The sequence below is a fragment of the Streptomyces sp. SGAir0957 genome (genome assembly GCF_043523415.1).
In genome coordinates this window covers 7,415,491-7,470,130 of the sequence record NZ_CP027293.1, presented here as the reverse complement: position 1 = coordinate 7,470,130, position 54,640 = coordinate 7,415,491, and the positions used below count along the sequence as shown (strand labels likewise).

Annotated in this window: 54 protein-coding genes, 1 pseudogene and 2 riboswitches (2 of these 57 running past the window's edge); of the genes and pseudogenes, 19 read left to right on the top strand and 36 right to left on the bottom strand. The window is 73.0% G+C overall.

The features are described 5' to 3' along the window. Together C1N81_RS38705 and C1N81_RS38700 are read right to left on the bottom strand one after the other, a co-directional pair. Nucleotides 1-109, bottom strand: the beginning of a protein-coding gene (locus C1N81_RS38705) for an FUSC family protein (protein WP_394436067.1). 1,052 nt of this gene lie to the left of the window's left edge; 109 of the gene's 1,161 nt are visible here — the first part of the coding sequence; it begins with the start codon at nt 107-109; the stop codon falls past the left edge of the window. Nucleotides 110-309: 200 nt separating this feature from the next. Beyond that, entirely contained in the window at nt 310-1,173 is an 864-nt protein-coding gene (locus tag C1N81_RS38700; RefSeq protein WP_394436066.1) for a SigB/SigF/SigG family RNA polymerase sigma factor, read from the bottom strand. Between the two features lie 395 nt (nt 1,174-1,568). Here C1N81_RS38700 and C1N81_RS38695 point away from each other — a divergent pair, with 395 nt between their 5' ends. Continuing rightward, a complete protein-coding gene (locus tag C1N81_RS38695) occupies nt 1,569-2,849 on the top strand; it encodes a YeeE/YedE family protein (protein ID WP_394436065.1) in 1,281 nt (426 codons plus the stop codon). A 75-nt stretch (nt 2,850-2,924) separates the two neighbouring features. Here the strand turns inward: C1N81_RS38695 and C1N81_RS38690 are convergent, their stop codons facing one another. Both C1N81_RS38690 and C1N81_RS38685 read right to left on the bottom strand, forming a co-directional pair. After that, on the bottom strand, nt 2,925-4,436 hold the full coding sequence (locus C1N81_RS38690) for an MFS transporter (RefSeq protein WP_394436064.1): 1,512 nt from the start codon (nt 4,434-4,436) through the stop codon (nt 2,925-2,927). A gap of 174 nt (nt 4,437-4,610) precedes the next feature. Continuing rightward, nucleotides 4,611-7,619 (bottom strand): family 16 glycoside hydrolase, encoded by a 3,009-nt coding sequence (locus C1N81_RS38685; RefSeq protein WP_394436063.1) that lies wholly within the window; start codon nt 7,617-7,619, stop codon nt 4,611-4,613. A 314-nt stretch (nt 7,620-7,933) separates the two neighbouring features. On the opposite strand from C1N81_RS38685, the gene C1N81_RS38680 reads away from it, so the two are divergent. After that, on the top strand, nt 7,934-8,749 hold the full coding sequence (locus C1N81_RS38680) for a DUF1206 domain-containing protein (RefSeq protein WP_394438529.1): 816 nt from the start codon (nt 7,934-7,936) through the stop codon (nt 8,747-8,749). Nucleotides 8,750-8,804: 55 nt separating this feature from the next. After that, nucleotides 8,805-9,221, top strand: a complete 417-nt coding sequence (locus C1N81_RS38675; RefSeq protein ID WP_394436062.1) for a DoxX family protein — start codon at nt 8,805-8,807, stop codon at nt 9,219-9,221. Between the two features lie 20 nt (nt 9,222-9,241). On the opposite strand, the gene C1N81_RS38670 is transcribed toward C1N81_RS38675, so the two are convergent. After that, nucleotides 9,242-10,132, bottom strand: coding sequence for a LysR family transcriptional regulator (locus C1N81_RS38670; protein ID WP_394436061.1), 891 nt, complete (start codon nt 10,130-10,132; stop codon nt 9,242-9,244). Nucleotides 10,133-10,254: 122 nt separating this feature from the next. Here C1N81_RS38670 and C1N81_RS38665 point away from each other — a divergent pair, with 122 nt between their 5' ends. Then, complete coding sequence (locus C1N81_RS38665; RefSeq protein ID WP_394436059.1) at nt 10,255-11,505, top strand: MFS transporter; 1,251 nt, start codon at nt 10,255-10,257, stop codon at nt 11,503-11,505. Between the two features lie 7 nt (nt 11,506-11,512). Here C1N81_RS38665 and C1N81_RS38660 read toward each other — a convergent pair whose 3' ends face one another. The 4 genes from C1N81_RS38660 to C1N81_RS38645 all read right to left on the bottom strand — a co-directional run bounded on the left by C1N81_RS38660 (nt 11,513) and on the right by C1N81_RS38645 (nt 18,610). After that, nucleotides 11,513-12,553 carry a LacI family DNA-binding transcriptional regulator gene (locus C1N81_RS38660; RefSeq protein WP_394436058.1) on the bottom strand — a complete coding sequence of 347 codons (1,041 nt, stop codon included), beginning with the start codon at nt 12,551-12,553 and terminating at the stop codon, nt 11,513-11,515. A 9-nt stretch (nt 12,554-12,562) separates the two neighbouring features. Further along, on the bottom strand, nt 12,563-15,028 hold the full coding sequence (locus C1N81_RS38655) for a glycoside hydrolase family 3 C-terminal domain-containing protein (protein WP_394436057.1): 2,466 nt from the start codon (nt 15,026-15,028) through the stop codon (nt 12,563-12,565). A 79-nt stretch (nt 15,029-15,107) separates the two neighbouring features. Then, complete coding sequence (locus C1N81_RS38650; RefSeq protein ID WP_394436056.1) at nt 15,108-16,868, bottom strand: discoidin domain-containing protein; 1,761 nt, start codon at nt 16,866-16,868, stop codon at nt 15,108-15,110. Between the two features lie 644 nt (nt 16,869-17,512). Then, complete coding sequence (locus tag C1N81_RS38645; protein ID WP_394436055.1) at nt 17,513-18,610, bottom strand: DUF1996 domain-containing protein; 1,098 nt, start codon at nt 18,608-18,610, stop codon at nt 17,513-17,515. Nucleotides 18,611-18,865: 255 nt separating this feature from the next. On the opposite strand from C1N81_RS38645, the gene C1N81_RS38640 reads away from it, so the two are divergent. Continuing rightward, a complete protein-coding gene (locus tag C1N81_RS38640; RefSeq protein ID WP_394436054.1) occupies nt 18,866-19,447 on the top strand; it encodes a histidine phosphatase family protein in 582 nt (193 codons plus the stop codon). Between the two features lie 81 nt (nt 19,448-19,528). Here the strand turns inward: C1N81_RS38640 and C1N81_RS38635 are convergent, their stop codons facing one another. The 7 genes from C1N81_RS38635 to modA all read right to left on the bottom strand — a co-directional run bounded on the left by C1N81_RS38635 (nt 19,529) and on the right by modA (nt 25,228). Further along, on the bottom strand, nt 19,529-20,305 hold the full coding sequence (locus C1N81_RS38635) for a CbtA family protein (RefSeq protein ID WP_394436053.1): 777 nt from the start codon (nt 20,303-20,305) through the stop codon (nt 19,529-19,531). Nucleotides 20,306-20,327: 22 nt separating this feature from the next. After that, complete coding sequence (locus C1N81_RS38630) at nt 20,328-20,552, bottom strand: CbtB domain-containing protein (RefSeq protein ID WP_394436052.1); 225 nt, start codon at nt 20,550-20,552, stop codon at nt 20,328-20,330. 64 nt (nt 20,553-20,616) lie between these two features. Then, nucleotides 20,617-20,692, bottom strand: a riboswitch (cobalamin riboswitch). 108 nt (nt 20,693-20,800) lie between these two features. After that, nucleotides 20,801-21,862: an enoyl-CoA hydratase/isomerase family protein gene (locus C1N81_RS38625; RefSeq protein ID WP_394436051.1), complete on the bottom strand. Its 1,062-nt coding sequence runs from the start codon at nt 21,860-21,862 to the stop codon at nt 20,801-20,803. Nucleotides 21,863-21,965: 103 nt separating this feature from the next. Continuing rightward, the gene (locus tag C1N81_RS38620; protein ID WP_394436049.1) at nt 21,966-22,385 is read right to left on the bottom strand and encodes a TOBE domain-containing protein; all 420 of its coding nucleotides are present in this window, start codon (nt 22,383-22,385) and stop codon (nt 21,966-21,968) included. Between the two features lie 97 nt (nt 22,386-22,482). Further along, nucleotides 22,483-23,562 carry an ABC transporter ATP-binding protein gene (locus C1N81_RS38615; RefSeq protein WP_394436048.1) on the bottom strand — a complete coding sequence of 360 codons (1,080 nt, stop codon included), beginning with the start codon at nt 23,560-23,562 and terminating at the stop codon, nt 22,483-22,485. Beyond that, complete coding sequence (gene modB, locus C1N81_RS38610; RefSeq protein WP_394436047.1) at nt 23,559-24,410, bottom strand: molybdate ABC transporter permease subunit; 852 nt, start codon at nt 24,408-24,410, stop codon at nt 23,559-23,561. The genes C1N81_RS38615 and modB overlap by 4 nt, the downstream gene beginning before the upstream one ends. Then, complete coding sequence (modA, locus tag C1N81_RS38605) at nt 24,407-25,228, bottom strand: molybdate ABC transporter substrate-binding protein (protein WP_394438526.1); 822 nt, start codon at nt 25,226-25,228, stop codon at nt 24,407-24,409. The genes modB and modA overlap by 4 nt, the downstream gene beginning before the upstream one ends. A 168-nt stretch (nt 25,229-25,396) precedes the next feature. On the opposite strand from modA, the gene C1N81_RS38600 reads away from it, so the two are divergent. Then, nucleotides 25,397-25,597: a molybdopterin-dependent oxidoreductase gene (locus tag C1N81_RS38600; protein WP_394436046.1), complete on the top strand. Its 201-nt coding sequence runs from the start codon at nt 25,397-25,399 to the stop codon at nt 25,595-25,597. A gap of 72 nt (nt 25,598-25,669) precedes the next feature. Here C1N81_RS38600 and C1N81_RS38595 read toward each other — a convergent pair whose 3' ends face one another. Genes C1N81_RS38595 through C1N81_RS38585 form a run of 3 tightly spaced genes read right to left on the bottom strand, consistent with a single transcriptional unit; the run spans nt 25,670 to nt 27,852 of the window. After that, nucleotides 25,670-26,065 carry a TOBE domain-containing protein gene (locus C1N81_RS38595; RefSeq protein WP_394436045.1) on the bottom strand — a complete coding sequence of 132 codons (396 nt, stop codon included), beginning with the start codon at nt 26,063-26,065 and terminating at the stop codon, nt 25,670-25,672. 50 nt (nt 26,066-26,115) lie between these two features. Next, nucleotides 26,116-26,712 carry a hypothetical protein gene (locus C1N81_RS38590; protein WP_394436044.1) on the bottom strand — a complete coding sequence of 199 codons (597 nt, stop codon included), beginning with the start codon at nt 26,710-26,712 and terminating at the stop codon, nt 26,116-26,118. Between the two features lie 45 nt (nt 26,713-26,757). Beyond that, nucleotides 26,758-27,852 (bottom strand): baeRF3 domain-containing protein, encoded by a 1,095-nt coding sequence (locus C1N81_RS38585; RefSeq protein WP_394436043.1) that lies wholly within the window; start codon nt 27,850-27,852, stop codon nt 26,758-26,760. A gap of 159 nt (nt 27,853-28,011) precedes the next feature. On the opposite strand from C1N81_RS38585, the gene C1N81_RS38580 reads away from it, so the two are divergent. Further along, nucleotides 28,012-29,451: a basic amino acid/polyamine antiporter gene (locus C1N81_RS38580; protein WP_394436042.1), complete on the top strand. Its 1,440-nt coding sequence runs from the start codon at nt 28,012-28,014 to the stop codon at nt 29,449-29,451. A gap of 46 nt (nt 29,452-29,497) precedes the next feature. Beyond that, on the top strand, nt 29,498-30,763 hold the full coding sequence (locus C1N81_RS38575) for an arginine deiminase (RefSeq protein ID WP_394436041.1): 1,266 nt from the start codon (nt 29,498-29,500) through the stop codon (nt 30,761-30,763). Nucleotides 30,764-30,772: 9 nt separating this feature from the next. Here the strand turns inward: C1N81_RS38575 and C1N81_RS38570 are convergent, their stop codons facing one another. Then, the gene (locus tag C1N81_RS38570) at nt 30,773-31,264 is read right to left on the bottom strand and encodes a nucleotidyltransferase domain-containing protein (protein WP_394436040.1); all 492 of its coding nucleotides are present in this window, start codon (nt 31,262-31,264) and stop codon (nt 30,773-30,775) included. Nucleotides 31,265-31,355: 91 nt separating this feature from the next. Further along, a riboswitch (cobalamin riboswitch) is annotated at nt 31,356-31,537 on the top strand. A 37-nt stretch (nt 31,538-31,574) separates the two neighbouring features. Between C1N81_RS38570 and C1N81_RS38565 the strand changes: the two genes are divergently transcribed. The 3 genes from C1N81_RS38565 to C1N81_RS38555 are packed head-to-tail and all read left to right on the top strand — an operon-like array spanning nt 31,575 to nt 34,425. Next, nucleotides 31,575-32,633, top strand: coding sequence for an ABC transporter substrate-binding protein (locus tag C1N81_RS38565; protein ID WP_394436039.1), 1,059 nt, complete (start codon nt 31,575-31,577; stop codon nt 32,631-32,633). After that, complete coding sequence (locus tag C1N81_RS38560; RefSeq protein WP_394436038.1) at nt 32,630-33,649, top strand: FecCD family ABC transporter permease; 1,020 nt, start codon at nt 32,630-32,632, stop codon at nt 33,647-33,649. Before C1N81_RS38565 ends, C1N81_RS38560 begins: the two co-directional genes overlap by 4 nt. Further along, nucleotides 33,646-34,425 carry an ABC transporter ATP-binding protein gene (locus C1N81_RS38555; protein WP_394436037.1) on the top strand — a complete coding sequence of 260 codons (780 nt, stop codon included), beginning with the start codon at nt 33,646-33,648 and terminating at the stop codon, nt 34,423-34,425. Before C1N81_RS38560 ends, C1N81_RS38555 begins: the two co-directional genes overlap by 4 nt. Before the next feature lie 15 nt (nt 34,426-34,440). On the opposite strand, the gene C1N81_RS38550 is transcribed toward C1N81_RS38555, so the two are convergent. Then, nucleotides 34,441-35,061 carry an L-threonylcarbamoyladenylate synthase gene (locus C1N81_RS38550; protein ID WP_394436036.1) on the bottom strand — a complete coding sequence of 207 codons (621 nt, stop codon included), beginning with the start codon at nt 35,059-35,061 and terminating at the stop codon, nt 34,441-34,443. 159 nt (nt 35,062-35,220) lie between these two features. Here C1N81_RS38550 and C1N81_RS38545 point away from each other — a divergent pair, with 159 nt between their 5' ends. After that, a complete protein-coding gene (locus C1N81_RS38545; protein WP_394436035.1) occupies nt 35,221-36,369 on the top strand; it encodes a hypothetical protein in 1,149 nt (382 codons plus the stop codon). Between the two features lie 99 nt (nt 36,370-36,468). On the opposite strand, the gene C1N81_RS38540 is transcribed toward C1N81_RS38545, so the two are convergent. Next, entirely contained in the window at nt 36,469-36,837 is a 369-nt protein-coding gene (locus C1N81_RS38540; protein ID WP_394436034.1) for a hypothetical protein, read from the bottom strand. A gap of 74 nt (nt 36,838-36,911) precedes the next feature. Here C1N81_RS38540 and C1N81_RS38535 point away from each other — a divergent pair, with 74 nt between their 5' ends. Together C1N81_RS38535 and C1N81_RS38530 are read left to right on the top strand one after the other, a co-directional pair. Next, entirely contained in the window at nt 36,912-37,283 is a 372-nt protein-coding gene (locus C1N81_RS38535; protein WP_394436033.1) for a DUF779 domain-containing protein, read from the top strand. 38 nt (nt 37,284-37,321) lie between these two features. Continuing rightward, nucleotides 37,322-38,554: a phosphodiester glycosidase family protein gene (locus C1N81_RS38530; protein ID WP_394436032.1), complete on the top strand. Its 1,233-nt coding sequence runs from the start codon at nt 37,322-37,324 to the stop codon at nt 38,552-38,554. Here C1N81_RS38530 and C1N81_RS38525 read toward each other — a convergent pair. The 8 genes from C1N81_RS38525 to C1N81_RS38490 all read right to left on the bottom strand — a co-directional run bounded on the left by C1N81_RS38525 (nt 38,551) and on the right by C1N81_RS38490 (nt 46,064). Continuing rightward, nucleotides 38,551-40,134 (bottom strand): hypothetical protein, encoded by a 1,584-nt coding sequence (locus tag C1N81_RS38525; protein WP_394436031.1) that lies wholly within the window; start codon nt 40,132-40,134, stop codon nt 38,551-38,553. The two genes, C1N81_RS38530 and C1N81_RS38525, sit on opposite strands and share 4 nt — an antisense overlap. Before the next feature lie 80 nt (nt 40,135-40,214). Next, nucleotides 40,215-40,409 (bottom strand): hypothetical protein, encoded by a 195-nt coding sequence (locus tag C1N81_RS38520; protein WP_394436030.1) that lies wholly within the window; start codon nt 40,407-40,409, stop codon nt 40,215-40,217. 111 nt (nt 40,410-40,520) lie between these two features. Then, entirely contained in the window at nt 40,521-41,378 is an 858-nt protein-coding gene (locus C1N81_RS38515; protein ID WP_394436029.1) for a phosphatidylinositol-specific phospholipase C/glycerophosphodiester phosphodiesterase family protein, read from the bottom strand. Between the two features lie 140 nt (nt 41,379-41,518). Then, complete coding sequence (locus tag C1N81_RS38510; RefSeq protein ID WP_394436028.1) at nt 41,519-41,890, bottom strand: VOC family protein; 372 nt, start codon at nt 41,888-41,890, stop codon at nt 41,519-41,521. Nucleotides 41,891-42,039: 149 nt separating this feature from the next. After that, the gene (locus tag C1N81_RS38505; protein WP_394436027.1) at nt 42,040-43,149 is read right to left on the bottom strand and encodes an acyl-CoA dehydrogenase family protein; all 1,110 of its coding nucleotides are present in this window, start codon (nt 43,147-43,149) and stop codon (nt 42,040-42,042) included. Beyond that, nucleotides 43,146-44,330, bottom strand: coding sequence for an acyl-CoA dehydrogenase family protein (locus tag C1N81_RS38500; RefSeq protein ID WP_394436026.1), 1,185 nt, complete (start codon nt 44,328-44,330; stop codon nt 43,146-43,148). Before C1N81_RS38500 ends, C1N81_RS38505 begins: the two co-directional genes overlap by 4 nt. Then, nucleotides 44,327-45,313, bottom strand: a complete 987-nt coding sequence (locus C1N81_RS38495; protein ID WP_394436025.1) for an NADPH:quinone oxidoreductase family protein — start codon at nt 45,311-45,313, stop codon at nt 44,327-44,329. The genes C1N81_RS38500 and C1N81_RS38495 overlap by 4 nt, the downstream gene beginning before the upstream one ends. A gap of 121 nt (nt 45,314-45,434) precedes the next feature. After that, the gene (locus C1N81_RS38490) at nt 45,435-46,064 is read right to left on the bottom strand and encodes a helix-turn-helix domain-containing protein (protein ID WP_394436024.1); all 630 of its coding nucleotides are present in this window, start codon (nt 46,062-46,064) and stop codon (nt 45,435-45,437) included. Nucleotides 46,065-46,165: 101 nt separating this feature from the next. On the opposite strand from C1N81_RS38490, the gene C1N81_RS38485 reads away from it, so the two are divergent. Together C1N81_RS38485 and C1N81_RS38480 are read left to right on the top strand one after the other, a co-directional pair. Further along, nucleotides 46,166-47,188 (top strand): NAD(P)/FAD-dependent oxidoreductase, encoded by a 1,023-nt coding sequence (locus C1N81_RS38485; RefSeq protein ID WP_394436023.1) that lies wholly within the window; start codon nt 46,166-46,168, stop codon nt 47,186-47,188. 52 nt (nt 47,189-47,240) lie between these two features. Next, nucleotides 47,241-48,155 (top strand): SDR family oxidoreductase, encoded by a 915-nt coding sequence (locus C1N81_RS38480; protein ID WP_394436022.1) that lies wholly within the window; start codon nt 47,241-47,243, stop codon nt 48,153-48,155. Nucleotides 48,156-48,171: 16 nt separating this feature from the next. On the opposite strand, the gene C1N81_RS38475 is transcribed toward C1N81_RS38480, so the two are convergent. Together C1N81_RS38475 and C1N81_RS38470 are read right to left on the bottom strand one after the other, a co-directional pair. Next, complete coding sequence (locus C1N81_RS38475; RefSeq protein WP_394436021.1) at nt 48,172-48,603, bottom strand: PPOX class F420-dependent oxidoreductase; 432 nt, start codon at nt 48,601-48,603, stop codon at nt 48,172-48,174. Between the two features lie 159 nt (nt 48,604-48,762). Next, a complete protein-coding gene (locus C1N81_RS38470) occupies nt 48,763-49,602 on the bottom strand; it encodes an enoyl-CoA hydratase/isomerase family protein (RefSeq protein ID WP_394436020.1) in 840 nt (279 codons plus the stop codon). Nucleotides 49,603-49,774: 172 nt separating this feature from the next. On the opposite strand from C1N81_RS38470, the gene C1N81_RS38465 reads away from it, so the two are divergent. Next, entirely contained in the window at nt 49,775-50,362 is a 588-nt protein-coding gene (locus tag C1N81_RS38465; RefSeq protein WP_394436019.1) for a TetR/AcrR family transcriptional regulator, read from the top strand. A gap of 2 nt (nt 50,363-50,364) precedes the next feature. Then, nucleotides 50,365-51,742 (top strand): annotated as a pseudogene (locus tag C1N81_RS38460) (MFS transporter). Nucleotides 51,743-51,747: 5 nt separating this feature from the next. Here the strand turns inward: C1N81_RS38460 and hemC are convergent. Beyond that, nucleotides 51,748-52,680, bottom strand: a complete 933-nt coding sequence (gene hemC / locus C1N81_RS38455) for a hydroxymethylbilane synthase (RefSeq protein WP_394436018.1) — start codon at nt 52,678-52,680, stop codon at nt 51,748-51,750. A 30-nt stretch (nt 52,681-52,710) separates the two neighbouring features. Here hemC and C1N81_RS38450 point away from each other — a divergent pair, with 30 nt between their 5' ends. Continuing rightward, nucleotides 52,711-53,265: a hypothetical protein gene (locus C1N81_RS38450; RefSeq protein WP_394436017.1), complete on the top strand. Its 555-nt coding sequence runs from the start codon at nt 52,711-52,713 to the stop codon at nt 53,263-53,265. Here C1N81_RS38450 and C1N81_RS38445 read toward each other — a convergent pair. The 3 genes from C1N81_RS38445 to C1N81_RS38435 form a co-directional block, all read right to left on the bottom strand. Then, nucleotides 53,262-53,519 (bottom strand): hypothetical protein, encoded by a 258-nt coding sequence (locus tag C1N81_RS38445; RefSeq protein ID WP_394436016.1) that lies wholly within the window; start codon nt 53,517-53,519, stop codon nt 53,262-53,264. The genes C1N81_RS38450 and C1N81_RS38445 overlap by 4 nt on opposite strands. Then, on the bottom strand, nt 53,516-53,734 hold the full coding sequence (locus tag C1N81_RS38440) for a hypothetical protein (protein ID WP_394436015.1): 219 nt from the start codon (nt 53,732-53,734) through the stop codon (nt 53,516-53,518). The genes C1N81_RS38445 and C1N81_RS38440 overlap by 4 nt, the downstream gene beginning before the upstream one ends. Before the next feature lie 169 nt (nt 53,735-53,903). Next, nucleotides 53,904-54,640, bottom strand: partial view of an alpha/beta fold hydrolase gene (locus tag C1N81_RS38435; RefSeq protein WP_394436014.1) — the 3' portion only. The gene runs 568 nt beyond the window's last position; the window shows 737 of its 1,305 coding nt (coding positions 569-1,305); the start codon falls outside the window, past its right edge — the gene reads right to left on this strand; its stop codon occupies nt 53,904-53,906.

Genomic DNA, 54,640 nt, shown 5'->3' with positions numbered 1-54,640 from the left:
GCGTGGCGGCCAGCACGCTCTTGCCGACGATGAGGACCGTCTGGCGCTCGTGCCCGGACGAGCTCCACGCCCGCCTGAGCCAGGCCCAGGCATTCTTCAACCGACCCATTACGCGCTTTGTCGTCCTTTCCGTGCCTGTTCCGAGCGGGTCCCGCGCAGGGTGGCGGGAACCGGACAGATCAGGTAACCCGCAACAAGCGCACTGAAACAGGACGAAGGCGCTGCCACGCGAGGTACGCGGCAGCGCCTTCGTCCGGATGAGAGACGGGTGGTGCGGTGGTGCGGTCGTGCGGTCGTGCCGAGGGCGGGTCAGTCGGTGGCGAGCAGCCCGGCGCGGAGCTTGCTCACCACACGGGTGATCAGCCGGGAGACGTGCATCTGCGAGCAGCCCAGCTCGTCGGCGATCTGCTGCTGGGTGCGCTCCTCGACGAAGCGCAGGTGCAGCAGCCTGCGGTCCCGCTCGTCGAGGTCCGCGATGAGCGGGGCCAGCGAGTGGAAGTTCTCGACGAGCTCGAAGGAGTGCTCGTCGACGCCGATGAAGTCGGCCAGCATGGTGTCCGACTCGTCGTCCTGGCCGTTGACCGCCGCGTCCAGGGAGACCGCGTTGTAGCCGTTGGACGCCATCTGGGCCTGCGCGACCTCGGCGGGCTCCAGCTGCATCAGCTCGGCCAGCTCCGCCGTGGAGGGCGAGCGGCCGAGGCGGGAGCGCAGCTCCTCGGTGGCCCGGGACAGTTCGAGCCGGGCCTCCTGGAGGCGGCGCGGCACATGGACGGCCCACGAGGTGTCACGGAAGAAACGCTTGATCTCGCCGGTGATGTAGGGCACGGCGAACGAGGTGAACTCCACCTCGCGGCTCAGCTCGAACCGGTCGATCGCCTTGATCAGGCCGATGGTGCCGACCTGGACGATGTCCTCCATCTCCTGCTGGCCGCGGTGCTTGAACCTCGACGCCGCGTACTGCACCAGGGAGAGGTTCATCTCGATGAGGCAGTTGCGCACGTAGCTGTACTCGTGCGTGCCCTCCTCGAGCTGACCCAAGCGGTCGAAGAACCGCTTGCCGATCTCCCGCGCGTCCTTCGGCGCGATGGACGACGGATCCGTGTATGCGCGCTCGACCAGGTCCTCCGAAACCCGGCCGGACCGGGTCTGTTCCTGAGCCGTCACGGTGATCATTGAGTCCCGCTCCTTGTGAAATCGAGCTTGGCCTGACGTCCCCCGTCGCGCGCCGGTTACCCGTTTCGCGACGCCACACACCTGCGGTTTTTACCAGAGATCGGGCGGGGGTTCGAACGCGGTCCCGCGCCGGGCCCGCGCCCCTGGCCAGGACCCTTCCGGTGTCCATGTATATGCCCGCCATGTGAGACGCATTGGGGCTTCGCCCGCCCGGCTCCCTATGGTGGTTCACATGTTCGGACCCGCCCGCCAGCTGGCTCTCGCGCTCTTCGCGGCCACCGCGTGGAGCGTCGACGACGCGCTCTGTCGCCGCTGACGCACGCCGCCCGGGGCTCCTTCCCCGCGCAGGCACCCGCTGTCCGACCCTCTCTCCCTCCCTGCCTCGGAGACCCCTCTTGACCACCGCTCCCTCCCCCGGGGCGCCGCCCCGGGCCACCCTGCTCCCGCCCGTCCCCACCTCCTCGCCCGCCCCCGCCGCCGCACCGGCGCCCCGGGTCCGGCGCGCTCCGCTGATCGGCGCGGGCATCATCGGCCTGGCCCTCGCCGCGTACGTCTTCGCCGAGCACGGCGCCAAGCCCGGCGTCCTGCTCCTCCTCGGCATCGGGCTCGGCTTCGCCCTCTTCCACTCGCGGTTCGGGTTCACGTCCGCCTGGCGCCAGCTCGTCGCCGTCGGCAACGGCACCGGGCTCCGCGCCCACACGCTGCTCCTCGGCTCCACCGCGACGCTCTTCGCGCTGATCATCGGTACCGGCAGCGGCCTGTTCGGCTCGGTGCCCGCGCCCAGCGCGGGCCCGATCGGCGTGGGCCTCCTCGTCGGCGCCTTCCTCTTCGCCATCGGCATGCAGCTCGGCGGCGCCTGCGCCTCCGGCACGCTGTTCGCCGTCGGTTCGGGGCAGAGCACGATCGTGCTCACCCTCTTCGGCTTCATCACCGGTTCGACGCTCGCCGCCTGGCAGTTCTCGCTCTGGAACGACCTGCCCGCGCTCGACCCGTTCCTGCTCTCCGACCACGTCGGCTGGTTCGGCTCCTGGGCGGTGACCATCGTGGTCCTCGCCGCGATCTGGTTCGTCGCGCGCGCCGTCCAGGCCCGCCGCAACCCGCCGCCGATCGGCACACCGCCGTCCGCCCGCGGCGCCCTCGCCCGTACGGTCCGCGGCTCCTGGCCGCTGGCCGTCGGCGCCGTCGTCCTAGCCGTGCTCGGCGCCGGTGTCCTGCTCGTCTCGGGCGGCGCCTGGGGCATCACCAGCGCCTTCTCGCTGTGGGGCTCCAAAATCGTGGGCGCCCTCGGCGGCTCCCCCGAGACGTGGGCGTACTGGCAGCAGCCGAACAGCGCCGCGCAGCTGTCGGGGCCCGTGCTCGCCGACAAGAACAGCCTCACCGACATCGGCATCATGGTCGGCGCCGCCGTGGCCGCCGCCGCGGGCGGTGTGTGGAAGCTGCACCGCGGCATCCCGGCCCGTACGGCGCTCGCCGCGGTGCTCGGCGGCATCCTGATGGGCATCGGGGCGCGGCTCGCCGGCGGCTGCAACATCGGCGCCTACCTCGCGGGCATCGCCTCGGGCTCCCTGCACGGCTGGATCTGGGGCGCCGTCGCGATCCTCGGTACGTGGGCGGGGCTGCGGCTGCGCCCGCTGTTCGGCCTGGGCAACCCGAAGCCGACGGACAGCGTCTGCTGACCCGGTCCCTTCAGTGCGAGCCGCCCGCGCACGATTCGTCGCGGCTGGGGACCCCCTTGCGGGCGGCGGGGCCGGTCACGGGCGGCTCGTCTTCGTCCCGCGCCCTGCGCTGGGCTCCGGTTCCGGCGCCGCGCTCTGCCCCGCCGCCACGACGGACGGCCGCGCGGACCTCCCGAAGCGCGTCAGGACGACGGCGATGATGCCGGTGACGAGGAACGCGCCGCAGCCGACGAGGCCCGCTGTGCGATAGCCGTCGTTCGCGGGGAGCGCGGCGCCCGGGGCGGTGTGCGCCTGGAGGACGACCGCGCTGAGCGCGCTGCCGGTCGAGTAGCCGATGTACTTCACGACCTGGTTGAAGCTCATGGCGCTGCCCGTCTCGGCCGCGGGCACCCCGCCGACGATCAGGCCGGGGGTGACGGCGAAGGTGACGCCCACGCCGAGCCCGGCCAGGGCCATCATGACGCCGATGCCCCAGAGGCTGGAGCGGGCGAGCAGGAAGCAGACGAGCCCGGCCAGCGACAGGAGGCAGCCGAGCGGCAGCATCCGGGCGGGGGTGGCGGCGGCGCCGAGGGCGCGGACCAGACGGCCGGTGACCAGGCTGGCGGCGGAGAACGGCACGAGCAGAAGGCCGGTGACGACGATCGAGGCGCCGAAGCCGTAGCCGGCGGACTCGGGCGTCTGCACGTACCGCGTCACCAGGGCGATGAGCAGGTACGTGCCGACGCCGCCGACCATGGTGGTCAGGTTGGCGACGAGCACGCCCCGGTCCTTGACGAGGCTGACCCGGACCAGCGGATGCGTCGCGCGCAGCGAGTGCGCCACCCAGCCGGCGAGCAGGAGGACGGCCGCGGCGGCGAGCGCGAGCAGGCCCGGCGACGTCCAGCCCCAGCGTTCGCCCTCGGCCAGGGCGAGCAGGAGCGCCGCCATGCCGGCGGCGAGGAGCAGGGCGCCGGGGAAGTCCATCGGGGTGGTGGGGCGGTGCGGGGGCGCGGGCACGACGATCCAGGTCGCGGCGAACGCGGCGACGGCCGTGGCGAGCGCGAACCAGAACCCGGCGTACATGCCGAGGTACTCGGCGAAGAGCCCGGTGACCGGGTAGCCGAGGCCGATGCCCGCTGCGGTGGTCAGGGAGAGGGTCGCGACCGCCGAGCGCGCCTGGTGCGGGGGGAGCGCGTCGCGCGCCGTGGCGATGGCGAGCGGGACGAGCCCCATGCCGACGCCTTGCAGCGCGCGGCCGACGAGCAGGCAGGGGAAGCCGAGCGGGAGCGCCGCGAGGAGGCTGCCCGCCATGACGGCGGCGAGGCCGGTGAGGATCACGCGTTTGCGGTGCGGTCCGTCGCCCAGGCGCCCCATGACGGGGGTGGCGACGGCGCCGACCAGCATCGTCACGGTCAGCGCCCATTGCGCGCTGGACAGGGCGACGTGGTTCTCGGCGGCGATGGTCGGGATCAGCGGTGCGCCGAGGCTGCTGACGACGGCGACGAGCATGCCGAGCGAGACGAGGACGGGCACGAGCGCGCGCTGGTAGCGCAGTTCGACGGCGGTCGAGGACGCGGGCGGCGCGGGCACCGGTACGGAGGGAGGCAAGGTTTTCCCGTTCCTGTCATCAAGTGATGTCCTCGCATGATGACAGGCGGATACACGTACTTCACCGCCCAGAGCGGTGTCGGTGACCTAACTCACGCGGCCCGGGGCACGCGGCGCGCCGCGCCCCGGGCGGACCCGGGACGCGGCGCGCTCACGTACTCCTTTCCTTCGGGGTCAACCGAGCGGCGTCACCCGGATGTTGCGGAAACGCACCTTGTTCCCGTGGTCCTGGAGACGGATCGCCCCGGCCGCCGGGCCTTCCGGCGCACCCGCACCGGCGGTCGCGCCGTCGAGGGCGATGTCGTCGTGGACCTTCTTGCCGTTCCACACCACGGTCACCCGGGCGTCGGCGGTCTTCTTCCCCTGGTCGTCGAAGCGCGCCGCGCGGAACGTGATGTCGTAGGTCTGCCAGGTCTCGGGCGCCTTCGCCGCGTTGACGTCCGGCGCCTTCTTCAGATAGATCGCTCCCGCCTCATTGGTGTCGAGGGTCGTGTCGCCGAACGAGTCCAGGATCTGGAGCTCGTAGCGGTCCTGGAGGTAGATGCCGCTGTTGCCGCGGTCCTGCCCGGTGACGTCGTCCGGCAGGAGCGGGACGCGGAACTCGGCGTGCAGGGTGAAGTCCTGGTAGGCGTCCTTGGTGCGGAGGTCGCCGCAGCACACCTCCATCGACTGCTCGGCGGCGAGCGGCCATTCGCTGTTCCGGCCGTCCGGGTGCTGCCACTGGGCCTGCGACGCGGCGGTGCCGTCGAAGAGGGCGACCCGCGCGCCGTGCGGGCGCACGGTGATCAGGTCGAGGTTGACGTGGCCCGCGTCGCCGGTGTCGAAGCGGTAGGCGATCGTGTTCTTGCCCGCGCGCAGGGTGACGCGCTCCGTCTTCGTCGACCAGATGTCCCAGGTGCCGGTCGAGGGCAGCGAGCTCTGGCGCAGCTTCTTCCCGTTGGCGTACAGGGAGAGGGACTTGGCGCCCTGGAAGGGGTCGGGGCCGTTGGAGTAGCGCAGGTTCACGTCGTAGTCGCCGGCCTTGGGGACCGTCACGTCGAAGGTCGTGGCGGCCTTGCCCTCGGTGTGGTAGCGGTCGACGAAGCCACTGCCCGAGAAGCCGGTGTGGTCGCGGTTGATCCCGGCCGTACCCGTGAGGCGCGCCTCCTCGGCCTCGTACTGGACGGCGGCCGGCGGCTGCTTGCCCGGCATGGCGTTGAGCGTGTACCAGGCCTCCGTGCTCCACAGGGTCTCGCCGGACGCGGAGGCGAAGGGGCGCGGCGAGCGGACGTGCACGACGCGGTCCGGCTTGAGGCCGTCGAGCCGCAGCTTCACCGTGCGGCCCTTGTCGGCGAGGGTCGCCGAGCGCACGGTCAGCTGCTCCTCGGCGATCTTCGGGCCGCCGTAGTCGCTGGTCGGGGTGTAGCGCCACTGCTCGGCGGTGTAGCGCTCGGCGAGCTTGTCGGCGGTCTCCTGCGAGACGGGCTGCGTGTACTCCAGGTCGAAGCCGCCGGGGACGGCGCGCATCTCCTTGATGTCGAACGTGTTGCCGCCGTTCGGGGTCAGCTTCTGCAGGCCGAAGCGGAGCTTGCCCTCCTGGCCCCAGTTGCCGTCGGCGCCGAGCCCGCCCGCGTAGATCGCGCCGTCGGGGCCCATGGTGATGCGGTTGACCCCGGCCTCCAGCCCTTGCGTGTAGCGGAAGACGGCGCCCTGGTACTCCCCCTTCACCTTCTCCAGGTAGCCGCGCTGGAGACCGCCGTAGGTGACGTCGCCGAAGAGCATCTGCCCGGCGAACCGCCCCTTGGTCAAGTACAGCGGGGTGCTGGGCGAGTTGGCTATCTCGTTCTGCGGCAGCCAGAGCACCGGCTGGGTGACGGGCTTGTCGTCGAAGCGGCCGGACGGCTCGGTGTAGTGGTTGAAGAAGCGGTCCTGCTTGATCTGGACGAGCTTGGACGCGGGCAGCCAGCCGCCCTGGTTGTCAGCGGTGAAGATCGAGCCCTCGGGCCCCCAGCCGATCCCGTTCGGGGTCCGCAGACCGCCCGCGACCGCGTGCAGCTTCCCCGTCTTCTTGCTGATCTTGTACGTGGTGCCGCGCCCCTCGACGGGCTGCGGGGTGGTGGTGGCGCCGCCGTAGTTGATGGCGACGGAGAGGTTCACGTAGAAGTAGCCGTCGCGGTAGAGCAGGCCGAAGGCGAACTCGTGGAAGTTCTTGCCCCACGGGAAGGTCGCGACGGTCTCGTACTCGTCGGTGACCCCGTCCTTGTCCGTGTCGACGAGTCGCGTCAGCTCGTGCTTCTGCGAGACGTACAGGGACCCGTCGACGTACTTGAGGCCCATGGGCTCGCGCAGCCCGCTCGCGATCTTCGTGACGCCGACCTTCGTGCGGTCCGTCTTCCCCGTGACGTGGTCGAGGAGGTACACCTCCCCCGCCACGTTGTCCGTGCCGCCCCAGGTGCTGAGCGCGAGACGGCCGTCGGGCAGCCAGTCCATACCGGTGACCTGCGGCTCGAACCCGTCGGGGCGCAGATCGGTCAGGTCGAGGTCGGGCCGTACGCCGGTCAGCGGGAGTCCGTCGCCGGGGCTGTCCGCCCCGGCCTCGCACTCCTTGCGGCCGGGCGCGGTGACCCGGACGACGCCCGCGTCGGTGGTCAGCGACTCGTTCGGGACGACGGTGAAGTCGGCGGCGCCCGGCGGCTTCCAGGAGAGGGTGAGCTGCTGGCCGCCGCCCGCCTCGAAGTAGTCGATGCGGAACGGGTGCGATCCGGCGGTGAGCTGGACCGCCCCGTCCTTCGGCTCGGCGCCGTGCAGTCCGTCGTGGTCGATGACCTCGCGGTCGTCGATGGTGAGACGCGAGCCGTCGTCACTGGTGAGCCGGAAGCTGTACGTCCCGTCGCTCGGGACGACGAGGTAACCGGACGCCTGTGCCGTGAAGTTGTCGGCGAACCCGCCGAAGTCCTCGGTCGTGGACCAGTCCACGGTCGTCATCAGCTTGTCGTGGTTGGGGGTCTGGCCGGGCTTGAGCGTGCACAGCTTGCTGAGCGGGACCTGGGTGTCGAAGACGCGCAGCGTGACACCGGGTTCCTGGGGCGGTATGTCGGCGGCGGCGACGGACGGGGGCGCCGCCCAGACACCTCCGGCCAGGAAGCCGCCGACGAGCAGCGTGGTGAGGTGTCTGCGGGCGCGGCGGAACAGCCGTGGATGCATCGGTCCTCCAGGACGGGACCGGAGACCGCCGGATCGCACTCCGGTCGAGCTGAACGGCCCCGCGGGGGTGCGGAAGCCGGGGCTCCTACGGTTGCGCCGCAACGCTAGAAGACTTCTGCTCAGCTCGTCCATACTTTGTACTCAACGAGTTCAAAGTCCGGCCGGGATCTTTTCCTGCGCCTCCTCGGCCCCTGCGGCCCCACCCTTCCGCTCGTGTCGTGCGTCACCGCATGTGGGGCGCGGAGCGGGGAAGTCGTCGTCCCTGCGCCGAACCGCGCGCGACGGCAGCATGAGGAGGGCACGTGAGAACCAACATGGGGGCGGGCAAGGCCAAGGCCCGGCAGGCGGCGAACAGTTCGGTCGTCGACACCGGTGCGCGCGTCGGACTGGCCGCGCGCGGAGTGCTGTACGTCCTGATCGGCGTACTGGCGCTGCGCGTGGCGTTCGGCGGCGAGAACCAGGAGGCCGACAGCAGCGGCGCCATCCGCGAACTGGCCCAGCAGCCGTTCGGCAGGGTCCTTGTCTGGGCCGTCGGGATCGGCCTGGTGGGCATGGCGCTGTGGCGGCTCAGCGAGGCGCTGTTCGGCTCGGCGGGCCCGAAGGGCGACAAGCCGGGCAAGCGCGCGCTGTCCGCCGTGCGGTTCGTCTTCTACGGGTTCATGGCGTACTCCGTGCTGTCGTTCGCGGCGTCCGCCCGCAAGAACAAGGGCAGCGACGCCAAGTCGCACGACTTCACGGCCCGTGCGCTCGACCTCCCGGCGGGACGCTGGCTCGTCGGCATCGCCGGGCTCGTGATCATCGGCATCGGGATCGGCGTCGGGGTGCGGGCGGCGCTGCGCAAGTATCACAAGCACCTGAAGAAGGCGCAGATGTCGCGGCACGTGCGCCGGGGCATCGACGTGCTCGGCGTCAGCGGCGGCGTGGCGCGCGGCCTCATCTACGCGGGCGCGGGCGTCTTCGTCCTGATCGCCGCCGCGCAGTACGACCCGGACGAGGCCAAGGGCGTCGACGGCACCCTGCGCTCCTTCGCCGGGACACCGGCGGGGCCGTGGCTCCTGGCGCTCGTCGCGTTCGGGCTGCTGCTGTTCGGGCTGTTCTCGTTCGCGCTGGCGCGGTACCGCAGGGTCTGAGAGCAGGGAGTCGGGGCGAGCGGGGCTGCATTCTTACTTACCGGTCAGTAGGATCATGCGGCAGCACCCGTCCGCAGCCCTGCCCACGCCCCCGGAGGCCCCTTTGCGCCGCGTCCGTTCGCCCCAGCTCCTCGCCGGTCTCCTGGCCGGTGCCGGGGTCACCCACTTCCTGCTGCCGAAGCCCTTCGACTCGATCGTGCCGCGTACGCTGCCGGGCTCGCCGCGCGCCTGGACCTACGCCAGCGGCGCGGTCGAGCTGGCGCTCGCGGCCGGGATCGCGCTGCCCCGCACACGGGAGCGGACGGCGAACGCCACGGCCGCCTTCTTCGTCGCCGTCGCGCCCGCCAACGTGAAGATGGCCTGGGACTGGCGCGACCGCCCGGCCGCACTGCGCCGCGTGGCCGCCGCCCGGGTGCCGCTCCAGGTGCCGCTGGTGCTGTGGGCGCGGAAGGTGGCGCGCGACGCGGCCTGAGCGGGGCCGGTGGTCCGGGCTCACCGCGACGGCACGAACTCCCGCAGCAGCTCGGTCAGCGCACGCGCCGCGGCGCTCCGCGTACGGTCGGCGGGCGCCGCGAGGGAGAGCGGCCAGTGCAGGTCGGCGCCGCTCACGGGGATCACCGACAGACCGTGCGCGGTGTCGGCGAGGAAGCGCGGGAGCAGTGCGACGCCGAGCCCCGCACGCACGTAGTCCGCGCTGGTCGCGATGTCCGTGATCTCGATGGTGACGTGGCGCGGCACCCCGGCCGCCGCGAAGGCCCGGTCGGCGACGGCCCGGTTCCCGTAGCCGACCGGGCAGTCGATGAAGCGGAGCCCCGCCAGTTCACCGATCTCCACCTCCTCGCGCCCGGCGAGCGGATGGCCGGGCGGCACGACCAGGTACAGCGTCGAGCCGGTCAGCGGCAGCAGTTCGATCCCCGGCGGGCGCGGGCCGGGCAGGGAGACGAAGGCCAGGTCGAGGCGGCGTTCGACGAGCGCCTCCAGGTGCCCGCGCGAACCGGTCGGCGCCACGCTGATCTGCAGCTGCACGCCCGGGTGGCGGCGGTGGAACTCGCCGAGCAGGGCGGGCAGGTCGATCAGCCGGATCGAGGTCAGCGTGCCGATCCGCAGGGTGCCGCGCAGCCCGCCGCGCACCTCGGCGACGGCGTCCGCCGCGTCCCGGGCGGCGTCGAGGGCGATCCGGGCCCGGGGCAGCAGCGCCCGGCCCGCGTCGGTGAGCAGCACCCGCTTGGAGTTGCGGTCGAGGAGGCGGGCGTCGAGCTCGCGCTCCAGCGCCTTCACCGCGGCGGAGACCGCCGACTGGACGATGTGCAGCCGGGCCGCCGCGCGCGTGAAGTTCTGCTCCTCGGCGACGGCGACGAAGTACTCGAGATGGCGTAGCTCCACGGCCGCAACTATCGCACATCCAGATCGCTGCCAGCTGGAAGATTCGTTGGACGCGATCGCCGACGCGGCGCACATTGGGAGCTGTCCGGCTCACGGATCTTCTTTTCGATCGGAGCAGTGCCATGACCCTTCTGTCGACCGCCCCGCGCACACCGCGCGCCCACGCCGCACCCGCGCCCACCGGATCCCGCCGTCACGGGACCGGTTTCTGGGCGGTCGCCACCGCGTTCCTCGTCGCCATGGCGTTCTCCACCGTGCCGACCCCGCTGTACCCGCTGTACGAGGTCCGCGACGGCTTCTCCACGTTCATGGTCACCGTCGTCTTCGCCGTCTACTCGGTCGGCGTGATGGTCAGCCTCGTCCTGGCCGGGCACGTCTCGGACTGGGTGGGGCGGCGCCGGATCCTCGTGGCGGCGCTCGCCCTGGAGCTGGTCGCGGCCCTGCTCTTCCTGACGACGGCGGCGCTGCCCATGCTGCTGGTGGCCCGGTTCGTGACCGGTCTCGGCGTCGGGATGCTGACCGCCACGGCCACCGCGCACCTGCACGAACTGCACTCCGCGCACCGGCCCGGCGCCTCCGCGCAGCGGTTCGAGATGGTCTCCACCGCGGCCAACATCGGCGGTCTCGGCCTCGGCCCGCTGGCCGCCGGGTTCCTCGCCCAGTACACGGGGGCGCCGCTGCGGGTGCCGTACGCCGTCTTCGTCGTCCTGCTCGTGCTCGTCATGGCCGCCCTCGCCCTGGCCCCCGAGACCGTCGAGGCACAGCCGGTCCGGCCGAAGTACCGGCCGCAGCGGGTGAGCGCCGACCACGGTGACCGCGCGGGGTACATCGCAGCGGCGGCGGCCGGGTTCGCCTCCTTCGCGGTGTTCGGCCTGTTCACGTCCATCGCCGCCGGGTTCGTGGGGCACACGCTCGGCCACCCGTCGCGCGCCCTCGCGGGCTCCATCGTCTTCGCGGTGTTCGGCGGCGCCGCCCTCGCCCAGACACTGACACAGCGCCTGACACCCCGTACGAAGATGACGGCGGGCCTCCTCTCGGAGGGCGCCGGGTTCCTGACGCTCGTCGTCGGCATGCACACCACGAACCTGGCCGCGTTCCTGACCGGCGGCGTCGTCGCGGGCGTCGGCGCGGGCCTGCTGTTCAAGGCGGCGGTCGGCAGGGTCGTCGCGATGGCGGCGCCCGCGCGCCGCAGCGAGGCGCTCGCCTCCCTGTTCCTCATCGCCTACCTGGGCCTGAGCGTCCCGGCGGTCGCCATCGGCGTGGCCACCCTGGCACTCACCGCCACCGCCGCGATGACCTGGTTCGCCGCGCTGCTCCTGGCGCTGCTCACCGTGGTGGCGGTGCTCGACCGCCGCTCGTCCTTCCAGCACTGAACCGCCGTCAGGTCGAGGCGCGGACCACCAGCTCGGGCTCGAAGATGAGCGAGGTCGGTTCCGTGCGCTCGCCCTCGATGTGCTCCTGGAGGATGCGGGCCATGGCCATGGCCATCTCCTCCACCGGCTGGCGCACCGTCGTCAGCGGCGGCGAGCAGGTGATGGCGATGCTGGAGTCGTCGAACCCGACCACCGCCACGTCCTGCGGGATGCGGCGCCCCCGCTCCCGCAGCACCTGGCACACGCCCTGCGCCATCAGGTCGTTGGCGGCGAACACCCCGTCCAGGTGCGGATGGTCGTCGAGGAGCCGCGCCATCGCCGCGGCCCCGCTCTCCAGCGTGAACCCGCCCTCGGCGATCGGCACGTACGGCATCCCCGCCCGCTCCACCGCCTCCCGGAACCCGGCGAGCCGCTGCTGCCCGGCGGGGAGGTCGAGGGGGCCCGACACGGTCGCGAGGCGGCGCCGGCCGCGCTCCAGGAGATGCTGCGCCGCCATCCTGCCGCCCTCCCCGTGCGCCAGGTCCACGTAGCTGACGGGCGCGGGAAGGGCGGGCCGCGCGAAGCACACGGCGGGCAGTCGTTCCCGGGCGAGCAGGGGCGGCAGCGGGTCCTCGGCGTGCGTGGAGACGACGAGGGCGCCGTCGGCCCGGCCCTGGCGCAGATAGGCCATCACCTCGTCGCGGGCCGCCTTGGACTCGGCGAACATCAGCACCGGGTGCATGGACCGGGTCCTGAGGAAGGCCACGACACCGCTGACGATGCGGCCGAAGAAGGGGTCGGCGAACACCCGTGCCGTGAACGCGTTCTGCGCGCCCTCGTCCTCCTCGCCCGCCCCCGACACCACGAGCGCGATGGTCTCCGCCCGGCGGGTGACCAGGGACCGCGCCGCCCTGTTGGGCGTGTAGCCGGTGCGCCTGATCGCCTCGCGCACCGTCTCCCGGATGGCGGGGTCCACGCTGGGGACCTCGTTGATCACCCGGGACACGGTCGCCCGCGAGACCCCCGCCTCCCGCGCGACGTCCTCGAGCGTCAGGGACTGTCGTTGCATGCGGGCAGCTTAATCGGGCCGCCTCACCGCGCATAGAGCGCTCTCTTGCGGGCGGTCCGCCATCCGCACCCGTGCGGTGAGCGGCAGGTCGCCGACCGACCGGCCGACGTGCACGGTGAACGGCCCCGGCTCCGCCGCCCACGCCTGCCCGGCGACGCTCCAGTGCCGCAGCGAGCGCGCCGCCACCGGAACGTCGACCCGTACCGCCTCCCCGGGGCCGGCGTGCACGGCGGCGTATCCGGCGAGCCAGCGCACGGGCCGCTCCACCTCCGACCCCGGCCGCGACAGATACACCTGCACGACCTCACGGCCGGGCCGCTCGCCGGTGTTGCGCACCAGCGCGCTCACGGTGAACTCCCCCTTCGGGTCCACGACTTCGGGAGCGTCCACACTCTCGTACTCCCATGTCGTGTAGCCGAGCCCGTGCCCGAACCAGTAGGCGGGGGCCCGGCCGGTGCGCAGCCAGCCCCGGTGCCCGACGTGGATGCCCTCGTCGTACGTGAGCCTGCCCTCGACCGGCCGGGTCGTGACGACCGGGGCGTCGGCGAGGCGCGCGGGCCAGGTGGTCGGGAGCCGGCCGCCGGGCTCGGTGTCGCCGAACAGGATGTCGGCGAGCGCGCCGCCCGCCTCCTGCCCCGGCAGCCACGCGAGCAGGACGGCGCCGACCTCGTCGCGCCATGGCAGTTCGACCGGGCCGCCGGAGTTGACCACCACGACGGTACGGGGGTTGGCGGCGGCGACGGCGCGCACGAGCTCGTCCTGGCGGCCGGGCAGGGCGAGGGTGGTGCGGTCGTGCCCCTCCGACTCGCTGCCGTCGGTGGTGCCGACGACGACGATCGCGGTGTCGGCCGCGCGGGCCGCGGCGACGGCGCCGGCGATCGCCTCCGCGTCGGACGGGGCGGGCGGCGCCGCGGTCAGGACCGTGGCGCGCCCGGTGTCGGGGGCGAGTTCGCGCCGCGCCACGACGAGGACGGGCACGCCTGCGGCGAGGGTGTGGTGGGCCGTCGGCCCCGGCGGCGTGACGTGGACGACGGCGGGGTCGTCGGTCCTGCGGGGGTAGGCGCCGTCGATCAGCGTCCGCCCGTCCACGGTGAGGGACATCCGGCCGAAGCCGCCGAGCCCGAACGCCCACCGGCCACCGGTCTCCGGGGTCAGCAGAGCGCTGATCTCCACCGTGTGCGCGGCGCCGCTCACGTCGGGTTCGAGCAGGCGGCCCGAGCCGCGGTGCTCCGCGTACAGCTCGTTCCCGTCGGCGTCGAGCATGCGCAGGAGCACGCCGGGGGCGCCGGAGCGCGGGTCGACGCAGTCGCGCGGGCCGAGCGGGGCGGGCGGGGCGCCGAGGCCCGGCCCCGGGGCGTGGACGACGCGGACCCGCTCACCCGCCCGCTCCCGTATCCCCGCCAGCGGCGTCACGACCCGCTCGGGGAAGACGCCCGCGCTGCCGCCGCCCTGGACGCGGGGGGCCACGGCATGTGTACCGATGACGGCGAGCGTGCTCAACTCCCGCTTCGCTATGGGCAGTACACCCTTGTTGCCGAGCAGGACCGCGCCCGAGGTGACGGCGCGGCGCAGCAGCCGGCGGGCGTCCGTGGCCGTCCGGCGCCGGGGCGCGGGCGCTCCGTCCAGGGCACCGACCCGCTGGGCGAGCAGGATGAGGCGGCGCACCTTGTCGTCGATGACGGCGTGCGGGACGTGGCCCGCGGCCAGGGCGTCGGCGAGCGTCTCGTCCCAGGGGCCGCCGGGGCCGGGCATGGCGAGGTCGAGCGCGGCGTTCGCGGTGTCCACCGCGGTGCGCAGGGCGCCCCAGTCGGAGAGCACGACGCCGTCGAAGCCCCACTCGTCCTTCAGCGGATGCGCGAGCAGTGAACTGGCCGTCATGGTCGTGCCGTTGACGCGGTTGTATCCGGCCATCACCGCCCAGACCCCGGCGTCGACGGCGGCCTCGAACGGGGCGAGACAGACCTCGCGCAGGGTCCGCTCGTCGACGCGCACGTCCACCGTGAGGCGGCCCGTCTCGGAGTCGTTGGCGACGAGATGCTTCGCCGTGGCCGCGACGCCTTCGGCCTGGAGGCCGCGGATCAGCGCGGCGCCGATCCGGCCCACGAGCCAGGGGTCCTCCGAGAAGCACTCGAAGTGGCGCCCGGCCAGGGGCGAGCGGTGCAGATTGAGGTTGGGGGCGAGCACGACGTGCACACCCTTCTCACGCGCCTCCCCGGCGAGCAACCCGCCGACCCGCTGGACGAGTTGCTCGTCCCAGGTCGCCGCGAGCGCGGACGCGGAGGGCAGCAGGAGCGAGGTGAGGCGCTCGTCCCACGCCTCGCCGCGCACCCCCGCGGGCCCGTCCGAGGTGACGACCTCGGCCAGGCCCACGGCGGGTTCGGCGCGGGTGCGCCAGGTGGTTCCGCCCGTGAGCAGCCGTACCTTCTGCCGCGGACTCAGCTTGTCGGTCAGCCGGTCCGGCTCCTCGTCGGTCATGGTCCCCACCCCTCGTTCCCGCCCCCGGAGCGCCCCTGTCATAGAGCGCTCTCTCACGTGCCGTTCCATCCGATCCCGGTCAGCTGTAGATACCGAACTCGTAGAGCGAGTAGCCGTATCCGGTGCCGCGGGCGGTGCCGTTGACGCGGACGTAGCGGCCCGTGCCGTTCACGTCGAAGTCGTCGACGCCGCCGTTGCCGTCGGTGACCTGGCGGACGGTGGTCCAGTTCTGGCCGTCGTCCGAGGTCTGGATCGTGTACGCCTTCGCGTACGAGGTCTCCCAGTTCAGCTGCACGTGCTTGAACGAGCGGCGCGAACCGAGGTCGACCTGGAGCCACTGCGGGTCGCTCCAGTCGCTGGCCCAGCGGGTGTCGTTCTTGCCGTCGACGGCCTGCGACGCGGTGCACGGGCAGTCGCCGTAGTCGCTGGTCTGCTGCGAGGAGGCGGTCGCGGGCCGGTTCAGGGCGATGTTGGTGCCGTTGACGGGCGGCGGGACGACGCGCACGGAGCGGGTCTCGACGCCTACGTTGCCGTGGCCGTCGGTGGCCTTGACGTAGATCTTCCACACGCCGGGCTTGTCGGGCGCCGTCACCTTGAGCCGTCCGGAGCCGAGGTTCGTGACCTGCATCGGCGTGAGCTGCTTGCTCTGGTCGATGTAGTTGCTGTTGCTGAGGACCTGGTAGGAGAGCTGGTCGCCGTTGGGGTCGGTGGCCTTGGTGGCGATGACGAGGTCGCGCCCGGCGGGCACGTTCGTGGCGCCGCCCTCGATGTCCATCTGCGAGATCACCGGCGGGGTGTTGTCCCGTGACGTGTCGGCCCCGTAGGCCCGCTTCACGGCGTAGTACGACAGCCGCTTCTCGCCCGCGGGCAGCAGGTTGAACCAGATGCCGCCGAAGTCGTACTCCGTGCCGTAGTGGAACATCGTGGCGCCGAGCGCGACACCCTTGTGGCCGGTGACGCAGCCCCACGCCTTGCTGTAGCCCTCGGCCTTCGCCTGGTCGGTGGGCTCCTGCGGCACGCCGTTCGCGTCGTCCGGGACCTCCCACTCCCCCGCGGGACCGGTCTCGGTGATGATGTAGGGCTTGGTGTAACCGCCCTGCTGCCAGGCCGTCTTGACATCGCACACGGCGTTGTAGGAGTTCACGGCGTACAGGTCGAGGTCGGGGGCGTTGCGCTTGTAGTAGGGCCAGGCGCCGACCCAGGCATCGGTCGAGGTGACCGGGTGGTTCGGGTCGACCGCGTGGATCTTCTTGGTGATGTCGTTGACGAAAGTCGTGTAGGCGTTGCGCTGCTTCTCCAGCTCGTCGCCGCTGTAGCAGTTCTGCAGGCCGAGGACGGACTCGTTGCCGACGTTCCACATCAGGACGCCGGGGTTGTCCTTGTAGGTCTCGGCCCACTTCGGGAACTCGGCGAGCATCTGGTTCTTGTACGCGGTGTCCGTCAGGTAGTTCACACAGCCGCCGCTGCCGGGGCCGCCGCCGGGCTGGAGCCAGAACCCGGCGATGACCTTGACGCCGTGCGCGGCGGCGGAGTCGAAGAGCGGCTTGCTGGAGGCGTCGGTGCCCCAGGTGCGGATGGTGTTGACGCCCATGGACTTCAGGTCGGGCAGGTACCTGTCGGCGTCGGAGACGGAGGGCCCCCAGGTCAGACCCTTGATCTGATACGGCGAACCGTTCACCTGGAGCTGCCAGTTGCCCTGCGAGCCGGTCACCTTGACGACGTCGGCGGCGGCGTGCGCGGCCTGCGCGGGCAGAACAAGAAAACCGGCCGCGAGCACGCCGGCCACGAGCGGGGGCGCGAGGCGTTGCGTTCTCCGGCTGACGGTACGGGTGGTGCGCATACGGGTGCCTCCGGCGGGGTCGGGGGGAGTTTGTGCGGGACATTGGAGGGGGCTGGGGGTGCAGCGGGGCTGAGATGCAGCGGGGCTGAGTACGAACGGGCTGAGGTGCAGCGGGGCTGAAGGGGAAGCGGGGCGACGGTCGGTCAGGTGACCGCCGCCCCGGGCGGCCCGGGGACAGCCGCCGCCCCGGACGACCGGGGCAGCCGCCGCCCCAGGCGAGCGGGGCAGCCGCCGTGCGGATACCAGGCAACCGCCCCCGGTGAGCGGGGCAGCCACCGCCCGGATCACCAGGCGACCGCCTCCCCGAGTGACCGGGGCGGCCACCGCCCCAGGCGGCCAGGGCACTTGCCGTCCCTTGTGACCGGGGCAGCCAGCGCACCGGTACCGGTTAACCAGGACGACCGCCGCCCCCGTCGGGGCGGTCACCGCCCCGGGCCATGTCGGGCCGTCAGGGCCGACGGGCCGGGGCGGTGACCGCCCCGGATCACCAGGGCAACCGCTGCCCCGGAGGGTCAGGGCAACCGCCTCACCGGATCGCCGGGCGACCGGGGCAGGGCGACCGCCACCCCGGACCATCAGGTCCATCACCGCCCAGGCCGGGGCAGCCGCCGTCTCAGACGGTGTCGGCCGTCAAGGCCGGCACCTCACGGCAGTTCGTAGCGGTCGTTCAGGACCGCGCCCTTGCTCGGCTGGTTCTGGTCGTAGCCGCGCGTATCGCACTGGAGGCCGCCGACCACGCAGTGGTCCACCATCGCCTTCAGCGTCCGGTCGTCCCAGGCGTTGAAGAAGTCGTAGTGGAACGAGTAGCCGCGGCCGCTGGAGAGCCGGACCTTCGACATGTCACCGTTGATCGGGAACGCCATCTTGAACTCGATCATCGGTAGCGCGACGGGGTGCGAGGCCGGGCAGACGTTGTCGTTCGTGCCCTGCTTCACCACCGGGTAGGACATGTGGCTCTTGTGGTCGGGGGTGTCGTAGTACTTGCCGTCCCAGCAACTGGGCGCCTGCATACGGATGTTGACCTGGGTGTCCTGGGAGGTCGGGCAGCTGGCCGGGAAGTCGACGTTGAAGTAGCTGTTGCCGCACTCCCAGCCCTCCACGAAGCCGGGGTGGCTGCGGAACTCCTGCGCGCTCTGCATCGGGTTGCCGACGACGAACCGCAGCCCCTTGGGGAAGGGCCGCACACTGGTGTAGTCGGTGACGCCGGCCTTGTAGTAGATGGTCTGCTCGCCGACGGGGAGGACCGGCTTGTCGCCGTTGAGCATGGTCGGCATCCAGTACCCGGACTTGTCGCCGGGGGCGAGGCACCTGGTCGAACCGCTGTCGAGCGAAGAGGTCGTGCTGTTCGCGTTGGTCGTGGTGTTGCCCATGAACGTGTGGTCGTGGGACTTGCCGGGCTGGCCCGGGTAGACGATCGGGTCGTCCGGCTTGGTGTGGGTGACGTAGCAGTGCGCCTGGAACTCGTGGAAGTAGGCGTGCGGCGGCACCTTCGTGGACGGTTCGACGCCGGTGACCGGCGGGTTCGCCGGGATGTAGCCGTCGCCGTCCGCGTCCTCCGCGGCGGCCTTGGTGGACGCGGCCATCGTGTGGCCCTGGTGCTGCGCGGTGGTGCTCGTCGCCGTCTGCCGCGCGGGTGCCTCGGCGGCGCCCGCGGTGAGGGCGACGCCGCCGAGGCCCATCGTGGTCAGCACGAGTGCGCCGGATATGAGCAGCCCTGAGACGAGTGTGGATCTCCGTGCCATGGAGACCTCCTGCCATGTCGGTACGGAGGGTGGGGGGCGTGCCGGGAGAGAGTGAGAGAGCGCTCTCTCGCCGGGGAGTGTTCTCGCTCTGACGCGGCACTGTCAAGAGTGGGTGAACGGCTTGTTGCGAGACGATGTCGCGACCCGCCCCCGGTCCGTCGAGCACGTATGAGTGTGAACTAGCCTATTCCGGCCGCCAGTTCCGCACAGCCGAGAGAGCGCTCCCAGCACACAATCCGGGCTAGGCTCCATCCCGTGCAGCAGACCACCCGCATCCTCTTCGTGACGCCCGCGCTCAGCGTGGCGCAGCGCCAGGCGGCCTTCGACGACGACGGTCCGCTCGACCCGGCGGGCGCCGCACAGGCGCGCGCGGCGGCGGGAGCGCTGCCCGCCGGCGTCCGGGTGGTGGTGTCGCCGAGTGCGCGCTGCGCGGGGACGGCGGAGGCACTGGGGCTCACGGGCACCACAACGGCGCCCGACCTAGCGGGAGTTGACGCGGGCAGCTGGCGTGGCAGGACCCTGGACGAGGTGGGTGCGGCGGAGCCCGAGGCGCTGGGGCGCTGGCTCACCGAGCCGGACGTCGCGGCGCCCGGGGGCGAGTCGGTGGCTCAGGCGTGCGCGCGGGTCGGGCGGTGGCTGGGCGGGGTGGAGCCGGGCGCGGGGCGCCTCGTCGCCGTCGTCGAACCCGATGTCGTACGGGCCGTGGTGGTGCACGCGATCGGGGCGCCGGTCGCGGCCTTCTGGCGGCTCGACGTGCCGCCGCTGACGGTCACGGAGTGCACGGGGCGCCTGGGCCGGTGGAACGTGGGGCTCGGCCGTCCGCTGACGGCTGCCTGAGCCCGCGCGGACGGCGGAGCGGCCCGTCCCGCGTCGCCGACCGCGCTCCCGCTGTGGTCGGCGACGCGTTCAGGGGGACGGTCACCGGCCGGCCGGCACCGTCCCGCCCGGGGTCGATGCCGGTGACGTGGCAGGTGCGGGCCGGAGCAGCCGGTCGGCCAACTCGCCGAAGAGCAGGCCGAATCCACCCCAGAGCACGACCTGCATGGCGACGGCGGAGAGCCGGAAGCGCCAGAGCAGGTCGGCCGGGAAGTGGTCCGGCACATCGTTGACGACGGGCAGCAGCGCGAACGCGACGCCCGTGACCACGACGTAGGCGAGCACCGCGAGGACGGTGGCGTACCACGTGCCGGTCCTGGGGGCGAGGCGCTTGCCCAGGATCGTCGCGCCGACGGCGAGGAGCACGCTCAGCACGATCATCAGGAAGTACAGGATGGTCCGCTTGCCGATGGTGTCGGGGTTGCCGACGGCTGGTGGGTTCGCCGGGTACTTCAGGAACGGGACGACGTAGACGGCGAGCAGGGCGCAGCCGGAGAGCAGGAGCGCGGTCGGGCGCGGGCCGATGCGGCCCACCCGGCCGAGCGCGAAGCAGTAGGCGAGCGCCGCGATGCCGCCGAAGGCGACCCCGTAGACGAGGACGCCGGTGGCGAGTCCGGCCGTGGACTGCAGGGAGCGCGAGACCAGTTCGGCCTCTTCGGCGCCGTGGGTGTGGCCCGCGTGGGAGGACTCCTCGAGGGCGATGGCGCGGTCGACGCCGGGTTCGCCGAGGAAGTGGGCGACGATCAGGGCGAGCACGCCGGCCGCGAGGCCGGCGAGCATGCCGCGAACGAGCAGATTGCGTACGGTGCTTGAGTTCATGAGCGCTGCGGTGTCCCTCGGGTCAGTGGCAGGGGAAACCGAGCAGGTGACGGGCGTCGTGCACCCATTCATGGACTCCGGCGCCGCTGAACACGGACGTGGCGCCCTGTTCCGCGCCGACGAAGTACAGCAGGATCAGCATCAGGACGCCGAAGAAGGCGGCCCAGGGGGCGATGGCCTTCAACGGCAGTGTGGCCGGGGTGACGACGGGGGTGTCAGCGGTCGGCTGGGCGACGTGCTGTGCCATGGCAGAGCCTCCTCGGGGATTCGTTCGCGTCCCCATTTGGTGATGCACAGGACGACAGCCACGGGTCTGACTCACGATCGGGCCCTTGCGGGACCGTTCGCACACAGTGGCGCGACCGTGCCGGAGTTCCGCCGGCTTCCGTCGTGCTGTCGTCGATACGCACTGAAGGTACCGCCTGTCGCGTTCATGGCCAAGGCGCCCCGGATGATGTGATCTTGGCCGCGGGGCGCCGGTCGACGGGCTCCGGATTACGCGGAAGCGTCGCCGAGCCCCAGTTCACGCTCGCCCAGCGGCGCGAAGTGCCGCTCCACATCGGCGTCGGTGACCTCGGCGAGGGTGCGCGGGGACCAGCGGGGCCTGCGGTCCTTGTCGATGACCTGGGCGCGGACGCCCTCGACGAAGTCGGGGTGGTGCAGGGCGACGCAGGAGACGCGGTACTCCTGGTCGAGCACGCGCTCCAGGGAGCCGAGCGCGCGGGCTTTGCGCAGGGCCGCGAGCGTGACCTTCACGGAGGTCGGCGACTTGCCGAGCAGCGTCTGCGCCGTCTCCTTGGCGGCCGGGTCGCCGTGGTCGAGGAGGCGGGCGACGATCTCCTCGGCGGTGTCGGCCGCGAAGCAGGCGTCGATCCAAGGCCGTTGGGCCGCGAGGACGCCCTCGGGCGCGGGGCGCGTGTGGCGGGCGACGGCCTCGTGCGCGGGCAGTGTCGCCAGGTCGGCCATCAGCGCGGGCAGGGCGTCCGACGGGACGTGGTGGTCGGCGAGTCCGCACAGCAGGGCGTCACCGGCGCCGATGTGCTCTCCCGTGAGGGCGAGGCGGGTGCCGAGTTCGCCGGGGGCGTGGGCGAGGAGGTGGGTGCCGCCGACGTCGGGGACGAAGCCGATGCCGGTCTCCGGCATGGCGACCTTGGAGCGTTCGGTGACGATCCGGATGTCGCCGTGCGCGGAGACGCCGACGCCGCCGCCCATCACGATGCCGTCCATGAGGGCCACGTAGGGCTTGGGGTAGCGGGCGATACGGATGTTGAGGTGGTACTCGTCGCGCCAGAACGCGGTGGAGGCGGTGCCGTCGCCGTAGCGGGCGTCGTCGTGCACGGCGCGGATGTCGCCGCCCGCGCACAGGCCGCGCTCCCCCGCGCCGCTGATGACGACGGTCTCCACGGTGTCGTCGTGTTCCCACGCGGTCAGCGCCCGGTCGAGGAGGCCCACCATCTCGTGGTTGATCGCGTTCAGGGCGCGCGGCCGGTTGAGGATCAGGTGGGCGGCGCGCCCTTCCTCGCGTACGAGGACGGGGGCTTCGTCGGCGACGGGCATGATCGCGTCGTTCCTTTCGGCGGCACGGGCCCGCGGGGCCCGGACGATCTTCGGTGACCGGTGCCATCCTCTCCGATCGCCCCGCGGGCCGTGCGGCCGCCCGTCAGGCGGTGGCCAGCGACACCTCCGTCGCCTTCATGAGCGCGACGACGGCGGAGCCCGCGCCGAGTCCGAGTTCGGTGACGGCCTCCCTGGTGACGGCGGCGGTCAGCTCGCCGCCCTCGACGGAGATCCGGACGCCGGCCATCGCGCCGCCGGTGGTGACGTCGGTGACGGTGCCGGGCAGCTGGTTGCGGATGGACAGGCCCCGCACGGGCGCGGTGGCGAGGGCGACCTCGGTGGACTTGACCAGGGCGCGGACCGCGGACCCTTCGGCGAGGCCGAGGTCCTTGACGGACTCGCGGGTGACGGCGGCGGTGAGGTCCTGGCCGCTGTCGAGGCGGACCTTGACGGTCGCCATCACCTCGCCCGGGGTGATGGCGGTGACGGTGCCGGGCAGCTGGTTGCGGAGGGACAGGGTCATGGCAGCGTGCCTCACACAGAGGTGGTTTTCGCCCGTTACGGGGCCTGGTGCGGCTCACCGTAGTCGCGTCGGGCGCCAGATCGCCGGACCGGGCGCGTCAGGCGGGGTAGGCGTGGGTCTGCGTCGCCTTGACCGTGGCCCAGACCTCGGCGCCGGGGTGCAGGTTCAGCTCGGCGGCGGCCACCGTGGTGACGTCGACGGCGAGCGGGAGTTCGCCGGTGAGGGCGGCGCGGATCTGGTCGCCGTGCGTCTCCATGCCGGTGACCTCGCAGCGCCACAGGTTGCGGGCGCTGGAGCCGGTGGGGCGTTCGCCGTGCAGGGTCACCGCGCTGGGCGGGAAGGCGACGAAGACGGGTCCGGTGAGGTGCTCGGTGGTGGTGATCGCGGGGCCGTCGTCGTCGACGTGGACGGTGTGCCCTTCGGCGCGCCCCCGGTACAGGTTGAGCCCGACGAGCTGGGCGATGTAGTCGGTGCGCGGCCGCCGCGCGATGTCGCCGGGCGCGCCCTCCTGCACGATGTGCCCGTTCTCGACGACGACGAGCCGGTCGGCGAGGACCATGGCGTCCAGCGGGTCGTGCGTGACCAGGACGGCGACGGCCTCGAACTCGGCCAGATGGCGCCTCAGTTGGGCCCGTACGTCGAGCCGGGTACGGGCGTCGAGCGCGGCGAGCGGTTCGTCGAGGAGGAGCAGGCGCGGACGGGTGGCCAGGGCGCGGGCGAGAGCGACGCGCTGTGCCTGGCCGCCGGAGAGGCGGCGCGGCTTGGCCCCGGCGTGGGCGGCGAGGCCCATCCGGTCGAGCCAGGCGGCGGCCTCGGCGCGGGCCTCGGCCTTGGTCCTGCCCTGGCAGCGCGGCCCGAAGGCGACGTTGTCCAGGGCGCTCAGGTGCGGGAAGAGCAGGTAGTCCTGGAAGACGACGCCGACGGGCCGGGACTCGGGCGGCGTGCCGTCCAGTGCGGCGCCGTCGAGGCGCAGATGCCCGGCGTCGAGCGGGACGAGCCCGGCGAGGGCGCGCAGGGCGGTGGTCTTGCCCGCCCCGTTCGGTCCGAGCAGGGCGACGACGTCGCCGGGGGCGGCGGCGAGGGCGACGTCGAGGCGGAAGGTGCCGCGGTCGACGACGAGACGGGCGTCGAGCCCGGCGGCGTCGTCCGTGCCCGGCGTGCGGGGCGGGGTCGTCATGAGGCGGTCATCCATCGGTCGCGCAGGCCCGCCAGGACCGTGATGGACACGGCGAGGAGGACCAGGCTGAGGGCGATCGCCGCCGCCGGGTCGCTCTGCATGGCGAGGTAGACGGCGAGCGGCATGGTCTGGGTGCGGCCGGGAAAGTTGCCGGCGAAGGTGATGGTCGCGCCGAACTCGCCGAGGGCGCGGGCCCAGGCGAGGACCGATCCGGCGGCGATGCCGGGGGCGATGAGCGGCAGCGTCACGCGGCGGAACGCGGTGAAGCGGGAGGCGCCGAGCGTCATGGCGGCCTCCTCGTAGCGCGGATCGGCGGCGCGCAGCGTGCCCTCGACACTGATGACGAGGAACGGCATGGCGACGAACGCCTCCGCGATGACCACACCGGTGGTGGTGAAGGGCAGGGTGAGGCCGAACCACTGGTCCAGGTACTGGCCGACGATGCCGTTGCGGCCGAGCGCGGTCAGCAGGGCGACACCGCCGACGACCGGGGGCAGCACGAGGGGCAGGGTGACCAGGGCCCGTACGAGACCGCGGCCGCGGAACTCGGTGCGGGCGAGCAGCCAGGCGAGCGGCACGCCGAGCACCAGGCTCACCAGCGTCGCCAAGGTGGCGCAGAGAAGGGAGAGTTGCAGCGCCTGCCACACCTCGGTGCTGGTCAGCTGGGACGGCAGGTCCCGCCACGGGGCGCGGACCAGCAGGGCGAGCAGCGGCACCACGAGGAACGCGAGGCCCACGAGGGCGGGCAGCAGCAGGGGCAGCGGCGCCGCACGGCCGCGGGTGCGGCGGCGCCGCGGCCCGCCCCGGAGGGTGTCGGCCGCGGCGGCGCGCTTGTCGAGCTGGGTCACGGCTTGCGGAAACCGGCGGCCGTCAGCACCTTCTGGCCGTCGTCGGAGCGCACGAGCGCGATGAACGCCTTGGCCGCGGCCGCGTTGGGCGCGTCCTTGAGCTGGGCGATCGGGTAGTCGTTGATGGCGTCGGCCGATTCGGGGAAGTCCACGCCCTCCACCTTGTCACCCGCGGCCTTCACATCGGTCTTGTAGACGACGGCGGCGTCGGCCTCCTTCAGCTCGACCTTGGTCAGGGCGCTCTTGACGTCCTGCTCGTAGGAGACCGGGGTGAGCTTCAGCTTGCTGGCGTCCAGGGCCTTCTGCGCGGCGGCGCCGCACGGCACGGTCTTGTCGCAGAGCACGACCTTGAGGCCGGACTTGGTGAGGTCCTTGAGGGAGGCCACCTTGTCCGGGTTGCCCGGGAGGGTGGCGATCTCCAGCTGGTTGCGGACGAAGGTGACCGGGGCGCCGGCGGCGTCGCCCGCGTCGGTGACGGTCTTCATCGTCTTGGGGCTCGCGGCGGCGAACACGTCGGCGGGGGCGCCGCCCGTGATGCCCGCGGCGAGGCTGTCGCTGCCGCCGAAGTTGAAGGTGACCTTGGTGCCGGGGTGCGCCTTCTCGAACTGCTCACCGAGCGTGGTGAAGCTCTCCTTGAGCGAGGCGGCCGCGAACACGGTGACCGTGCCGGACAGCTTCTGGTCCGCCGACGCGGAGGAGGAATCGCTGCCTGAGCCGGAGTCGGAGTCGGAGCCGCAGGCGCTCAGGGTCAGCAGCGCGGCGGTGCCGAGGCCGGCCACGGACAGCATCCGACGGGTCCGGCGCGCGGAACGGGTTATCACGGGTCCACTCCCTCATTGCCATCTGGTTGCGTGGATCATACTGCCGCACCTGCGAGCGGGAAGTCTTCTGTCACATCGCATGAGCTGGGATCATGCCGCTTGTTCATACGCATGTGCGTTTGCACGACGGCCCCGGCCGGGTACGGTCCGTCGGGAGGTGGTCCCGTGGGGGAACTGACGCTGAACGGCGACCTGGCCCGTCCGGCCCGGCTGAGCGTGGCGGGCCTGCGCGCATGGCCGCAGCATCACGCCGAGGTCGAGTTCGAGTGCGCGACCAGCGGCGTCCAGCACCACCGGTTCTCCGGCCCGCGCCTGTACGACGTACTGTCCGCGGCCGGGCCGGTTCGACCCGGCACGCCGCGCTGAGCATCGACGGCACCCCGCTGGACGGCCCGGGTCCGCAGCTCGTGCTGCCGCAGGATCGGTGCGGGGAGCGGCTCAGGCCCGGTCGATGTGCACGTTCGTCGACTTCACGCGGGCCGTGGCCTCCATGCCGACCTCCAGGCCCAGCTCCTCGACGGCCTCCCGGGTCAGGAGGGACACCAGGCGGTGCGGGCCGGCCTGGATCTCGACCTGCGCGGCGACGTCGCCGAGTTTGACGGCGGTCACGATGCCGGGGAACGCGTTGCGCACGGAGGTGTAGGAGACGTCCTCGTCGCCGCCCGCGCCCTTGGCCAGCTCCACGGAGAACGCGGCCAGGTCCTTGCCCTCGATGAGCCGGCGCCCGGCCTCGTCCCGGTGCGTGGTGACCCGGCCCGCGTCGGCCCAGCGCCGCGCGGTGTCCGGGCTGACCCCGAGCAGCCGCGCTGCCTGGCCGATTGTGTAGGACTGCATGGATCACAAGATAGCGACCGGTTCCGGGCCGGCTTCTCCCGGACAGGCTCTCAGTACCGCTGCGCCTTGGCGATCTTCGCGGTGAGGTGCGGCTGCGGCGGCTTGGAGCTGATGGCGAGCGGCTGGGCGCGCTCCCCGGCCTTGAGGTCCTTCGCCCCGACGACCTTGGACTCGACGACCTTCCCGTCGGAGTCGCTGAAGTCGACCTGGACCGCGAACGAGGCGGTCTTGTCGGTCTTGTTGGTGATGTTGACGACGAGGGCGCGCACGTTGTCGGTCTCGGCGAGCGGTTTGCCGGTCAGCGACACGTCGTCGACGGCGTTGCCGCGCCCGTCGACCGCGTCGAGCTGCTTCGTGTACTCCTGCCGGTCGCGCTCCACGTCGGCGGCGACGGACGCCTCGAAGTCGTGCGCCTTCTCGGAGGCCGACTCGGCCGCGGCGGACGCGGACTTCCTCGCCTCCGCCTTCTTCGACTCGGCGCTGGAGGCCATCGAGGACGGCGGCTCGCCGGAGAACCGCGACGACTCGGGCGCCGACGCCGTGGGGCTCGCGCTCGCCCCGCTGTCGTTGCCGTCGTCACCGCCGCACGCGGTGAGCGTGAGTGCACCGGCGACCGCGCACGCGGCGAGGAGGGAGGCTGCACGCATGGGAGGGGGTTCCTTTCCGACGACGACTGGCGAGGGGTGAGGGGGTCAGAAGCGCAGCACCGCGGCCACGTGTCCGGCGTCCGCAAGAGTCCCGTCCGGGACGAAGTCGACCTGCGCGCCCGTCTCCAGGGCGGACTCCACGATCTCGTCGACGATGTCGTGGACGGCGTCCACGTCGTCGTCGGCCGCCGGCTGGAGGTGCCCGTCCCCGGCCCGCACGGTGGTGCGCCAGTTCTCCTCGACGACGAGCCGGTGGATGCGGCCGTCCGAGGCCTTCTCCCAGACCTCGTCCACCCCGGCGGCGTACGTGTTGCCGCCGCGCGCCCGGTCGAGCGCGGCGAGCGCGTCGGCGATCCCCCGTTCGGCCTCCTCGGCGCGGGCCGGGCCGACGGCCCGCGCGACCGTCTCCGGGGTGGCCTGGGCGAGGCCGCCGACGGGGACCTGGACCGCGTCGCGCGCGGTGTTCCCCGCGTCGGTGAACAGGGCGAGCGCGGCCGGGTCGCCGGTGAGGTAGAGCCGGCGCGGGGCGGCGCGCAGGACGGCGGCCAGGGTGGTGTCGGCGTCGCGGAAGAACTGCCGCGTCTCCTCGCTGTGGAAGGTGCTGGGCAGGTTCCCGACGCGCTCCTTGCGCTCGGAGTCGGGGCGCTCCAGGCTGCGGCTCTGCGGGAAGCCGTGGGCGGTGTGCTCCGTGACGCGTGCGCCGCGGCCGTCCCAGAGGGTGATCCGGTCGGCGGCGACGGCCAGGACCCAGTACGGGCGCTGCGCGGCGTCGGCGGCGACGAGGTTGCGGGTGAGGAAGGTGTCCGCGAGGACGACGCGTTCGGGCACGGTCCGGTCGATCACCCATGCCTGGTGCTCGCCGGGCGCGGCGAAGAGGACGAGGCCGTCACGGGCGTACGCGAGGTCGAGCTCGGCCACCGCCGCCTCCAGCTCGGCGACCACGTCGTCGCGGCGCTCCCCGGTCACGGCGGGGTCGGCGGCGAGCTGGCGCGCGGCCTCGCGGACGAGGTTGTCGAGGCGGACCGGGTCCTGCGCGTTGTCCGGCTGGGTCCGGTGGGTCGGCATCGCGAGCGAGACGGCGGGATAGGGCCGCGGTGCGCGCAGGTCCCGCAGGATCGCCGGGTTCAACGAGGAGTGCATGCCTGAATGCCCTTCTGACGCGACGCCTTCGTGTGCCGCAACCTCTCCATGCTGTGCACAGCGGGACATATCCGCCACCTTTAACGCGACAAAAAGTGCGCTATCCGGCATAGCGGTATGAGACTGGTGCCGGACAGACCACTGACCCAGGGGGAGACCGTGGAGCAGACCGCCGAGGGGCGCGCACCCACCGCCAAACTGCCCCTGTTCACCCTGACCACCCTGGTCATCGGCTCGATGGTCGGCGCCGGCGTCTTCTCGCTGCCCGGCCGGTTCGCCGAGGAGACGGGGGTCGCCGGGGCGCTGATCGCGTGGGCCGTAGCGGGCACCGGCATGCTGATGCTCGCCTTCGTCTTCCAGTCCCTGGCCGTGCGCAGGCCCGACCTCGACGCGGGCGTGTACGCGTACGCCAAGGCCGGTTTCGGCGAGTACCTGGGCTTCTTCTCGGCGTTCGGCTACTGGGCCAGCGCCTGCGTCGGCAATGTGACGTACTGGGTGCTGATCATGTCGACGGTGGGGGCGATCTGGCCCGCGCTCGGCGAGGGCGACACGGCGCTCGCGATCGTGCTCTCGTCGGCCGGGCTCTGGGCGTTCTTCCTGATGATCCGGCGCGGCGTGAAGGAGGCCGCGGCGATCAACAAAATCGTGACCGTGGCGAAGATCGTGCCGATCCTGGTCTTCATCGTCCTCGCCCTGGTCTTCTTCGACCCGTCGGTCTTCGCGGACAACTGGGGCGGCGCGGACTACGCCGGTTCCCTGTTCGGGCAGGTCAAGGGCACGATGCTGGCCACCGTCTTCGTCTTCCTCGGCGTGGAGGGCGCGAGCGTGTACTCCCGGCACGCGAAGAAGCGCTCGGACGTCGGCCGGGCCACGATCCTCGGTTTCCTCAGCGTCTTCGCCGTCTTCGCCTCCGTCGTCATCGTGTCCTACGGGATCCTGCCGATGGGCGAGATCGCGGAGCTGCGCCAGCCGTCGATGGCGGGCGTGCTGGAGGACGTCGTCGGCACGTGGGGCAAGGTCTTCATCAGTGTCGGCCTGATCGTCTCGGTCCTCGGCGCCTATCTGGCCTGGACGCTGATGGCCGCCGAGGTCCTCTTCGTGGCGGCGAAGGACGACGACATGCCGCGCTTCCTGCGCCGCTCCACCCCCGCCGACGTGCCCGTGCCCGCGCTGCTCATGACGACGGTGCTCACCCAGCTGGTGCTTGTCGTCACCGCGTTCTCGGACGACGCCTTCAACTTCGCGCTCAATCTGACCAGCGCGCTGTCCCTCATCCCGTACCTGCTCGCGGCCGGGTTCGCCGTTCGGATCGGGGCGCGGCACGACCCGCTCACCGAGGGCGGCGGCACGTCCACGCGCGAACTGGTGATCGCGGCGGTGGCCACGCTCTACACCGTGTTCATGCTGTACGCGGCCGGGCTGAAGTTCGTCCTCGTCTCGTTCATCTTCTACGCCCCGGCGACGATCCTGTTCGTCATGGCCCGCAGGGAACAGGGGCGGCGCCTGTTCTCGCCGGGGGAACTGGTCGTCCTCGCCGTCTCCGTCGCGGGCGCCGTGCTCGGTGTCGTCGCCCTGACGGCGGGGTGGATCAGCCTGTGAGACCCGACGCGCGACTCCTGACCCCGTCAACGCCCGGAGGCACCCCGTGACCGACGACCACGCCACCCCCGCGTCCGCCGCGTACGGCGTCCACTCCGAGGTGGGCCGGCTGCGCAAGGTCCTCGTCTGCGCGCCGGGGCTCGCCCACCGCAGGCTGACCCCGACCAACTCCGACGACCTGCTCTTCGACGACGTGATGTGGGTGGAGAACGCCCAGCGCGACCACGCCGACTTCGTGAACAAGATGCGGCAGCGCGGCATCGAGGTGGTCGAGCTGCACGAGCTGCTCGCGCAGACCGTGGCGCGGCCCGAGGCGAAGGCGTGGCTGCTCGACCGCAAGATCGTCGCCAATCAGGTAGGGGTCGGGCTCATCGACGACACCCGTGCCTTCCTGGAGACGCTGCGGCCCGAACAGCTCGCCGAGTTCCTCATCGGCGGTCTCGCCACCACCGACCTCCCGGACGAGTACCGCTCCGCGTACGTGTCGATGGCGCGCGAGTCCAGCGGTGTGCGCGAGTACCTGATGCCGCCGCTGCCCAACACGCTCTACACCCGCGACACCACCTGCTGGCTCTACGGCGGCCTCACGCTCAACCCGCTCTACTGGCCGGCCCGGCACGACGAGACCCTGCTGATGAAGGCGGTCTACCGCTTCCACCCGGACTTCGCGGACTCGACCGTCTGGTGGGGCGACCCCGAACAGTCCTGGGGGCAGGCGACGTTCGAGGGCGGCGACATCATGCCCGTCGGCAACGGCGTCGTCCTCATGGGCATGAGCGAGCGCACCTCACGGCAGGCCATCACGCAGGTCGCCGCCGCGCTGTTCGAGAAGGGCGCGGCCGAGCACGTCATCGTCGCCGGGATGCCGAAGCTGCGGGCCGCCATGCATCTGGACACCGTGTTCACCTTCGCCGACCGGGACATCGTCACGCTGTACCCGCGGATCATGGACTCGGTGCACACGTTCTCGCTGCGCCCCAGCGACAAGGCGCCGGGCCTGGACATCACGGACGAGGGGACGACCCCGTTCGTCGACGTCGTCGCCCGCGGGCTCGGCCTCCGGGAGCTGCGGGTGATCGAGACCGGCGGCGACGTGTACGCCTCCGAGCGCCAGCAGTGGGACAGCGGCAACAACGCGGTCGCCCTGGAACCCGGCGTCGTCGTCACCTACGACCGCAACACCCAGACCAACACGCTGCTGCGCAAGGCGGGCGTCGAGGTCGTCACGATCGTCGGCGCCGAACTGGGCCGCGGCCGGGGCGGCGGCCACTGCATGACCTGCCCGATCGTCCGCGACCCCGTGACCTACTGAGCCACCTGCTCACATGTGTGTGTCGATGCCGAAGGCCCGGCGCAGCTGCGCCATGTCGTGCCGGTCGCGGTCGGCCGGCTCGTACCCCTGGTGGAAGCGGACCTGCTGCGCGGCCGAGAGGCACGGCACCGGCTCCCCCGCGACGGTGCCGGTGACGAAGGCCTCGGCCGGGTAGCGGAACGGCCGCTCCGGGTCGGGCGAGGACTGCTCGGCCGAGCCGTCGGCGGCGAAACGCAAGGGGTGCAGGTCGAGTTCGCGGCCGTCGGGGTGGGAGAGGACGAAGCGCGCGGGGCGCCAGTCGAGGGTCTCGGCGAACCCGGCGCCGCTGAGGGCGGCGAGCACGGCGGGCTCCTGCTCCGCGCGGTGCATCAGGTCGAGGTCGCGGTGGTCCCGGGTCTGCCGGCCGACGAGGGCGTCGATGCCCCAGCCGCCGCCGATCCACACGTCCGCCCCGGCCGTCCGCAGCAGGGCGAGGACGCCGAGCACGTCGTCAGCTGTCATCACCCGGCGCAGGCTAGGTCCGCGGGGCGCCGGTGGCGAACGATTTTTCGGGGGCACGGCCGGGGCCGTGATACGTTCCGTGAGCCAGTCGTACCTTTGTGCGTTCGCCGATGAACGCGTACGGGTCAGGGAATCCGGTGGAAGTCCGGAGCTGACGCGCAGCGGTGAGGGGGACGGGCGGGGCCACTGCCACTGGACCGCGCAGCGGTCCGGGAAGGCGCCCCGCCTGGATGAACCCGAGTCCGAAGACCTGCTGGCGGCCTCCGGGACCGAGACCCGGCCGGGGGTGAACCGTAGGCCGGCTCCGCGTATGGGCCCTGGACGCAGAGGAACCCCCGTGCCCTTCGCACGTCGACTCCGCCCTTCCGCACTGCTGTTGACGGGCGCCCTGCTGCTCACCGCGTGCGGCGGTGGCGCGGACTCCGCCGGCGCCGCCAAGGGGGCCGGCGCCGCCGTCACCCTCGACAACTGCGGCGCGAAGGTCCGCGTCGCCGGGGCCCCGCGCCGCGCCGTCGCCCTGGACCAGGGCTCGGCGGAGATCCTGCTCTCGCTCGGCCTCGCGGACCGGATGGTGGGGACCGCGACCTGGACCGACCCGGTCCTCAAGGGTTTGGAGAAGGCGAACGCCAAGGTGCCGCGCCTCGCCGACCGCTACCCCTCCTTCGAGAAGGTCCTGGACACCGAGCCGGACTTCGTCTCCGCGTCCCTCACAAACACCATCGGCAAGGGCGGGGTGGCGCCGCGCGAGAAGTTCGAGGAACTGGGCGTACCGACCTACCTCTCCCCCGCCGACTGCGCGGGCAAGGACAACAGCGGCGACGGCGACGGCGTCCGTACCAGCGCGCTCACCATGGACACCGTCTACGGCGAGATACGGGACCTGGCGCGGATCTTCGGCGTGAAGGAGCGCGGCGAGAAACTCGTCGCGCGGCTCGAATCCCGTGTCTCCGAGGCGACCACCGGGATCGACGCCGAGGGTGTGAGCGTCCTGTACTGGTTCGCCAACTCCGACGCGCCCTACATGGCGGGCTGTTGCGGGGCGCCCGGCATCGTCACGAAGGAACTCGGCGTGCGCAACGTCTTCGACGACACGCACGAGGAGTGGCCGCAGATCAACTGGGAGACGGTGGCCGACCGCGACCCCGACGTCCTCGTCATCGGCGATCTGACCCGCCGCTCGCAGTCCGCCGAGTCCGCCGCGCAGAAGATCGAGTTCCTGGAGTCCGACCCCGTCACCAAGAACATGACGGCCGTGAAGAAGAAGCGGTACGTGCTGCTCAGCGGGCAGGCCCTCAACCCCACCATCCGGACGGTCGAGAGCGTGGAGAAGGTGGCCGCGGCGCTGCGCGAGTTCGGCCTCGCCAAGTGAACACGGCGCTCCGGCCCGCCCTCTACTGGGCCGCGGCCCTCGCGGCGCTCTGCGGCTCGGTCGCCGTCGCCATCACCGTCGGGCCCGCGCACATCCGCGTCGCCGACGTGTGGTCGACGGTCGGCGCCCGGCTCGGCTGGGGCGCCTCGGACCTCTCCCCGATCCGCGACGGCATCGTGTGGAACCTGCGGCTGCCGCGCACCCTGCTCGCGGCGGTCTGCGGCGCGGGCCTCGCGGTGTGCGGCACGGTGCTGCAGGCGCTGCTGCGCAATCCGCTCGCGGACCCGTTCGTGCTCGGCGTCTCCTCGGGCGCGTCGACCGGGGCGGTGCTCGTGGTGGTCCTGGGCCTCGGCGGCGGGGCGCTCTCCGTCTCCGGCGGCGCCTTCCTCGGCGCCCTCTGCTCGTTCGCGCTCGTCCTCGTCCTCAGCCACCTGCTGGGCGGGACGACGGACCGGGTGGTGCTGTGCGGGGTCGCCGCGATGCAGCTGTTCTCGGCGCTGACCTCGTTCGTGATCCTCACCGCCGCCGACGCGGAGACGACGCGCGGCGTCCTGTTCTGGCTGCTCGGCTCGTTGAGCGGGGTCGGCTGGACCGAGCTGTGGCTGTGCCTCGCGGTCCTTGTGGCGGCGCTCGCGGTGTGCCTCGGGTACGGCCGGACCCTGGACGCGTTCGCCTTCGGGCACGAGGCGGCCGCCGCGCTCGGCGTGCACGTGGCGCGGACCCGGCTCGTCCTGCTCTGCGTGACGGCGCTCCTGACGGCGGTGCTGGTCAGCGCGGCCGGGGCGATCGGCTTCGTCGGGCTCGTCCTGCCGCACGCGGCGCGCGCCCTGGTCGGCCCCGGGCACACCCGGCTGCTCCCGGTCACGGCCGTCGCCGGGGCGGTGTTCCTGGTCTGGGTCGACACCCTGGCCCGTACGGTTCTCGCACCGCAGGAGGTTCCGGTGGGGGTGGTGACGTCGCTGATCGGCGTGCCCGCGTTCGTGCTCGTCCTCTTCCGCGGCCGGAGCCCGCGATGAGCGCGGGGCTGGCGGCGGACCGCGTCTCCTGGTCGGCGGGCGGCACCCTCGTGCTGGACGGCGTGAGCCTGACGCCGCGGCCCGGCGCCGTCACCGGTGTCCTCGGCCCGAACGGCTCGGGCAAGTCGACGCTGCTGCGGCTGCTCGCCGGGGTCCTCGCCCCGGCGTCCGGCGTCGTCACGCTCGACGGCGGCCCGCTCGGGGACGTCCCGCGCAGGACGGCCGCGCGGCGCATCGCGCTCGTCCATCAACAGGCGGACACTCAGGTCGAGTTGACGGTCGCCGACGTCGTACGGCTCGGCCGCACCCCGCACCGCAGGGCCTGGTCGGCCGCGTCGGCGGCGGACGAGGCGGCGGTCCGCGACGCCCTCGCCCGCACCGGCCTCGCCGATCACGCGGACCGGCTGTGGCACACCCTGTCGGGCGGTGAGCGCCAGCGGGCGCAGATCGCGCGCGCCCTCGCGCAGGAGCCGCGCGAGCTGCTGCTCGACGAGCCCACCAACCACCTGGACATCCAGCACCAGCTGGAACTGCTCGACCTGGTCTCGGGGCTCGACCTGACCAGCGTCGTCGCCCTGCACGACCTGAACCTGGCCGCCCACTACTGCGACCAGGTCGTGGTCCTGCGCGGGGGTCGCGTCGTCGCGGCGGGCGAGCCGGGCGCCGTCCTCACCGAGGAGCTGATCGCCGACGTCTACGGCGTCCGCGCGCGGATCTCCCCGCCCGAACCGGGCGAGCGCCCCCACATCCGCTTCCTGGGGACGCTCACGCGATAGGCCGTCGTCACGCCGTCACTCGAAGCGGTCGGGGTCCCCCGCGCCGCGCCGCACGACGGTGGCCTCTCCGTCGGAGAAGTCGACGACGGTCGTCGGCTCGGTGCCGCAGTCGCCGGAGTCGAGCACGGCGTCCACCACGTGGTCGAGCCGCTCCTTGATCTCCCAGCCCTGCGTCAGCGGTTCGTCCTCGCCGGGCAGCAGCAGGGTGCTGGAGAGCAGCGGCTCGCCCAGCTCGGCGAGGAGCGCCTGGGTCACGACGTGGTCGGGGATGCGGACACCGACCGTCTTCTTCTTCGGGTGCTGCAACTGGCGCGGCACCTCGCGCGTCGCGGGCAGGATGAACGTGTAGCTGCCGGGCGTGGCCGCCTTGATGGCGCGGAACACGTCGTTGTCGATGTGCACGAACCTGCCGAGCTGCGAGAAGTCCTGGCACATCAAGGTGAAGTGGTGCTTGTCGTCGAGGTGCCGGATCGCCCGGATCCGCTCGACGCCGTCGCGGTTGCCGAGACGGCAGCCGAGCGCGTAGCAGGAGTCCGTGGGGTAGGCGATCAGGGCGCTGTCGCGGACGGAGTCGGCGACCGCGCCGATGGTGCGCGCTTGCGGGTTCTCGGGGTGCACGTCGAAATAGCGGGCCATCCGTCGACCCTACGGGATCAGTGGCGAACGCCACGGCGTTGCGGGGCGGCGTATTCCGCGTACACGCGCGACAATCCCGACACCCGCCCACCCTGCCCTCGTCCGGCGGGCGCCCGACGGACCATACTGGGCGTGCCCCGACCACTCACAGAAAACCCCATGGCCAAAAACAGCAGCTCACCGACCACCGTCCCCGACACCGCGTGGCTCGGTCACGGGCGCCACCTCGGCCCCGAGCCCGAGCAGGACGTGCGGCGCAACCTGATCGCCCTCAAGGCGGCCGGGGTCCTCGACGACTTCCTGGACCTCGACCCCGTCGAGGCGGCCCGCTCCACCGTCCTGCACCCCCGCGACGAGTCCGCCGACCCCGGACCCACCGCGCGGCGCGTGTTCGAGGCGCGCTGGCGGGCCGACGACGACGTCACGGTGCGCGCCCAGCTGACGACGTACGAGCCCGAGGGGCGCCGCAAGGACGGTGACGGCGTCGTCTGGGTCGTCGCCGCCGAGGCGGAGCGGGCCTGGGACCCGCAGTGGGCGTCGCCCGTGACCATGTTCTGGCCGGACAGCGTCATAATCCCGTGGGACCACGCGATGGTGCCCGGTGTGCGCCTGCGCGCGGTCAACCACCTGCCCAAGGACGACGACGAACTGCGCCACCGGCTGCGCGACTGCACCCGCGAGAGCTGGTACGTCCACGTCGTGGTGCACGAGGCGATGACGCCGGACGCGCGGGGGCAGCGGCCGGTCACCGAGTTCCTGCCGCCGAGCCTGCGCCACCGGGTGATCGAGCACCGGGCCACCCCGGAGCAGGCGCAGATCGCCGACTTCGCGATGAAGCGGGAGCTGAAGCTGCGGATGCCGCGCGGCGGCGCCGTCATCCTGCCGACGGCCCCGCAGGAGCCGGGGTACGACGCCGAGCGCTTCGCCGTGCGCAACGTCTTCCTGGACGGCTCGGAACCGGTCGAGCTGTTGCAGCGGATCAACGAGTTCGCGGCGCTGCCGCGGCCCCTGCCCCCGGACGCGGAGCGGGCGCTGACCCGTCTTCGGCAGGGCTGGCACCTGCTGACGGCCGAGGAGGAGCTGGCCCACGCCCAGTCGATGGTCGGCCGGTACGCGGAGGCGCTCGACGCCATGACGAAGTCGCGGGACCTGTACCGGGAGGCGGCCGAGGCCGCGCAGGCCGCGCTCGCCGAGGTCGGCGCCACCGCTCCGCCCGGCCCGGCCGGGACCGGCCAGACCAAGGCGGACGGTTCGCCGCTGAGCGCTCTCACGAAGGCGTTCGGCCGCTTCCGCGACCCGAACAAGTAGCCGATCCGGGCAAGTAACCGATCCGGACAAGCGGCCGATCCGGACGAGCGGCCGATCCGGACGAGCGGCCGCGGGGCGCCCGGGGCGGCCCCGGGGCGATCACTCCTCCTCTTCCGCCTCCTCCAGGCCGCCCGGGTCGGACATCCGCAGCGCGATCTCCCGCAGCAGCTCGGTGGAGTTGACGTCGGTCCGCCCTTCGTCGTGCACCTTCGCGAGCTGGGTGAAGAGGAACGCGAACGCCTCGACGAGCGACACGCTGGCCGGCATCAGCGCGGCGATGGCCAGCTCTGCGGCCTCCTCCGGGTCGGCCCCGGCCGGGATCTCGATGGTCGGGAACACCTCCGACACGAGCCGCCCGAGCTGGGTGAGGTCGTTGTCGAGCTCGGCCCCGTCATTGATTCTGCGCACCATCTCCTGCGTCTCGGTCAGTACACCGATGGCCCGCAGAACGATCTCCCTCTGTTCCATGTGCGGAGCCTATGCGGGCGAGCCGCCCGCGCGTGCAACGTGGTCGCAACGTCCTGTCGCCTTCACTGTCCGTCATGAGTGACGACGCCGGTGACGAGGCGCCCCGCGTACAGCTGACCCCGGCCGCCGCCGGTCTGCTGCGGCGGCTGCGCGAGGACCACGGGCCGCTGATGTTCCACCAGTCGGGCGGCTGCTGCGACGGCAGCGCGCCCATGTGCTACCCGGCGGGCGAGTTCCGCACCGGCGCCGCGGACGTGCTCCTCGGGGAGCTGTCCGTCGACGGGGTGGCGGAGCCCGTGCCGTTCTGGATGTCGAGGAGCCAGTACGAGGTCTGGAGCCACACGCGCCTCATCGTCGACGTCGTCGAGGGGCGCGGCAGCGGTTTCTCCCTGGAGGCGCCGGAAGGAGTACGTTTCCTGATCCGTTCCCGCCTGGTCGGCGCGTAGCCATCGACGGGACCGCTGTCGTCTGCTGAACTCCCCTGATGCAGACGAGAGTTGGCAAGAGACACAAGCAGGTCGTCGCGAGCCTCGCGCTCGTGGGCGCGCTGACCGGTGCCGGTCTGACGGGGGCGGCACCGGCGGGCGCGGCCACCACCGCCGGGCGCGTCGCGCCGGGCGTGTCGTACACCGAGTTCGACGTGCCGGCCGCCAAGGGCACCGCCCACGCCCATGTCCTCACCGTCGATCTGCGCGACCCCCGGGTCCGCGTCGACCTGCTGCACCCGGGTGCGGTCGGGGCCCGCGCCACCGTCTCCGCGATGGCCGACGCCACCGGCGCCGTCGGCGGCGTCAACGGGGACTTCTTCAACATCTCCGAGGCCCAGCACCCCGGTGTCGAGGCGACCGGCGCCGCGGTCGGCCCCGCGATCGCGAGCGGCCGCACCCTGAAGGCGGCCGTGCCGGACGGCCAGCGGTTCGGCCCGGCCCTCCCGCCCGGCACCTCGACGCGGGACGTGCTCGGCGTCGGCGTCGATGGGCGGGCCCGGCTGGACAGTATGGCCCTGGACGGCTCGGTGCGCACCCGCGCGGACCGCCTGCCGCTCGGCGGGCTCAACCAGTACGCCCTGCCCGTCGGTTCGGTCGGCGCGTTCACCCCGGAGTGGGGCAGCGTCTCGCGGGTGCGGGCCACGTGCGGCACGGACACGCAGCGGGCGGCGCCGTGTTCCACGGACACCTACGAGGTGACGGTGCGCCACGGACGCGTCGTCACGGCGGCGGACACGCCGGGCGCCGGTCCGATCGCGGAGGGCACGACCGTCCTGGTGGGCCGGGAGGCGGGCGCGCAGTGGCTGCGCAAGCTGTCGCCGGGCGACCCGGTGGGGGTGCGTCACCGGCTGGTCGCCGCGCGCTCCCGGGTCCCGTACCGGTTCGCGGTCGGCGGCTATCCGGTGCTGCGCGACGGCGCCCCGCTCCCCGGCCTCGACGCGAACACCTCCGCGGTCCGTACGGCCGCGGGCATCGGCGACCACGGCCGCACGCTCTATCTCCTCGCCCTGGACGGCGCGCCCGCGTACCGCACGGGCCTGTCCATCGCCGAGGTCGCCGCGACCATGCGGGCGCTGGGCGCGGACGACGCGTTCTCGCTCGACGGCGGCGGTTCGTCGACCCTCGCGGCCCGGGAGCCGGGGGCGGCGTCGGTGACGGTCCTCAACCATCCGACGGACGCCCCCGAGCGCGCCGTCGCCAACGGCATCGGGGTGTACGCGCGCGGCTAGCCCTTGTCCCGTACGGCGACGAGGCCGTTGAAGACACCGACGTAGGCCGTGCCGTCGGGGCCGAGCGTGACCGGCGCCCAGTTGTTGTCGTAGGCGATGCCGGTCCCGGCGAGGCGCTTCCAGCGGGTCGCGCCGGTGCGGAAGTCGACGGCGGTCAGGTACCAGGCGTCGATGCCGAGGGAGTTCGGCTCCTTCGTGTAGAAGTACAGCAGCCCGTTCGCGGTCGACAGCTTCGGCACGGTGGACGGGGAGCGGACGCCGCTCTCCCAGACCGTGTCGCAGCCGCTGCCGTCGGGGCGCACGTCGACGCGGGTGACGCCGCCGACGACGCTGCGCCCGAGGGTCAGCGAGGTGATGTTCTCGTAGCCGTAGTTGTTCTCCACGATCAGGCTGTCGCCGTACGAGATGAGGCTGTTGTCGGTGGTGGAGGCGCCTGCCCCGAAGACCGGGACCTTGCAGACCAGGCGCCGGTCGGCGGGGACGCCGGCGCCGCGCCGGTAGACCAGGACGTTCATGCGGTCGTCGGCGTTGTCGGTGATGGCGACGTAGTCGTCCTGCGCGCCGAACAGGTCGGGGGTGGTGCCCGAACCCTGGTTGACCGAGCCGGGTTTGGTGCCGGTGCCGCGGTCGTAGGTCTGGCGCCAGACGACGCGCGGGGTGCCGTCCGCGGCGGCGACGAAGCTGTAGAGGGCGTGGTCGGAGACGACGGAGACGCCGTCCTCGGCGACGGAGAACGAGTTCTGGATCTCCTCGCCGTCCAGGCGGATCGACGTGACGGCCCCGGTGGCGGGGTCGACGGTGCCGACGCGGCCCTGCCGGGTCACCCACCAGACGCGGCCCGTCCAGTCGGGCATGACGGCGGTGACGGGGTCGCAGGTGCCGCTCGGGTAGAGGTTCGTCCAGCTCACGCAGTCGTGCGGCACCTGGGACGTCAGGTCCCAGTCGTCCGTGACGACGAAGCGCCAGGTGCCGTCCTCGGTCCGCTCATGGGCGAGGCGCACGATGTGCTGGCGGGAGTCGGCGAGGACGAGCCGGTCCTGGTCGTCGAGGTAGGAGTAGGCGCCGCCCGACGTGTCCTTGAAGATCTTCGAGAAGTCGAGGCGGGTGAGGGCCTCGACGGTCGAGGGGCGCTGCGGCAGCTTGTACTCGGCGAGGGTGGCCAGGGTGTGCGGGTCGAGGAGTTTGACGAGGAAGCCGGTGAAGGTGCCGCAGACGGTGACGATGCGGCCGGCCTTGTCGAAGGTGACGGTGGCGCATTCGCCGCCGAGCGCGGCCATCTGCTCGCTGGTGACTTGGGGCTCCGCCCCGTTCGGTCCGGCCCAGGGGTAGGTGCCGCTGCCCCCGGCGTCCGCGTGCATGCCGCTGCGTCCGTTGGCGGCGAGGAAGGGGTGCTGGGCGGGGGCTTTGCCGGGCACCGGCTGCGGCGCGGCGGGGGCGCCCTCGTACTGCGGGACGAGCCGGTGGCCCGGCGCCTTGGGGATCTCGTCGGCCCAGGCGCCCGGCGCCATGACGGCGCCGAGCGCCACGAGGGCGAGGGCCGCGGCCAGGGTGGCGCGGGCGAGGCTTCTTCGCTGGGGCATGGGGCCGAAGCTAGGTTCAGCCGCTTGAAGTGTCCATGCGCGTACGGGGGTTGTTCACGAACCCGAAACGATCAACCGCCTCAGGGCTGGAGGCTGCTGACCAGACCCGCGGTGGCGTTGATGCCGTCATTGATGGTGGGTGCCACGTTCGTGCCCGCGAGCAGGAAGCCGAGCAGGACGCAGACGAGGGCGTGCGAGAACTTCATGGCCCCGTTGCGCAGGAAGATCACCGCGACGATCACGAGCAGCAGCACGATGGAAATGGACAGAGACACCGTCGAACCTCCTCCGCCACGTCGGCATCGTGGCTTTCGGCCGCAAGTGTGACGCAGCGGAGGCCGTTCGGCGGTGTCTGACCTGTCCCCCGATCGAGTGTTATATCGGGATCAGCCGTTATGGGTGGTGAGGAAACGCTCCAGTCCGGCGAGGTCGTCGGTGTTGAGGTGGTCGACGCCGGCGGCGAGCAGCTCGCTCCAGACGGCGTCGCGCGCGGGGCCCGGAAGGTCGGGCGTGGCCCAGAACCGTACCCGCTGTCCGCGCTTATGGGCGGCGGCGACGATGCCGCGCAGCGTGGTCCGTTCGGCGGCGGGGATCGGCCCGACGCCCTGCCAGGTGAAGTTCGTGGACCAGTTGTCGCTGATCAGCGGGGCGAACGACGCGGGAGTCGCGGTTCCGAGGTCGGTGAGGCGCCCGTCGTAGAAGGCGCTGCGGGCGCGCTGGGCCTCCATCGGGGCGCGGGCCGCGCGGTCGCCGGAGACGACGGCGGTGACGGGCCCGGTACGGACGCGGCCGTGGGCGTAGCTCGTGAACAGGCCGCGATAACGGCGCAGTTGGCGGTCGAGTTCGAGGTAGGTGGCGGAGCCCTCGGTCTTGATGTCGATGAGCAGCTGGAACGGTATCCGCCAGCCGCGGTACACGGTTCCGTGCTGCGCCCGTACGCGGGCGGCGAGCGGGTCGAGGTACAGCGAGGCGAGCGTGCGGGCCGGGTCGAGGTCGACGGGGTCGTGCGCGACGAGCAGATCGCCGTCGACGAGGTAGATGTCGGCCTCGACGCTGTTGAACCGGTGGTCGAGGGCGTCGAACAGCGGCCGCGCGTGGTCGTAGTCGTTGTGCGCGTGGGCCCGCAGCAGCGGCCGCGGCCCGCGCTTCCCCTCCCCCGCGTGGGCGAGCTGCGGCGTGGCGGCGCCTGCGGCCAGCGCGGCGGCGAGCGTGCCGAGGGCTCTGCGGCGGGTGGTCGGGGCCATGGGTGCCTCCCGTGTCGGTGCGGGCGGGGACGGACGGACACGGCGAGTATGCGGGGCGGGAGTCACCAAGGGGCAGTGCTGGGCCGGGAGTTGGCCGGACTGCCGCCCTCGGTTCACCGGCGGGACACGCGGGCGGGCGTTCAGGCGCGCTCGGCGGCGCTGCGCTCGACGCAGAACTCGTTGCCCTCCGGATCGCGGAGTGTGACCCAGCCGCGCCCGTCGGGGCGCCGGTGGTCCTCGTGCAGGGTGGCGCCGAGGGCGAGCAGGCGCTCGACCTCCTCGTCCCGGGTGACGTCCTGGGGCTGGAGGTCCAGGTGCACCCGGTTCTTGACCGTCCTCGGGTCGTCGACGCGGATGAGGAGCAGGTGCGCGGCGGGGCTCTCGACCAGCGCCTCGGGGTCGCCGGGGTGGTCCTCGTCCGAGAGGGTGCCGCCGAGGACCCCGGCCCAGAACGTGCCGAGGGTGTAGGGGTCCGCGCAGTCGATGGTCACGTGTCTGATCAAGGACGTCATGCGGGCAAAGGGATCACGCGCCCCGGTCCGCTGTCCAGGGCCGGGCACGGCGGGCGACGCGCCGTCCAGGGCCGGGTGCGGCGGACGGCGGGCGGCGCCGGAGCGCCGGCCGCTGTCCTTGCCGGTGTGTCGGGCTGCCGTGCGGGCGCTCAGCCGGCCCGGAGGTCGACCAGTCCGGCCAGTTCCTCCCGGTGGTGTCCCGCCGTGCCCAGGGCGATCGAGTCGGCCTTGGCCCGCTTCAGGTACAGGTGGATCGGGTGCTCCCAGGTCATGCCGATGCCGCCGTGCAGCTGGAGCGCCTCCTCGGCGGCGCGGACCGCGACGGGCGCCGCGTACGCCTGGGCGACGGCGACCGCGAGGTCGGTGTCGTCGGCGGCGGTGGCGAGCGCGTCGGCCGCGTTGCGCGCGGCGGCGCGGGTGTTGACGACCTCCAGCCAGAGCTGCGCGAGCCGGTGCTTGAGGGCCTGGAAGGAGCCGACGGGGCGGTTGAACTGGTTCCGCTCCCGGGTGTAGCGCACCGTCTCCGTCAACAGCCAGTCGGCGAGGCCGAGTTGCTCCGAGACGAGGAGACCGGCTCCGGCGCGCAGGGCGCGGCGGACCGCGGGGGCCGCGTCGGCGGTGAGGAGGCGGCCCGTCGCCTTCTCGAACGTCACGGCCGCGAGCGGGCGGGTGCGGTCGAAGGAGATGTGGGGCTCGACCGTGACGCCGCCGGCCGTGGCGTCCACCGCGTACAGGCCGTCCGGCGTGGGGACCAGGTACACGTCGGCCGCCGTGGCGTCCGCCACCGCCGTGACGCGTCCGGTCAGCGCCGCGTCCGCCGCCCGTACGTCGGCGAACTCCGTGCCCGGCGCCGCCGACAGCGGGACCGCGAGGGCGCCCACCGTCCGGCCGGACGCCAGGGACGCGAGCAGCGTCCCCGCTTCCTCCGTGTCGCAGCCGAGCAGCGCCTCCGTCGCGATGACGGCGCTGGTCAGGTAGGGCACGGGGGTGACGGCCCGGCCCAGCTCCTCCAGGACGACGGCGGCCTCGCGATGCGTGGCGCCCTGGCCTCCCCGCTCCTCGGGGACGAGGAGCCCGGCGAGGCCCATGGACTCGGCGAGGTTCTTCCACAGGGCGCGGTCGTGCGGCTGGTCCGTCTCGACGCGGGCGAGGACGGTGGCGGCGTCGCTGTGGTCGGCGAGGAGGTCGCGGACGGCCGAGCGCAGCGCCTCCTCTTCCTCGGAGTACAGCAGATCGGGCTGGGTGCTCCGGTTGCTCATCGGGCGAGGTCCTTCCAGGCGACGTCCTTGTCGGTGCGCGGCTCGGGCGGCAGGCCGAGGACGCGCTCGGCGACGATGTTGAGGAGGACCTCGCTCGTCCCGCCCTCGATGCTGTTGCCCTTGGCGCGCAGGTAGCGGTATCCGGCCTCGCGGCCCGCGAAGTCGACGAGTTCGGGGCGGCGCAGCGTCCAGTCGTCGTACAACAGCCCTTCCTCGCCGAGGAGTTCCACCTCCAGGCCGCTGATCTCCTGGTTGAGGCGGGCGAAGCCGAGCTTCATGCCGGCGCCCTCGGGGCCGGGGTGCCCGGCGACGAGCTGCTGGCGCAACCGCTCACCGGTGAGCCGGGCGACCTCCGCGTCGACCCACAGCTTGACCAGGCGCTGGTGCAGGTCGGGCGTGCGCAGTTCGGGGCGCTCGCGCCAGGTCTTGGCGACGATGCCGATGAGGCCGCCCTCGCGCGGGATGCGCATGCCGCCGATGGCGACGCGCTCGTTGTTGAGGGTGGTCTGGGCGACCTTCCAGCCGTCGCCGACCGCGCCGAGCCGGTGGGCGTCGGGGATGCGGACGTCGGTGAGGAACACCTCGTTGAACTCGGCCTCGCCGGTGATCTGGCGCAGCGGCCGGACCTCGACGCCCGGGTCGGTCATGTCGCAGACGAAGTAGGTGATGCCGCGGTGCTTGGGCACGTCCGGGTCGGTGCGGGCGATGAGGATGGCGAACCGGGCGTTGTGCGCGCCGGAGGTCCACACCTTCTGCCCGTTGACGATCCAGTCGTCGCCGTCGCGGACGGCGCGGGTGCCGAGCGCGGCCAGGTCGGAGCCGGCCCCGGGCTCGCTGAACAGCTGGCACCAGATCTCGTCGCCGACCCAGAGGGGCTTGAGGAAGCGCCGCTTCTGGTCGTCGGTGCCGTAGTGCAGGATCGTCGGGGCGGCCATGCCGAGCCCGATCCCGTTGCGCCGGGGCGCGTTGTCCGGGGCGCCCGCCGCTTCCAGTTCGGCGTCGACGACGGCTTGGAGGGAGCGCGGCACGCCGAGCCCGCCGAGCCCCTCCGGGTAGTGCACCCAGGCGAGTCCGGCGTCGAAACGGGCGCCGAGGAAGTCCGCGCGGGGCGTGGTGGCGGGCGGGTGCGCGGCCAGGAACTCCTGGGTGAGGGTGCGCAGTCGGGCGGCGTCGACGCTCATGCGGCGCTCCCTTCCGTACGCGCGGTCAGGCCGGGGATGACGACGACGCGGCCGGTCGTGACGCCGTCGGCGACGCGCTGCACGGCGGACGCGGCCTCGCTCAGGTCGACGCGCTCACTGACCAGCGGCTTGATGGCGCCGCGCGCGGCCAGCTCGGTCAGCTGGCCGTGGCAGTGCGGGATGAGCTTCGGGTTCTTGGTGGCGTACAGGCCCCAGTGCAGGCCCATGATCGTGTAGTTCTTGACCAGGGCGTGGTTGAGCGCGGGGCTCGGGATGGTGCCGCTGGCGAAGCCGACGACGACGATCCGGCCCTCGAAGGCGACCGTCTTGGCGGACTGCGTGTACGCCTCGCCGCCCACGGGGTCGTAGATCACGTCGGCGCCGCGCCCGCCGGTGGCCTCCTTCACGGCGGCGATGACGTCCTCGCTCCGCCGGTCCACGACGACGTCGCAGCCGAGGTCGCGCGCGACCTTGGCCTTGTCGGGCCCGCCGACGACGCCGATGACCTTGGCGCCCGCGGCCTTGCCGAGCTGGACGGCGGCGCTGCCGACCCCGCCCGCGGCGGCGTGCACGAGCAGCGTCTCGCCCTCCTGGAGGCGGGCGCGCTGATGCAGGCCGAACCAGCCGGTCTGGTATCCGATGTGCAGGGCGGCCGTCTCGGCGTCGTCCAGGGCCCCGGGCGCGGGCAGCAGGGCGCGCGCGTCGGCGACGACGTACTCGGCGAGGCCGCCGTGCGGCAGTGCCGGGGTGGCGATGACGCGGCGCCCGTCCTCGGTCTCGCCGCAGATCTCCACGCCGGGCGTGAACGGCAGCGGGGGCCTGACCTGGTACTGGCCCTTGCAGAGCAGCGCGTCCGGGAAGTTGATGTTGGCGGCGCGCACCTTGAGCAGAACCTGCCCGTCGCCGGGCACGGGGCGCTCGATCTCCTCCAGGCGCATCACCTCGCTCGGCTCGCCGTTCTCGTGCACTTGCCATGCCTGCATGCGGGGCCTCCACGGACTGGCTACCAGGTTCACGTCTCAGGCGCATACTAAGCGGTCGCTTGCACCCTTGGGAATGCCGATCCGGGAGTCACGCGCCTCATGGGGCGACTCCGCCAGGCGGTCACTCCCCCTGCCCCGCCCCGCGGGAGGGCCGCGCCCGCACATGCATCCGCTCCCCCTGCGGCCCGAACAGACTCAAGAACTCCGCGGGCCCGTCCGGCGTCGCCCCGAACCAGTGCGGCACCCGGGTGTCGAACTCGGCGGCCTCCCCGGGCCCGAGGATCACGTCGTGCTCACCGAGGACGAGCCGCAGCCTGCCGGAGAGCATGTAGATCCACTCGTACCCCTCGTGCGTGCGCGGGTCCGGCTCGTCCGTGCGCGCCGGTTCGATCACCTTGTACGCCTGGAGCCCACCCGGCTGCCGGGTGAGCGGGATCATCGTCCGGCCGTGCCGCACGATCGGCTTGGCGCGCACACGCGGGTCGCCGACGGGCGGCGCCCCGACCAGCTCGTCCAGCGGCACCTGGTGGGCGCGGGCGATCGGCAGGAGCAGTTCGAGGCTGGGTTTGCGCAGCCCCGCCTCGAGCCGGGAGAGCGTGCTGACCGAGATGCCGGTGGTCTCGGAGAGTCCGGAGAGCGTGGCGCCGCGCTCCTTGCGCAGGGCGCGCAGGCGCGGCCCGACGCCTTCGAGGACGGCGTCCATGGACGCCTCGGGCGCCCCGTCCGGGGAGCGGGGGGAGTTCCGGTTCATTCCTCCATTGCAGTTTCGGCAAGTCTGTTTGTCAATACCGGGGGTCCGAGTGCACCGTCGGGGACAGCAAGGCACTGGCACGTACTCCAGAGGTGGTCACCATGAACAACCGGCAGCACGCACGGGACGCGTACGACGTCGTGGTCGTCGGCGCGGGAGCGGCGGGCCTCGCCGCCGCCCTGGTCCTGGGCCGCTCGCGCCGCTCGGTCCTCGTCGTCGACGCGGGCGAGCCGCGCAACGCGCCCGCCGCGCATATGCACGGCTACCCCTCACGGGACGGCATGGCGCCCGCCGCGTTCCTGGCCGAGGTGCGCCGCGAGGTCGCCGCGTACGGGGTGGAGCTCGTCCGGGGCCGGGTGGCGGCGGCGGAGCCGGACGGGTCCGGCGCCTTCGACGTGACCCTGGAGGACGGCGGCCCGGTGCACGCCCGCCGGCTGGTGATCGCCACCGGTCTGGTCGACGAACTGCCCGAGCTCCCCGGCGTCGCCGAGCGGTGGGGCCGCGATGTGATCCACTGCCCGTACTGCCACGGCTGGGAGGTGCGGGACGAGGCGATCGGCGTCCTGTTCGCGAAGGCCTCCGGCATCCACCAGGCGCTCCTGTTCAGCCAGCTCTCCGACGACGTGACCCTGTTCCTGGACGGCGCGTGCGAGGACGATCTGCCGGACGCCGACTGGCAGCTCCTCGCGGCGGCGGGCGTCAGCGTGGTCAGCGGCAAGCTCGACGGGCTCGTGGTCGGCGGCGACGCGCTGAGCGGGGTCCGGCTCGCCGACGGGCGGGAGTTCGCGCGCTCGGTGTTCGTCGTGGCGCCGCGCATGGTCCCGCGGGACGGGCTGCTCCGCGCGCTCGGCGCCCGCGCCAAGGAGACCCCGGCGGGACCGTTCGTCGACGTGGACGCGGCGGGGCACACCAGCGTCCCCGGCGTCTACGCGGTCGGCAACGCGGCGGGCGCCGCCGAGCAGGTGGTGAACGCGGCGAGCGCCGGTTACCGGGCCGGAGCCACCTTGAACGCGGAACTCCGCCTCGCCGACCTGGAGCGGGTGGCGGAGCGGCGCCGCGCCGGGGTCTTCTCCCCGGAGGGCGAGCGCGCGGTGGCGCGGGCCCGCGAGGCGCACGGCGCGTGAAACAGCCGCGCGGGCATGGCGAGTTGCGCGTCCGGCCGCTATCCATGCCCGCATGACGACTCCCGGCGCACCGCACGGCCTGCCCGCCCCTCCCCCGCCCGGCGCGACGGCGCTGCCGCCCGGCACGTACGACGGCCGGCTCGTCCTGGTGACCGGCGGCGGCACCGGGCTCGGCCGGGCGATCGCCGCCGAGTTCGCCCGGCTCGGCGCCGCCGTCCTGATCGCGAGCCGGAGCCCGGACCATCTGGCGCCCGCGCGCGAGGAACTGGCGGCCGTCAAGGGCGCGGGGCCCGTCACGACCGCCGTCTGCGACATCCGGGACGCCCAGCGCGTCGCCGAGGTCTTCGACGCGGCTGTGGCGGCACACGGCCGCGCCCCCGACGTGCTGGTGAACAACGCCGCCGCCAACTTCCCCGTCCCCGCGGAGGACCTGTCACCGAACGGCTGGCGCGCCGTCGTCGACACCACGCTGACCGGTACGTTCCTGATGACGCGCGAGTTCGGCCGCCGCCACCTCGCCGCGGGCACCCCGGGCGCGGTGCTCTGCGTCGGCGCCTCCTACGCGTGGACGGGCGGGCCCGGCTTCGCGCACAGCGCGGCCGCGAAGGCGGGCGTCAAGAGCCTCGTGGAGACGCTGGCCGTGGAGTGGGGTCCGTACGGCATCCAGGTCAACGGCCTGGTGCCGGGTCTCATGCCGCACGAGGACATGACACCCGACATCCGGACCGGCCTCGACACCGGCACCGGCCACGCCCGGGAGTTCGGCGCCCGGCAGCCCGCGCTCCGGGTGGGCGCGCCGCGCGAGCTGGGCTGGGCCGCGACCTTCCTCGCCTCCCCCTACGCCCGCTTCATCAGCGGGCACACCCTGGTGGTGGACGGCGCGAACTGGCAGCGGCGCGCCGTGGTGAACCCGCCGGTGACGCCGGTGCGCGAGCAACTGGGCCGGGGCCCGTTCCGGGCCGGCTGACGATCGAGGAGAGGGCTCAGCGGATGCGCTGCCCGTACACGTGGTCCACCGTCATCTCCATGAGCACCCGGCGGTCGGAGACCATCACCGCCCGGTACTCGTCCCAGTCCGGGTGCTCGCCCGCGGCCTTGCGGTAGTAGGCGACCAGCGCCTCGACCTCGGGCCCGTGCGGGTCCGTGCCGGGTCCGGTGAGCCGCACCACGCCCTCGGCGGTGGCCCAGGCCCCGGCGTCGGGGGCGGTGACCTCCAGGGCGGCGCGCGGATCGCGGCGCAGGTTCGCCGTCTTGGCCCGGCCCTCGGTCATCGACACGTACAGGGTCTCGGTCTCCCGGTCGTAGAACGGGGTGACGGGCGACAGCTGCGGGCGGCCGTCGGCCTTGATCGTGGCGAGGACGCCGAGGCGGCTCCCGGCGAGCAGGGAACGCGGATCGAAGGGTGCGGTGGTCATGGTCACCTCTCCAGCGGGCGGGGCGGCGGGCCCCGCGGGACGACGCGGTGTGCTGCGCCCATCGTGACCCATCGGCCCCCGTCGCGCGGCCGCGCCGGGGCGGCGGCTCTCGTACGCCGTGGACCTCCGGCGGCCCGCGGCGCACCCGGGAGGCCGGGCTCACGCGCCCCTGAACTCCGGTGGCCTGCGGCGCGCCCGGGCCGTGAAGCCCTCGGCCGCGTCGTCGGAGGTCAGCGTGAGCGCGGCGGCGGCGGCCACCCGGTCGAGCGCCGCGTCAAGGCCCAGGTCGGCGTAGGCGTCGATGTCCCGCTTGACGGACCGCACGGCGAGCGGGGCGTTCGCGGCGATCTCGTCGGCCACCGCGGCGGCGGCGCTCTCCAGATCCGCGCCGGATACCACCTGTTGGAGCAGGTGCAGCCGGTACGCGGTCTCCGCGTCGATCCTGCGGCCGGTCAGCGCCAGGAACTTCGCCCAGCCCGCGCCCGCCTCCCGCGCGATCCGCAGATCGCCGCCCGCGTCGACGGCCACCCCGAGACGCGCCTCGGGCAGCGCGAACACGGCGTCGTCGGCCGCGATCCGTACGTCCGCCATCAGCGCCAGCTCGAACCCGAAGCCCAGGCAGTACCCCCGCACGGCCGCGACGACCGGCTGCGGCAGCCGGGCGAACGCGGCGAACCGCTCGTGCGCCCAGCGGACGCCCTCGTAGTAGGCGTGGCTGCGCGCGGAGCCGCTCGCGCCCTCGATGGCGCCGCCGGGCGCGCTCACGTCGATGCCCGCGCAGAAGGCGCGCCCCTCGGCGCGCAGGAGGACGACGCGAATCCGGTCGTCGAACCGGATCCGGTCGGCCATGACGCCGAGCTGCCGGGTCGACTCCCAGCTCCACGCGTTCAGCTTGGCGGGACGGCAGAGCGTGAGCACACCGACGCCGCCCTCCGCCACGTCGAGCCGCAGCCGCCGCGCGGCACCGTCCGGAATCCGGGTGTCGGTGGTGTCGATCATGCGAGCCCCCTGCTTGCCGGTCGTCCGGATGTCCGCGATACGGCCGCGATACGGCGGTGGTTCGGCGGCGCGCAGCGTAGCGGGACGGGGCCGCGGTCTGAAGGGACGGGACGGCTGGAGACCCGGACCGGATGAGTAGACACTGTCTACTCGGGTGCGGTAGACAGTGTCTATGCAACGGGAGAACAGCGGCGGCAGCCTGCGGGACCGCCTCATCGACAGCGGCGTGGCACTGGTCGACGCGGACGGCGCGGCGGCGCTCTCCCTGCGGGAGATCGCCCGTAGGGCGGGCGTCTCGCACGGTGCGCCGCGCCGCTACTTCCCCACCCACCTGGAGCTGTTGTCGGCGATCGCGCGGCGCGGCTTCGAGGATCTCGGCGCCCGGACGACCGGGGTCGTGCGCGGCGGCGACGCGGACGACCCGCGCGCCCAGGTGGCCGAACTCGCCCGCGTCTACCTCGACTTCGCGCGGCGGCACCGGGGCATGTACGAGCTGATGTTCCGCCACGACGTGCTCGAAAGCGGCGAGCTGGGTCTGCGCGAGACGAGTTTGCCGCTTTTCACGATGCTGGCCGAGCTGGTCGCGAAGGTCCGCCCGGACGCCGAACCGGCCGTCGCGGCGGGCGCGTTGTGGGCGAACCTGCACGGCCTCGCCCAGCTCTGGCGCTGGGGAAGCCTGCAACTCGCGGTGGGCGGCGACACGATCGAGCCGCTGCTCGGCACCGTGCTCGATGCCCATCTGGGGCCGGTGGCGCCGTGAGCGTGCTGTCGTACCGCCGTGTCACGCTCGCCGGAAGCGTCGTCGGAGCGCTGCTCGTCGCCCTCGACGGCACGGTCCTGACGGTCGCCCGGCCCGCGCTCCAGCGCGACCTGGACGCGTCGCTCGCCGAGGCCCAGTGGACGAGCACGGGCTATCTCATCGCGGTCGCGTCGCTCCTCGTCCTCGCGGGGCGGCTCGGCGACCGGTACGGGCACCGGCGCCTCTTCGCCCTCGGCATGCTCGGCTTCGCCGCCGCGTCGGCGGCCATCGGGTGCGCGCCCGGCATCGGCTGGGTCATCGCGCTGCGCGTCGTGCAGGGCGTGTGCGGCGCGCTGCTCCAGCCCGCGACGCTCGGCATGCTGCGGGCGGCGTACCCTCCCGACGAACTGGGCATGCCGATCGCCCTGCGCACGAGCGCGATCGGCGTATCGGCCGCCGCCGGACCGCTGATCGGCGGCGTCCTGACGGCGCAGTTCGGCTGGCGATCGGTGTTCTTCCTGGGGGTGCTGCCCTCGGTGGTGATCGCCGTACTGGTCCTGCGCGTCCGGGAGCCGGAGGCATCGGCGCCACCGGAGCGGTCGGCGGCGGCGCGGCCGGCGGGCCTCGATCCGGCCGGTGCGATGCTGCTCGGGGGGGGCGCTCGCCTGCCTCGTCACGGCGCTGGTCACCCTGCCCGACGCGGGCCGCTCGGCGGTCACGGTCCTGACGACGGGCGGCGCGATCGCCGCGACCGTGGCCCTCGTCCGGCACGAGCGCCGCACGCCGGACCCGCTCCTTCCGCCGTCGGTCGTCGCGTCACCGGTGGTCGTAGCGGCGCTCGGCATCCTGCTCGCCGCCTCGGCCGCGCTGTTCGGCGCGCTGTTCGTGGCCTCGTACTTCCTTCAGGACGTGCTGGGGCTCGACGCGTTCGGCACAGCCTTGTTCATGCTGCCCGCCGCGCTGTGCATGGTGCTCGCGGCGCCGCTCGGCGCGGTGCTGCTGCGCCGTTTCGGGGCGCGGGCGACGACCGGCGCGGGCATGGCCCTGATGACGGTCGGCGTCTTCGCCTTCGGCCGCCTCGACGCGACGGCGACGGCGCTGCCCGTGGGGGCCTGCGCCATCGCCATGGGGACGGGCTTCGGCACCGTCATGGTGACCGCGACGGAGGTCCTCGTCCGCCGGGCGGCGGCGGCCGAGGCCGGGGTGACGGGCGGTCTCCAGCAGACGGCGATGAACGTGGGGCCGACGCTCGGGACGGCCGTCGCCACGACGCTCGTCGTCTCCGGCCGGGACCTGACCGCCTCGATGGGCCCGACACTCACCGTCCTGGCGGTCCTGACCTGCGCGGGCGCCGCCGCCGCGCTGCGACTCCCCCGCGCCAGGCCCGTACCGGCCGAGTGAGGACGTCAGTGCGCGATGGAGTCGATCAGCTCGCGCGCGCCCTGCCGCAGCAGCGCCACCGCCACGGACATGCCGAGGGTCGCGGGGTCGAGCGGCCCGGCCCACTCCTGGGCGTTGAGCACCCGCTTCCCGTCCGGCGTGAACACACAGGCGCGCAGTGACAGATCGCCGCTGCGCTCCGCGCGCGCGTACCCGGCGACCGGGGAGTTGCAGTGCCCTTGCAGCACGTGCAGGAACATCCGCTCGGCGGTCGCCTCCCGCCAGGTGTCCCGGTGCCCGAGCCCGCTCACCGCCTCCAGGGTCGCCTCGTCGTCGGCGCGGCACTGGAGCGCGAGGATGCCGGCGCCGATCGGCGGGCACATGCGCTCCGGTGACAGGACGTCGGTCATCAGGTCCGGGCGGCCGATCCGTTCGAGCCCCGACACGGCGAGGAGCAGCGCGTCCGCGTCGCCCGCGGCGAGCTTCTCCAGCCTGCGGTTGGCGTTGCCGCGCATCGGGACGCACGTCAAGTGCGGGTGACTGGCGGCCAGTTGGGCGACGCGGCGGACGGACGACGTGCCGATGCGGGCGCCGTCCGGCAACTCGTCCAGGGTGCGCCCGTGCGGGTCGATCAGCGCGTCGCGCACGTCGTCGCGCTTCAGGTACGCCCCGAACGTGCAGCCCTCCGGCAGCGGCCGGTCCGCCGGGATGTCCTTGAGACAGTGCACGGCGAGATCGGCCCGGTGGTCGAGCAGCGCCTGGTCGACCTCCTTGGTGAAGGCACCCTTGCCGCCGAGCTTCGCGAGATCGCCCATCCACCTGTCGCCGCTGGTCGTCACGGGGACGACCTCCGTACGCACGCCCGGGTGCAGCGCGGCCAGTTCGGCGCGGACCCGCTCCACCTGGGCGAGCGCCATCGGCGAGGAACGGGAGACGATACGGATCAGCTCGGCAACCATCCCGACACCATAGTGCTTACGCTGCCCCGCATGAACGAGATCGGGGACGACGTGGAAGCGCTGCTGATCGGCGGGCGCGCCGGGGTCGGCAAGACGACCGTGGGCTGGGAGGTGTCGGTGCTGCTGCGCGCCGCGGGCGTGCCGCACGCCGTCGTCGACGGTGACTTCATGGGACAGATCCATCCCGCCCCGGACGGGGACCCGCGCCGCGCCCACATCACCGAACGCAATCTGACGGCGGTCTGGGCCAACTTCGCCGCGACCGGCTGCCGCCGCCTCGTCTACACGAACACGGCGAGCGTGCTCACGGAGACCACGGGCATGTTCGAGCGCGCCATGGGCCCGGAGGTCCGGCTCACCCGTGTCCTGCTCACCGCCACCGACACCACTGCCCGCACCCGCCTCACGGGCCGCGAACTCGGCTCGGAACTCGCCCACGAACTCGCGGCGAGCGCCCGCAAAGCACGGCTCCTGGACCGGGCGTCCCACCCGGCGACGGTGCGCGTGGCGACGGACGACCGGTCCGTCGTCGACCTGGCGCGCGAGGTGGTGGCGACCACGGGCTGGACCGGGCGCGCGGCCTAGGCGGAGCCGAGGGGGCAGGACCGGGCGTGGTACCAGTACCGGCGGGTCTCCGCGCTCTCCTCGTCGCTCCCCTCGGGCGCGCCGCAGGTGCACTGGCCTGCGCGCGGGTCGATGAGAGCGGCGGCGTCACGGTGGCCGGTGTCGCGCAGCTGGACCGCGAGCTGGTGCGCGTAGTCCTCGACGAGGGCGGCGGCGGACTCCTGGGTGCAGCCGCCCCTGCGCAGCTCCTGGACCAGCCGGGAGCGCGCCATCATGGGCGCGGCTCGTCGGGCGCGCTCTCCGCGAGGCGTTGCAGCTCCTCACGGCTCCATCCCGTGATCCGGACGACCTCGTCCTCGTCGCCGGGGCGTACGTCGTCCTGGCGCAGCGCGGCGAGCGCCTCGGTCCGGAGGTCCAGCGAAGCGCCCTCGAGCGCCTCCACGGCTTCCCGATAGCGCTGAGCTGCGAGTTCGAGCTTGGCGGTGTCCACGCCCCGAGTCTCGCACAGCGACCGACCGCGACGCCGCCACACCCGGGAACGGGCGGGGAATGGCGCACGCAGTGCGCCATTCAAGGGGCGCGGGGAACTGCGCGACCAGCCACGACGGCGGGAGAGCCGGGGGCATGGCACAGACACCCGCGGCGGCGGACCGCCCAGGTCACACCTCGCCGCGCACCATCCCCAGCAACCGGTCCAGCACCCGGGGCCCACCCGCCCGCAGACCGTCGTGCTCGAACTCGTTCGTCACCCAGGGCCGCAGCCCCCGGATGGCAGCCGCCGTGCGCAGCGCGTGCCCCGTGTCCACGTACATGTCGTCGTGGTAGACGGCGGCGGCGACGGGCACCTCGTTCGCGGCGAGCCGGGCCGGGTCGTACAGCGGAGCCCAGTCCGTACGGCCGGCCAGGATCTCCGCCACCTCCCGGAGAGGGCGAAGCGCCGGGTCGACATCGAACTGCCAGGGGTGGATCGACTCCCCGGTGAACATGAGCGCCGCGCCGGACGCGAGCGACTTCTCACCGTCGAACTGGGGGAATTCGCCCCGTACCCGCTCGGCGGCCCAGCCGGTGGCCCGCCCGCCCTGGGCGTAGATCGCCTCGTGCAGCAGCGCGTAGATCGGGTGGCCGGCGTAGGACAGGGCCGACGCGACCTGCTCCTGGAAGGAGTCGGAGAGCGCGCGCCCGCCCGGGGTCGGCACGAACGCGTCCTCCAGGAGGTAGTGGAGGCGGTCGCTGCCGTCGCTGCCGCCGAGCCAGATCCCCAGGGACTGGAACGCCTCCAGGGTGAGCCGGTACCCGTTGGGGAGGACCGGCTCGTGCTCGGCCACGTACGCGGCGATCTCCCGCGCCCGTTCGACGTCCATCGGGTAGCGGGCGTAGTGCGCGCGGACCTTGCGTT

Excerpts from the sequence above, each read along its gene's own strand:
- C1N81_RS38495 (WP_394436025.1), bottom strand. The coding sequence starts at position 45,313 with ATGCAGGCATGGCAAGTGCACGAGAACGGCGAGCCGAGCGAGGTGATG.
- C1N81_RS38475 (WP_394436021.1), bottom strand. The coding sequence starts at position 48,603 with ATGACCACCGCACCCTTCGATCCGCGTTCCCTGCTCGCCGGGAGCCGC.
- C1N81_RS38470 (WP_394436020.1), bottom strand. The coding sequence starts at position 49,602 with ATGATCGACACCACCGACACCCGGATTCCGGACGGTGCCGCGCGGCGG.
- C1N81_RS38490 (WP_394436024.1), bottom strand. The coding sequence starts at position 46,064 with ATGAACCGGAACTCCCCCCGCTCCCCGGACGGGGCGCCCGAGGCGTCC.
- C1N81_RS38510 (WP_394436028.1), bottom strand. The coding sequence starts at position 41,890 with ATGACGTCCTTGATCAGACACGTGACCATCGACTGCGCGGACCCCTAC.
- C1N81_RS38630 (WP_394436052.1), bottom strand. The coding sequence starts at position 20,552 with ATGGCACAGCACGTCGCCCAGCCGACCGCTGACACCCCCGTCGTCACC.
- C1N81_RS38675 (WP_394436062.1), top strand. The coding sequence starts at position 8,805 with ATGCGGCAGCACCCGTCCGCAGCCCTGCCCACGCCCCCGGAGGCCCCT.
- C1N81_RS38445 (WP_394436016.1), bottom strand. The coding sequence starts at position 53,519 with ATGATGGCGCGCTCCCGGCTGGTCCAGGAGCTGCGCAGGGGCGGCTGC.
- C1N81_RS38450 (WP_394436017.1), top strand. The coding sequence starts at position 52,711 with ATGAACGAGATCGGGGACGACGTGGAAGCGCTGCTGATCGGCGGGCGC.
- C1N81_RS38650 (WP_394436056.1), bottom strand. The coding sequence starts at position 16,868 with ATGCGCACCACCCGTACCGTCAGCCGGAGAACGCAACGCCTCGCGCCC.
- C1N81_RS38535 (WP_394436033.1), top strand. The coding sequence starts at position 36,912 with ATGAGTGACGACGCCGGTGACGAGGCGCCCCGCGTACAGCTGACCCCG.
- C1N81_RS38550 (WP_394436036.1), bottom strand. The coding sequence starts at position 35,061 with ATGGCCCGCTATTTCGACGTGCACCCCGAGAACCCGCAAGCGCGCACC.
- C1N81_RS38685 (WP_394436063.1), bottom strand. The coding sequence starts at position 7,619 with ATGCATCCACGGCTGTTCCGCCGCGCCCGCAGACACCTCACCACGCTG.
- C1N81_RS38615 (WP_394436048.1), bottom strand. The coding sequence starts at position 23,562 with ATGACGACCCCGCCCCGCACGCCGGGCACGGACGACGCCGCCGGGCTC.
- C1N81_RS38585 (WP_394436043.1), bottom strand. The coding sequence starts at position 27,852 with ATGCACTCCTCGTTGAACCCGGCGATCCTGCGGGACCTGCGCGCACCG.
- C1N81_RS38465 (WP_394436019.1), top strand. The coding sequence starts at position 49,775 with ATGCAACGGGAGAACAGCGGCGGCAGCCTGCGGGACCGCCTCATCGAC.
- hemC (WP_394436018.1), bottom strand. The coding sequence starts at position 52,680 with ATGGTTGCCGAGCTGATCCGTATCGTCTCCCGTTCCTCGCCGATGGCG.
- C1N81_RS38525 (WP_394436031.1), bottom strand. The coding sequence starts at position 40,134 with ATGCCCCAGCGAAGAAGCCTCGCCCGCGCCACCCTGGCCGCGGCCCTC.
- C1N81_RS38565 (WP_394436039.1), top strand. The coding sequence starts at position 31,575 with ATGGGCCCTGGACGCAGAGGAACCCCCGTGCCCTTCGCACGTCGACTC.
- C1N81_RS38570 (WP_394436040.1), bottom strand. The coding sequence starts at position 31,264 with ATGACAGCTGACGACGTGCTCGGCGTCCTCGCCCTGCTGCGGACGGCC.
- C1N81_RS38545 (WP_394436035.1), top strand. The coding sequence starts at position 35,221 with ATGGCCAAAAACAGCAGCTCACCGACCACCGTCCCCGACACCGCGTGG.
- C1N81_RS38500 (WP_394436026.1), bottom strand. The coding sequence starts at position 44,330 with ATGAGCGTCGACGCCGCCCGACTGCGCACCCTCACCCAGGAGTTCCTG.
- C1N81_RS38595 (WP_394436045.1), bottom strand. The coding sequence starts at position 26,065 with ATGCAGTCCTACACAATCGGCCAGGCAGCGCGGCTGCTCGGGGTCAGC.
- C1N81_RS38620 (WP_394436049.1), bottom strand. The coding sequence starts at position 22,385 with ATGACCCTGTCCCTCCGCAACCAGCTGCCCGGCACCGTCACCGCCATC.
- C1N81_RS38515 (WP_394436029.1), bottom strand. The coding sequence starts at position 41,378 with ATGGCCCCGACCACCCGCCGCAGAGCCCTCGGCACGCTCGCCGCCGCG.
- C1N81_RS38505 (WP_394436027.1), bottom strand. The coding sequence starts at position 43,149 with ATGAGCAACCGGAGCACCCAGCCCGATCTGCTGTACTCCGAGGAAGAG.
- C1N81_RS38540 (WP_394436034.1), bottom strand. The coding sequence starts at position 36,837 with ATGGAACAGAGGGAGATCGTTCTGCGGGCCATCGGTGTACTGACCGAG.
- C1N81_RS38590 (WP_394436044.1), bottom strand. The coding sequence starts at position 26,712 with ATGCGTGCAGCCTCCCTCCTCGCCGCGTGCGCGGTCGCCGGTGCACTC.
- C1N81_RS38680 (WP_394438529.1), top strand. The coding sequence starts at position 7,934 with ATGGGGGCGGGCAAGGCCAAGGCCCGGCAGGCGGCGAACAGTTCGGTC.
- C1N81_RS38555 (WP_394436037.1), top strand. The coding sequence starts at position 33,646 with ATGAGCGCGGGGCTGGCGGCGGACCGCGTCTCCTGGTCGGCGGGCGGC.
- C1N81_RS38625 (WP_394436051.1), bottom strand. The coding sequence starts at position 21,862 with ATGCCCGTCGCCGACGAAGCCCCCGTCCTCGTACGCGAGGAAGGGCGC.
- C1N81_RS38700 (WP_394436066.1), bottom strand. The coding sequence starts at position 1,173 with ATGATCACCGTGACGGCTCAGGAACAGACCCGGTCCGGCCGGGTTTCG.
- C1N81_RS38655 (WP_394436057.1), bottom strand. The coding sequence starts at position 15,028 with ATGACCGACGAGGAGCCGGACCGGCTGACCGACAAGCTGAGTCCGCGG.
- C1N81_RS38645 (WP_394436055.1), bottom strand. The coding sequence starts at position 18,610 with ATGGCACGGAGATCCACACTCGTCTCAGGGCTGCTCATATCCGGCGCA.
- C1N81_RS38530 (WP_394436032.1), top strand. The coding sequence starts at position 37,322 with ATGCAGACGAGAGTTGGCAAGAGACACAAGCAGGTCGTCGCGAGCCTC.
- C1N81_RS38485 (WP_394436023.1), top strand. The coding sequence starts at position 46,166 with ATGAACAACCGGCAGCACGCACGGGACGCGTACGACGTCGTGGTCGTC.
- C1N81_RS38660 (WP_394436058.1), bottom strand. The coding sequence starts at position 12,553 with ATGCAACGACAGTCCCTGACGCTCGAGGACGTCGCGCGGGAGGCGGGG.
- C1N81_RS38665 (WP_394436059.1), top strand. The coding sequence starts at position 10,255 with ATGACCCTTCTGTCGACCGCCCCGCGCACACCGCGCGCCCACGCCGCA.
- C1N81_RS38480 (WP_394436022.1), top strand. The coding sequence starts at position 47,241 with ATGACGACTCCCGGCGCACCGCACGGCCTGCCCGCCCCTCCCCCGCCC.
- C1N81_RS38635 (WP_394436053.1), bottom strand. The coding sequence starts at position 20,305 with ATGAACTCAAGCACCGTACGCAATCTGCTCGTTCGCGGCATGCTCGCC.